Origin of the sequence: Marinicella sediminis (genome assembly GCF_002000055.1) — a bacterium.
GTDB lineage: Bacteria > Pseudomonadota > Gammaproteobacteria > Xanthomonadales > Marinicellaceae > Marinicella > Marinicella sediminis.
In genome coordinates this window covers 1-57,671 of sequence record NZ_MVBD01000015.1, presented here as the reverse complement: position 1 = coordinate 57,671, position 57,671 = coordinate 1, and the positions used below count along the sequence as shown (strand labels likewise).

The window sequence follows — 57,671 nt, the reverse complement described above, 5'->3', positions numbered from 1 at the left end:
TGGTACCATTCATCAAAAAGTGGTCAAGTATTGATCATCCGGGTTGGAGTCACAGCTGACTTGACAAGCCGATGAGTTTCAGTATTTCGACAGGCGGACCTGTTTGGGCCACCATGCTTATGGTGGCCTTTTTATTGGCATTGTTATTCTGGATCATCCGTAACCATCGCCTGGGTGAAGCAGCGCATGGCTGGCATCCGGTGAAAGCCACATTGCTGGAAGTACACATCAAAACCCGTTCAGATGATGGGGTTGAAGAAAGCGCCCCTCAAATCAAATACCAATACATATTCAGAGGCAGGACCTTTACCCGCAAAAAACTGCAATACGGCGACCTGTGGTCTACAGACTATGCCGAAAGTTGTGCGCACGTTCATGGTTTACATAAAGGGGATGTTGTCGACGTATTGATCAACCCCAAAAAACCGGGTCAGTCCGTGCTGATTCCCGGATACCATGGCCGTTTGCTGCCTCAGGTGATCGGCATTGTAGGGTTGATTTCACTATTGCTGCTGGTTTTCTGAAAACCCTTTCCCCACTGACATTGGATGCTGGTCTTACCCGCTTTTTTCAACATCCTGATCATGTATGTATGCAGAGACATAAAAATAATGGCTAATTAAGTTGACTATATATATGCAAATTTGTACGATAAAATAAAACAAAAATAAACGTACACCAGTGTTGAAAGCCTTCGACCTGGTAATTGGAAAAGGGGGAACGCACATGTCATTCAAGTCTGTATTGAGGCCATGCCTGCCATCAGAGAGGTTCACTCATGGGTGTTGAACTGCGCCCATTGGGCATCAAATGCAACATCATGTGCCAATACTGTTATCAAAACCCAATGCGTGATGCAGGCAACGTAGCCAATCATTACGACATGTCACTGATGAAAGCCGCGATTGAACAAATCAATCAGCCATTTGTGTTGTTTGGTGGTGAACCATTGCTGATGCCAATCGATGACCTGGAAGAGATTCTGGCATTTGGACTGAACAAGTTTGGTCAAAATGCCTGCCAAACCAATGGCACACTGATCACTGATGAACACATCAGGTTGTTCAAAAAATACCGGGTAAAAGTAGGTATCTCAGCCGATGGTCCGGGTGAAATGAATGACACCCGGTGGGCTGGATCGTTGAAAAAGACCAGAGAATTGAGTGAAAAAACCCATCAGGCCATTGAAAAGCTCTGTCTGGCAGACATGCATCCTTCGGTGATCATCACCTTACACAAAGCCAACGGATCGGCTGACAAGTTACCCAGGTTGGCTGAGTGGGTACATTACCTGGATGACCTCGGTATTGAAAAAGTCAGGTTGCATATACTGGAAATTGACTCCGAAGAAAATCGTCGTTTGTTTGCCATGACACAACAAGAAAACATGGCTGCATACCTGTTTTTCAATGAACTGGAGCCCAGCTTGAAGCACATCAGGTTTGATGTGTTTGATGACATGCGCAGGATGTTAATGGGTGATGATCAGCAAACAGGATGTGTCTGGAACACCTGTGATCCCTACACCACCATGGCCGTGCAGGGCGTTGAGGGTTTTGGCCAGCAAAGTAATTGTGGCAGAACCAACAAGGATGGCATTGACTTCATCAAATCAGGTACCCCGGGCTATGAGCGACAGTTGGCTTTGTATCATGTTCCCCAGGAACACAATGGTTGTCAGGGGTGTCGATTTTTCATGATGTGCAAAGGCAATTGTCCTGGCACTGGTGTTGGGGCTGATTGGCGAAACCGCTCAGAATATTGCGAAGTCTGGAAAACCCTGTTCACCCACTTTGAAGGTCAGCTGGTTGATCAGGGATTGCAGCCTTTGTCGCTGGCAGCCAACCGACTGGCGATTGAGCAAACCTTGCTGTCGTCCTGGGAACAAGGCTTCCCCGAAAGCGTGTCATCCGCAGTGAAACGCACTGGTGGGCAATCATGCAACGTTTGAACTTCAAATTAAAACCATTTAAACGCATCAGTTGGACCACTGAACAAATTGCGGAAATCTGGACCAAGCGCATCAAAACCATCAACCAGGCATTCACTGCCATTGAGATTGAATCGGTGTTCCAGGGGACCCGCAAGGCCGCCATCGTCAGGATCGACAACATGACTTTTGCTGATGTACTGATCAGAACAGTGAGCACCTCACTGTTGGCAGTACCCATTGCCATGGAAGCCAATAAAAATGATCAGGATGGCCGGTTGGATATTGCACACATCACGGTACTGATTTGTGAGTTTTCCCTGGCAGGAATCATTCAGGACGCGGTGAAAAAGCAAGACCATGAAACAGTGGGACACTATTTGGGTTACCCAGCTTGTTGCGTGTCATTTTATCAACAACATCAGCACATGACTTCATTGCTGTGGCCATTGGCTGCACAAACAGCAGAACCCGGTGAGGTGTCCTGTGAACTGTCAGGACATGAGTGGTTGAATCCTATGCTGAAGACGCTTGGCGTACAAATGATTTCACATTGGGCCTGCAGTGACCGGTGTGCACATTCACTACAGGTTGCAGAAACCAACAAGCAGCTGTTGATTCAGTCAGGCCATCAACAGGCCTTAGAGTGGATCTGCCAATTGCTCAGTTGGCCAATGCATTTCTCGGCACTGCACGGGATTGCTGAAATCAGATTGCCGGTTGCCAAGATCGCACACAACACTGATGCCACCGCCATCACCTACAGCGTCAAGCGATCAGGTATCGATCAGCCCGTAGAGTCGGCTGTTGGTGGTGGGTTTCCCTTTCAGGTGCAATCAAAGCCAAAACTGACCAAGAGGCAACTGTTCATTAAGGGCCAACAATCAGCAGCCCATCAGTTGCAGTCAAGGTTGTGGCTTGACAACGGGTTTCAAACTGAAGCGGGCATGCTGCAGGAACAAGCTTCGGTGATTGAAGGGTTACACGGACTTTTGGCGGACCGCAGTGGTGGGGTGTTGGACCTGGGTTGTGGGAATGGCTACTTGCTCAGGCAGCTGCTGGACAACCAGTCAGCACTGTTTCCCATGGGTTGCGATCATGTGCAATCCCACATTGAACATGCCAGATTATTGTTACCCGAACATCAGCAACACTTCCAACACATCAATATGTTCAGCCAGGCGCTGATTGAGTGGCTGGAAGATCAACCGGATAAGCTGGCATTGACGCTGTTGATGCCTGGCAGATTGCTGGGGGCAAAAGCCGGAGAAAAAAAACGATTATTGAGCGGCCTGAAGCACAACAGTGAACTGATTGCTGTGTATTGTTATCAGGATTGGGTGGATGAGTATGGAAGCGTAGAACGACTGGCTTCGGCCGTGGACTTAAACATCAGCCAGCTTGTGAATGAACGATTGGCATTAATCAACCTGTGAGTTGTTGGCCGTCAAAGAATTCAGTGCAGGGGTTTTTTACCTCGATCTGAATGGTGTAATGAGAACCGTCAATACCTGCTGTTGTGGGTGCTGGCAGCCCTCGTTGCGATGATTTTAATGATTGAAAAAGAGGTACTTACCATGAGTAATATTCAAGCCATCAAGCTTTCCATTGACACCGATGTAGAAAAGCTGAAAGCAGCCAGTGAAAGTCTGGACAAAGAAAATGTCATCAACAGCCTGTGTGATGATCCACAGCGTTTCCTGAAGTCACTGGGCATTCATGTCGATGAAGCAACCGCAGCAGCGATTGCCAATCATGCCAGTAGCAAAGCCGCCGGTGAAGCCGTCGCTGCCGCTGTGGTGCACATTGACTTTTGATTGACAGATAGTCAGCAGGTGCCAGCCAGCTCTACTTGTTGGTACCTGCGTGTGATGACAACAGATGAAAAAAAACTTTACAACACAGGAATTGGTTATTCATTTGACGTTGAAATGTCCATTGAATTGCAGTCACTGTTGCGTTGAGGCTGACATCAATCAGAGCGAATCGCTGGACAAAACCAAGGTCCTGAACAGCATCCTGGCTTGTCAGGACATACCCTCAATTAACAAGGTTTCATTCACAGGCGGAGACCCATTTGTTGCCAAAGAGATCCTCTTGGCAGGCATCAAACAAGCCAGTCAACTGGGGTTGAACACCGCTGTGGTGACCAGTGCCTTCTGGGCCAAAACCAAAAACCGGGCTGTCAAAACCCTGCAGCCTTTCATTGATGCTGGTCTGAGTGAAATCATGCTTTCATACGACGATGCCCATGCCGCTTACCTGGATGAGCATTACATTGTGAATGCTTTTCAGGCGGCGGTAAACAATGGTGTTGAGGTCAAAATTAATGTGGTCAGGGAACCCGATGACCTGATTGATAAAAACCACATGGAACAATTGCTTAACCCCAGGGGGCGTTATAACAGCTTACTGAAAATCAGTGAAACCGCAGTGAACAGCACAGGCCGGGCAAAACAGGACGAATCAGAATCCACCCGCCGGCAAAGGGCACAGGCAGATCAGGTATACCGTGGACCATGTACCTCGGTGTTGCGCCATATTTCGGCCCAATCAAATGGTCAATGGGTGCCTTGTTGTGGCGTCATCAAACCACCTGCGGCATTGGAAATGGGTAACCTGGGATCGCATGAATTGGGTGAAGTACTCAGCCAGGCACATGAAGATCCAGTCTTGCAATGGCTGGCATATGAGGGACCGGTGGAGATCATGAAACAGATCACAGCAGGAACTGAACAGCCCATGGAGGATGAAGATTTTGATGGCATATGTCATGCCTGTGACCAGTTGTTCAACAATCCCTCCAATCAAACATTGCTCGATAAAGCGCTGCCGGATAAGTTGACTTCATTGAAGCTGCAACATGCCATTTACGGCATCATCGGGCTCAACAGCAGCCAGCCACCCCCGCAGCCAACAACACAGCAGTTTGACCATGACTGATGTGTTGCTGATAACCGCCCCGTTTCTGTCAGTTTTGCGACCATCTCTGGGGGTCAGCAGCCTGGCCGCTGTGTTACAACAGAATCAGTATGATTGTCAGGTCAGTTACCTGAATCTGGCTTATGCAGATTGGATTGGGATTGATTTAAATGAAATGATTTGTGAGGACATTCCCACCAGCTTATTGGTGGGTGAAGCGGTTTTTTCTGACCGGATGCATCGGCTGGGACCAGATGCCCTGAGGTCTTATTTACAAAAGCTGGATAAATGGATCTCCCACAACAACCAACAAGCCATCATGCTGGCTTTTCAGAAGGTGGCGCTTTTTTTGCAAAAGATGGTCGATGAGGTGACACAAAAACAGCCACGGATTGTCGGATTTTCCAGCACTTTTCAACAAAACTGTGCTTCTTTACAACTGGCCAGGTTGATCAAAAATAAAAACCCAGACATCATCACTTGCTTTGGTGGGGCGAATTGTGAAGGGCCAATGGGGCAAGCCATGTTGAAGCACTTTGCGCAGGTAGACCAGGTATTTTCCGGAGAAGCTGAAAACAGTTTTCTGAGTTTTGTGGATGGGGTGTTTGCCAGACGGCAAAGACCCGCAACAATGATCAGCCACCAGCCAGCCCCACTTGAAAGATCAATCAATGCCAGCCAACCGGTCGACATGGAAAGATTACCAATCCCGGTTTATGATGATTACTTTACAGCCCTGGCTGACAGTACCTTCAAAGACCGCATTCGCCCGACGATATTGTTCGAAACATCACGGGGCTGCTGGTGGGGAGCCAAACATCATTGTCGTTTTTGTGGATTGAATGGCGATCACATGAATTACCGGAGCAAGACTGACCAGCAGGTCATCACAGAGTTGAGCCGTTTAAACAAACAATGGTCGATCAATGACTTTCAGGCTGCTGACAACATCATGGACTTAAAGCATGTCAACACGGTATTCAGGCAGTTGCCTGAGGTGTTACCCGAAGCAAGTTATTTCTTTGAAATCAAGGCCAACATGAAGCGTTCACAATTGGCAATCATAGCCAGGGCAGGTGTTAAACACGTACAGCCTGGCATTGAAAGCCTGGATGACGCGGTGCTCAAGGAACTGGAAAAAGGGGTCTCAGCAGCACAAAATGTTTGCTTGTTGCGGGATTGTGCTGAACTGGGAATCAAAGTCATTTGGAATGTGCTTTGTGGGATCCCCAACGACACAGCAGAACAGTACACAGCCATGGCGAATTTACTGCCAGCTTTGGAACACCTGGACCCGCCCGGCGGATGTTCAGTGGTGCGATTGGATCGCTTCAGCCCATATTTTGAAAAAGCCGACCAGTTGGGTTTTCGTCACATCAAACCATGCGAGGCTTATCAGCATGTTTATGACCTGGATGCGGCCGCCTTGGACCAACTGGCTTATTTTTTCACTGCCGTGCCCATGAATGTACCGGCATTCGATTATGTCAAACCTTTGCGTGATGCCATCAGCAAATGGCGGGCCGCCAGCCATGCCGGAGCCAGCTTGCCTGAATTGAAACTCCTGTCAACTGGTGATGTGCATGTCATTAAAGACACCAGGCGCATCGCCAAAGAAGTGTTGTATGCATTGCCGCCTGAGGAAGCACGGCTGTTGGTTGAATTACGCAAGCCCAGCAAAATAGCTGCCCTGGTTTCCAGGTTGGATGATCAGACTGTTGATTGGCTGGCGGTTCATCAGCGTTTGCTGGCAAGGAATTTAGTGGTGGTTTTAGGGGGGCGGAGCGTGTCATTGGTGACCATGCCTGATTTACAGTCACAACCTGACTCACAACAGCCAGGATATCCAGGTGGTCAATTGATGCCCCGAAAAACCATCCCCTTGCGGACAATCAGTTCATGACATTGGTCAACAACCATTGATACCGAACATGGTGATCATCGGATTGTAGTCAATCCATTGAATCACCGGATGATGTTCACATTTTCACAACTGCAGGCTGGTAATAACAGCCAACAGCCATTATGATATCGGCGATTTTGAGTTTTAATAATAACACCATAAAAAAACCAAAACGCATTTCTTAACCACCACATAAACAAGAGGGTAATCATGAAAAATACAATCTCCATGCTGGCAGCGGCATGTGGCTTATGTCTGTCCGTGTCTGGCATTCAAGCCGCCGGATATCAGCTTTTTGGCGCTGAAGAGGCCAGAAACTTACTGGCCAGCCAAAGATCAACACTCAACATCAGTCAACAGGATTTGCAGGATGCAGCTGTGACTGATCATTATCTGAGCCGGCACAATGGCATCACTCACCTGGTTTTTAAACAACAATTCAGTGGCATTGAAGTCTACAACGGCTTGTTGCAAGTCAACCTGAATCACAAAGGTGAGCTGATCAATACCCACAATTTATTCGTGACTGATCTGGCCAGCAATGCACCATCTGCTTCTCCGGTGATCCCGGCAGATCTGGCGATTCTCAATGCCGCACAGCACCTGGGACTGAGTACCCGTTTGCCTGCGTTGAACATCAGTCACCACCAGGGTGATGATCAATCAGCGGTGTATCAATCCACAGAAGTCTCAACCGCTGACATTCCGGTAAAACTGGTGTACCAGCAGGACAACGGCGCGGTACGTCTGGCATGGGACATGCAGATCCAGACCGCAGATGCCTGGTGGAGCCTCAGGGTGGATGCCATTTCAGGTCAGGTCATTGATCAGGTTAACTGGGTGGCTCATGCCAGTTATGATGTGATTCCATTCCCCAATGAGTCACCCGCTGACAATGGTTACCAATTGGAAACAGTGGTGGACCCCCATGACCTGACCGCCTCGCCATTTGGCTGGCATGACACCGATGGCAATGCCGGTGCTGAATTCACCGACACCCGGGGTAACAATGTGTTTGCCCAGGATGACCTGGATGCCAATAACTCGGGTGGATCACGACCAGATGGCGGTGCCGGACTGGTGTTTGATGTGCCCTGGAATCCGGCGGTTGATCCGGATGAAGAACAAAACCTCGAAGCGGCCATTGTTAACCTGTTTTACTGGAACAACATCATTCATGATTTCATGTACCAATATGGTTTCGATGAGGCTTCAGGTAATTTCCAGGAAAATAACTATGGTAATGGAGGTCTGGGTAGCGATGCGGTGAATGCCGATGCCCAGGATGGTTCCGGCACCAACAATGCCAACTTCGGAACCCCGCCAGATGGTCAGAATCCGCGCATGCAAATGTTCTATTTCAACGGAGCACCAAATCTGGTGGTCAACACCCCACCTGCGGTGGCCGGGACTTATGTCGCCGGAACCGCAAGTTTTGGTGCGCCTTTAACCACCTTGGCAGTCAATGGTCTGATCGAAGAAGTGGATGACCAGACAGACACCAGCAGCGATGCCTGTGAGTCATTGGTGGGCTTCACGGCAGGCAGGATTGCTTTGTTAGATCGGGGAGGATGTGAGTTTGGAGTCAAGGTGTTGAATGCCGAAAACGCAGGCGCCATTGGTGCCATTGTGGTCAACAACCAGGGTGATGGGGTCAGCACCATGGGCCCGGGTGCCCAGGGCGGCTCGGTCAGTATTCCGTCATTGATGCTGGGTCAGTCTGATGGTAACGCCATCCGCGCACAATTGAGCAATTCAGTCGATGCAGACATGGTCAAAGTCAATGCCGACCGGGACAGTGATTTTGACAACGGCATCATCATTCATGAATACGGTCATGGCATTTCCAATCGCCTCACCGGTGGACCATCTCAATCCGGCTGTTTAAGCAACGCTGAACAAATGGGTGAAGGCTGGAGTGATTATTATGCCCTGGTGATGACCGCTGATCCAGGTGATGGGGCGACCCAGGCCAGGCCCATGGGCTCATATGCCACGCAAAACCCCGGCGGCATCCGGACCTTTCCTTATTCAACTGATCTGGGAATCAACAGCCACACCTTTGTAGACCTGGAAAATGCCAATGGCAGTCCGCACTACACCGGTTCGATCTGGGCACAAATGTTGTGGGAAGTGTACTGGAACCTGGTCAATAAGCATGGTTTTGATGCCGATTTGTACACCGGTACGGGTGGCAACAACATCGCCATTCAATTGGTGACCGATGGTTTGAAGCTGCAACCCTGCAACCCTGGATTTGTCAGTGGCCGTGATGCCATTCTGCAAGCCGACATCAACAACAACGCCGGGGCCAACCAGTGCGAAATCTGGCGTGGTTTTGCGAAGCGGGGTTTGGGCGTTAATGCCAGTTCCGGCAGCGTCTTTAGCACCGGCGATGAAACCGAAGACTTTTCAGTGCCGGTTGAGTGTGAACTGGATGACCTGATTTTTGAGCACGGTTTTCAGTTGAATTGATCTGCACGTCAACATTGAAAGAAAGCCCATGCAATTGGCATGGGCTTTTTGCTGTTCAGGCTTTGGTTTTCATGGTTTTGATCACCAGCTCAGTGCGGTTTTTCACATCACATTTTTTGAACAAAGACCGTAAATGCATTTTTACTGTGGTTGGTTCAATGAATAATTGATTGGCGATGGCTTTGTTAGATTGACCTTCCAGTAAGAGGGCCAGCACCTGGTGTTCCCGGCTGGTCAGCTCATTGTTGAGTTCACTGCTTGTGCGCTGTTCTTCCTGTAACATCATATCTGGCACATATTTCACCCCATTTAAAACCATTTTCAGCACCGAAACCAAGGCATTACCATTCATTGTTTTTGGGATGAATCCACTGGCACCATGTTCATAGCAGGCATTGATGATTGGTTTATCAATGCTGCCGGACATCATCACAATCGGGGTGTCTGGGTATTGGGCTTTGAGCGATTTGAGCACAGCAATGTCTTCCATACCTGGCATAAAGACATCCAGTAACAACAGGTCAATGTCATCATGTTCAGCCATGTGATGCATGACTGGAGCCAGACTTTCTGCCTGAATCACTTCAGCCTGTGCATCATCTCTGACGATCAGTGTTGCCAGGGCTTCTCTGACCAGGTCGTGGTCATCTGCAATGATGATTTTCATGGTTGATCCCCGTTGATTTGAGCAAACCATAGCACGCCCTTTTTTATGGGGTCAAGATGACAAATCATAAATATTGTTTCACCGTGTTGATCAGGGTTTTGATGTCCATGGGTTTTTTTAATACATGATTGGCCAGGGAAGTGTGTTCAGCATGGTCGTCATCCATGATGTGGCCCGAATAGATGATAAATGGGGTCTGATAGCCCTGATCACGTAATTTCTTTAATAACTGAGTGCCCCTCATATCAGGCATCATTTGGTCTGAAATAATGACTTTCCAGTGTTCGGGTTGTTCCATGAACGCTTGCAGCGCCTGAGGCGCGCGATCAAAATGCTGGGTTGGTATGCCCGCCCTGTGCAAAGCGTGACTCAGCACGTGTCCGGCATCATGCTCATCATCCACCAGCAACACCGATGCACCTGACTGAATGTCCAGTTCAAGTGGTTCTTCCTGCTCCGTGTGTTGGGGCAATTCGGCAGGAATCACCACTTCACACAAGGTGCCGATACCTGGTTTGGAATGGATGCGGATACCACCGGCATGCTCAGTAATTAATCGCATAACACTGTACATACCAAGCCCATGTCCCTCGCGTTGATCCTTGGTGCTGAAAAACAGATCAAACATGTGTTCCAGCGTGTGTTTACTCATTCCACAGCCATCATCACGGATACTGATGCGAATGCATGGAGAACTGAAAATATGTAGCCCCGCAACAATCACGCCTGCATCCTTGGCAAAGAAACCGGTGGCAGAATAATTGGGTTGAGTGAGATCACATTTATTGTGCCTGTCCCACTTGATGCTGATTTTTCCGCTTTGATTGCCCATGGCCTGGACGGCATTGGTCAGCAGATTGACCACGATTTGGCCCAATTGTGAAGCGCTGCCACTGAAGTAGCCCGGATACAGGTTGTTTTGGTATTGCAAACGGATGCGGTCAGGAAGGGTTGCTTTGACCAGGTTGATTGAATCATTGATCAGGGGATGAACTTCAACGGCCGTGAATTTGATTTTGTCAGGTTGGCCATAATCCAGGATGTGCTGTACCAGTTCTTCCGCTTTACTGGCTGCCTGATTGATTTTGAGCACAGAGTTTTTGAGTTTGGGGTCATCTGGGATGTCCTCCTCCAAAAACCCGGCATAGCCTTTGATGGCAGCAATGATGTTGTTGAAGTCATGAGCGATGCCACCGGCCATTTTGCCGATTGAATCCATGCGCTGGGCCTGCATCAATTTTATTAACAGCCGTTGCTGTTCCTGAAATGAAGCTTTGATGGTAGTGACATCTTTATGGGTGCTTGATAAAGTGCCATCCTGGCTGCGGGTCACACTGACAGCGATGGTTCTGCCATCGGTGAGGTTGATTTCAAAAGAAGTGGTGTTGTCTTCGCTTTCATCCAGCGTATCCAGTGCCGGATGCTGCGTAAACAGGCTGAACAATTGTTCAATGCGGACTCCCTGATGGAAACAGTGACTCCATTCTGGATATATGGTCCGGAGTTTTTCATTGAACAGCACCACTTCATATGAGCCGTTGATCATCAACAGGCCTTCCTGCATGCTGTTGAGGGCTTTTTTCAGCAGGTCTTCATTATCCTGGATGTCCAGTAAGCTGTTGTATAGCTCATCAGAGCGATCTTCCAGCAGTTGTTCTGCGACCTCACGGGCTTTGATTTCTCTGGCCAGTTTTTTGCTCAGTGAGGTCAGGTCTTCAGTCATGTTTGGTGAGCACGAAAGTGCCTTCGAAATCGGAATTTTTGATTGGTTCAATGGTGATCTGATCGCCAAAATGTTTCACACAACCAGTCAGCAGGCCATGGGACAATTCAAAAAATGGACGCTTTGACAGATAATGCATGTGCAGGACCTGGTTGTCATTGGACAAAGACACTTTCATCTGCGGGGTTTCTGCCTGGGGATGTATTTTCCTCACATTGCGGTGTATGGTTTCATCCAGGTGGATGATGCACTCAAAACTGTCCTGATAGCAGTTAACCATCTCTGAGTGCTTACTTTGTAGCACACCAAACAGATAATCTCCGAATGCCCGCACCAGTTCGTTGGCATCTAAATTCTGTTGTGCTGCAATATAAGCAACAAAAGCCAGCAATTCCTCATGGTCATAAGTGCCGATGTTGGTATATGCACCGCCAGAATCTGGTTCGGTATCTTCAAGCATCTGATCGGTGAAACTTAAACCGTAATGGGTCTCGGTAAAGTCCAGAAAACTTCTGAAAACTACGCCTTTCATGAACATGTTCCGTTTTGATTTACTATTTATTGTACCCGAATCGGTGGCAATTGTTAGTGTCACCAGGAACACATCAACCTGACCTTTTGGTCAGGTCATGACGCTTCAAAAGACAGTTCAAACCAACTTTCGGATGCACCACTGTTCCAGCGGGCAGGGCCGATCTGGCCGCTTGCCCAATGGCATGCTGACAGGATTTTTCTAAACTGGGAGGCAGTTAAACGAATGTGAGTGTGTATGAGAAAAATTCTGCTGATTGATGACGATCCAATGATCCTCGAAATCCTGCAGCGCTGGCTGCATCAGGGCTTGGGAGCGGTGGTACATGTTGAGCATGAATTCAGCAATGCCAGACTGGCCGTGGAAACCGAACACTGGGATGTGGTCATCGTCGATGTTCATTTGGCTGACGGCAATGGTCTGGAGCTGGTCAAACACATCCGCGATTATCAAAAAAATTGCCGGGTGCTGATGATCAGTGGACAAGTCACCACACAATTTTCATTGGATGCACTGAACCACAAAGTCGATGGTTTTTTACAAAAACCGCTGAAGAAAGACCATTTTCTGGCAGTGGTTGGTGATCTGTACAAAACCAGGAAAGGCCTGAATGTGCTGGCCATCGGCGCTCACCCTGACGATGTTGAAATTGGCTGTGGCGGCACCTTACTCAGGCATGATCAGGAAGGCGATCAGGTACATGTATTGACTTTATCTCAAGGTGGTCAGGGAGGTGACACAGCACAGCGGAACCAGGAATCCCGACGTGCTGCTTTGTTCATGAACGCGTCATTGATGCTTGGTGATCTGGAAGATACCCGCATCAGTGAAGGGCCGGAAACCATACAGGTGATCAGCCGAGCGATCAATAAGTTCAGACCCGACGTGATTTATACCCATTCACCCAATGATGCCCATCAGGACCATCGCAACGTATACCAAGCCACCTTAATTGCGGCCCGTGGTGTGCCGGGACTGGCCTGTTATCAAAGCCCTTCAACCAACATTCATTTCCGGCCATCACGATTTGCTGACATCTCAGATTATCTGGAACTCAAACAACAGCTGGTGCAGTGCTTTGATTCGCAAACCAGCAAATGCCGTTATCTCAAACCATCACTGATTGCTGCCACCGCAGAATACTGGGGGCGCTTCAGTGGCTATGGATTCATTGAACCTTTCGAAGTCATCAGGAGTGTGTAACATGACCCAACCCCTCAAAAACATCCTCATCACAGGAGCCGGTGGCGCCGCAGCTGTGGCCTTTTACAAATGCCTTGATCAGACCGGTCTGAATATCCACATGGCCGACATGAGTCCATATGCAGCCGGGTTGTACCTGGTGAATGAGCCCAATCGCTTGTTGCTGCCGGCCGGTGAAACGGATGATTACATCCCTCAGCTGTTCAAAAGTTGTCTGGCCAGAGGCATTGATGTGCTGGTACCCACCGTTGACTGGGAACTGCTGCCCATTGCCGCTCATCATGACCTGTTTGCTCAGCATGGCATTCAGGTGGTGTTATCTGATTATGAAGCGCTGAGTATTTGCCTGGATAAATACCGCTTGATGGGCCATTTGTCTGAATCTTTTTCCATGCCAATGTATGAAAAATACAACACCCGTTTCAATCCCTGTCCTTTTGATTTTCCCATGCTGGCTAAGCCCCGCAGAGACAGTGGCAGTCGGGGCATCCGTCTGATTCATGAATTGACGGATCTGCGACAGTTGCCCAATGATGACAGCTATCTGATTCAACAATACTTGCCAGGTGATGAATTTTCGGTTGATGTGTATCTGGATCGTCAACACCAGGCCCGGGCCAGTGTGGTCAGACAACGAATGCGTGTAGATTCCGGCGTGTCGGTGGTCGGTCAGACCATCCACAATGAACACATTGCCTCCCTGGCAGCAGACATGGCTGAATACCTGAAACTGAGCTTTGCAGTGAATGTACAATTCAAAATGGACCCCACTAACCAGCCTGGCTTGCTGGAAATCAATCCACGTTTTCCGGGCACCATGTCACTGACCGCTGCTGCCGGGGTGAACATGCCCCAATTATGTATCGATGAGGTGTCCGGTTCCCATCTGGCCGAACATTATCCTTATGATGACCTGGCGATGCTGCGCTCCTGGAGTGAACAGTACCTGCCTGCCGGGTCCATGCAAGCTGTGATGCTGGATTAAATGTCAATGAACTGGCTCACGGTCACTTGTACAATTCTGGTTATTTTGGGAAGCCTGCCCTTGTGGGTATCGATGTACCAGTTTCTGATCATCGGCATCCACTCCAGGCGAAACCACTATGCCCGAACGGCCGCGTGCTATCCCAGGGTCAGCATTCTGGTGCCTGCCTGGAATGAGGCCAGCGTGCTCACTTCGACCATCAAAATATTGATGAACATGAGCTATCCCAAAGATAAATTGCGCATCTATGTCATTGATGATGCCAGTACCGATGAAACCCCGCAATTGATGGCCGAAAAGACCCGCCAATTTCCGAACAATGTGTTCCATTTACGCCGTGAAAATGGTGGTCAGGGCAAGGCCCACACACTCAACCATGGCATTCGCCTGGTCCTTGAAGAGGATTGGTCTGAGGCGTTCCTGATCATGGATGCTGATGTGTTGTTTGAACAAAATGCGTTGCGTAAAATGACCCGTCACCTCAGCGACCCTCAGGTGGGTGCGGTGACCGCATACATCAAAGAAGGCAGCCGTCCCGGCAACCTGATGACCCGTTTCATTGATTTTGAATACATCACTGCGCAGGCAGCTTCCAGAAGGGCGCAGAACGTCATGTCCTTCATGGCCTGTCTGGCTGGTGGGGCCCAATTGCATACCCGCAAAAACCTTGAGGCCATTGGAGGCGCCATTGACACCTCATCATTGGCAGAAGATACCTTTACCACATTCAAGACTCAGTTGGCTGGCCATCAGGCCATCTTTGATGGCAATGCCATCGTCTGGGCTGAAGAACCTGACAACATTGACGGTCTCTGGAAACAACGACTGCGATGGGCACGTGGTAACTGGCAAATCACCAAACAATACTGGCACTTGTGGTTCAACAAAACAGCCCATGCAAGATTGGGTGGTTTTGCGTTTGGCATGATTTGGTTCGCCATTTTGCTGATGCCGGTGTACATGATATTGGCCGCCACTGGTCTGGTGGTGTTGTTTTTCAGTGATTTTGCCTGGTCTTGGATGCTGTTTCGGATGTTCTGGATACTCAATGTCATTGTGTATGTTTTTGTCACCTTGTTTTCTTTATTGATAGACCCGAAAAGTGCCCGGCAATCCTGGTCTGCCGGGGTGTTGTTCCCTGGTCTGATCTCGCTGACAGTGATCGTCCTTTCTTATTTTCCAGGGGCATTGGAAGCAGTGCTTTTAAGGGGCCAGGAATATCAGGATTGGCGAGAGATGGGCATCGGTACCCGGGTGGCGGTGCTGTTTATTTACAGCTGGCTGGCCCTGAGTATGGTGGCCGCCTTGCTGGCCAAATGTGTAGAGAAAACCCCTTTGAAGAAACTGGCCATGCCGCTGTTGTTGTTGTCCGGATATGGTCCGCTGTTGTGTGCCATCACCTTTAATTCCTACGTGGCAGAGTTACGAGGCAAAGAAATGAAATGGGATAAAACCGAAAAATCAGGAAAAGTGGAGATTCAATGAAAACCGAAGACCAACGAATTCATGTGGATGAATTGAGGAAAGACTGCCGGATTGAACGCCAGTTACTGTGGAAAGAACTGATCAGTGTGCTGGTGCTGTTGATCCTCGGTTTCATCAGGGAGGTGTGGCTGAAATGAAATGGTTAATGATTGGACTGTGTTGTATGAATGCTGGGTTGATGGCGTGTGAATTTGAGCTGGCCATCGAAGATTTTCAGGCACAACGCCTGCAAGCTGCCAGCGATCGGTTCGCCGGGTGTCTTGAGCGGTCGGCATCAGACGAAACCTTGTTGCGTGCAGAGTCTCATTTTTATCTGGGCATTGTGGCCCGTCAACAAGGCGACCTGGAGGTATCAGTTCATCACCTGACTCAAGCCAGGGAAATGCGTCCGGATCAGATTTTCTATGCACTGGAACTGGCGGTGTCTACTGAACGCACCGGAAGCCACCAACAGGCCCTTGATATATACCAGCAAGTGCTGGGTGTGGAAAACCATCCGGGTGCCCGTTTGGGCGAGGCCAGGATGATGCATTGGATGGGCCATGTCTCAAAAGCTGTTGCCTTGTATCGTGTCATGTTGACAGACCAGCCAGCTGACACCGGAGCCCGCATCGGTTTGGGTCATGCTTTATTGGGTGATCATCAAAAACAAGCGGCTAAAGAGCAATTTCGGAGTGTATTGCAACAGCAGCCAGATCATCAGGGTGCCCGTCAGGGAATGGAGATGGCTGAAAGTCAGTACAATCATCGGTTGAAAATCACCCATGGCATTGATCAGACCGCCACTGGGGATAACCACAGCAGCGGTATAGAGCTGTTTGTCCAGCCCCGCAAAGCCTATCAATGGGGACTGATTTACAGCCAGGCAGAATTACCGCTCAGTCCACCACAAGACAATGGCATACCGGTGTTTCGGGCCGTCCGGAACAACCTTTCTGGATTCCTTAAATTCAACCGTCCATCTGGTGATGCCTGGTCCCTGGGTTATGCCCGGCAGGATTTGCAGAACGGCTATCAGCAACGTTTCAGCATCAATCACGCCCATCGATTCAAAGAAAAGCATCAGTGGCTGTGGGGCCTGGAATACATCGATGTCAGTGAAGCGGGAGAAGCGTATTTGTTCCAGGCCAGCTGGGTGTACCAATCAACCAAACACACCAGCCTACTGTCTCAACTATTCCTCAGTCATGATTCAGCTTTCGGTGACAGTCAGGCATTGAGTCTGTCGGCCATTCATTCCTGGCCGGACCGGTTGATGTTACATGGTGGGCTCAGTCACAGCCGGGCCATCAACCAACCCAGCTGGACCGGGTTTTTGAAGGCCGAAGTCCCCTTTGGCGATCAATGGCGACTGGGTTTGGGTGTGGTCAATAATTTCACCAACAGTGACCGTTCTGTGACCGGTGCTGTGACTTTTCACTTTTAATCATTCAGGAGCAATGACATGAAAAAAATACTTTTTGTTTGTTATGGCAACATTTGCCGGTCACCTGCCGCAGAAGGCATTTTTAATCACCTGGTTGCCAACAGCGACCAACTCATTCTGGCTGCGGCTGATTCAGCAGGCACCCATGACTTTCATGTGGGTAAACACCCTGATGTGCGCTCAGTCAAAGCCGCTGCCCGAATGGGCATTAACCTGACTGACCTGCGGGCAAGCCAGGTCTGTGCCCAGGATTTTCATGACTATGATTGGCTGGTGGCCATGGATCAGCACAACATCGAATGTCTCAGGGAAATAGGCCCACAATCACAATGGCACAAGATTTTACCGATGGCCGATTTTCACCCCAACCCAAACTACCAATTTGTCCCTGATCCTTTCCGGGGCGATCGTGATGACTTTGACTTGATGTTTGAATCCATGTGGACCATGGTTGGGCGTATGCTTGAATTGCTGGCAGAACAGCCGGTGGCTGAAATTGAATATGTCTGACAGACTCCCATCAATTCATCTGGGATGACCTGATGGACCATGAGGGCAAGTTCAGTCGATTGTAGCAGAGGCAGATTTGTGCATGGCTCTGACACGCTGTACGTCTTTCATAAAAGCCGGATCCGATTGTTCGCCCAGTCCCTGTTCGATTTGCCTGATCAGCGCCTCACCATGGGCCAGGTTACCCTGCAGGATGGCCAGTTCAGCCAGCACCAGCCTTGACCAGTTCTTGTTACCGGTGAACCCGTCTAACGGTAAAAGCACCCGCAAGGCTTCCTGAGTGAAATATTCAGCTTTGTCGTATTGTTCAAGTTGCATGTGGGCATGAGACAAGGACTGGAAAATGAAGGACAGATTGACAGTATATTTGGAATCATAAATGTCTATGTTTTCAATGATTCGCATCAACAGATCGATGGCTTTCTGATGTTGTTGATTCCTGATTTGGTTATTGGCCATGTTGTACAGTGTCATGAACACCCGTTCATCGTTTTCACCATACAGCTCAATTCGTTTGGCCAGGGTACGTTGATGCATTTTGTGAGCTTCGTCATATTCGCCCAGCTGTGAATAACTCGAGCCCAGGTTGGCATACAAATCCGTGACATACAGATGATCAGCGCCCACAATGGCTGTCCGCTCTTCTATCACCTGGCGGGTCAGTGCGGAGGATGCCTCGGGTTGGTTTAAATATCCCAGGTTATTGGCCATCAAGTTCAGCGCTTCAGTGCGTTGCCAGGCCAGTGACTTGTCATTGGCTGGTGCGGATGCGACGGACAGACAGTGACGCATCAATTCACTGGATTCATTGAACATTGACATTTTGCTGCGAATGCCAGCCAACAGATAACAGTTGTTCAGGTAGCCATGCTGTTCAGGGTTGAATTGTTCAAAAGCTGCTGCGAACGCTTCTTCTGCCGCCTGGTAATCACCCTGGTTTTTCAGCCAGTGGCCTTTGACCTGAAGGACCCCGGCATCTTCAGGCCAGCGGTTCACCAGCTGTTTGTATTGGTCTTCGAAGTCAGATCTGCTTAAGGATGCCATGTCACCATTGAGCACCAGGATGAGTAAGGCTTTTTGGTTATCCTCGGGCAAATCATCCAGGCCATTCAAAAACGGTTCCAGGAGGTCGACGGTTTTTTCATGTTGACCGGTGTTCAGGTAGATTTGGCCCAGACCCATGGCCAGGTATAATTGGGAATCTGCACTGTTCCATACATCATTGGTGATCAGCTGGTTCAGCTCATCCAGAATGTCATTGGCCGATACCTCAGCGTTACCCGAGCGGGTTGGGTCGGCATTGGCAAATGCCAGTTCAAAGGCATTGGACAAGGAATACACCTTCTCCTTTTCGGCGAGGATAACCTGTTGCCGGTTGAGTAATTCGGTGCGTTGTTGTTTGATGTCCTTAAATTGCAAGCCAACAAAGACCATCAGGGTGATGATGGAAGCACTTAATGCGGTGGTCAGGATGGTGGCCACTTTATGTCGCTGATAAAACTTAATGGATTGATCCAGCAGCGTGGGTTGTTTGATGCTGATGGGTTTGAATTTAAGAAAGTTCTCAATGTCCCTCTGAAATGCTTCGACCGATTGATACCGTTCATCAGGATCAGCCTTCAGCGCGGTCATGATGATGGCATCCAGGTCGCCTTTGAAATGCCGGCTCAGCCGGGCCGGGGAGCGCCTGCCCTCCTGAGAAGTCTGGAGTACCGCCACACTGGGTAAGTCTGGAGTGGCCAAAAAGTTGGGCATGCTGTCCTTGGGATGACAGCCGGTGAGGAATTCATACAAAACCACACCCAATGAATACACATCGGTGGCCATGCTCAGCGGTTCCTGGTTAATCATTTCCGGGCTGGCATAACGTGGAGTCAGGGCCAGCGTCATGGTCTGGGTATGATCTTCCTCCAGGCTGCGGGCGATGCCAAAATCAAGGATTTTCGGCTGCCAGGCATCATTGATCAGGATGTTGTTGGGCTTGAGGTCCTTGTGGATGATCAGGTGTTGGTGAATATATTGTATGGCTTCACACACCTGCACAAACAGTCCCAGCTTCTTGCGCACCGGTAAGTCATGGAACGCCGGAGAAAGGATGTGTTGTCCGCTGACGTATTCCATCACCACGAATGGGTGTTGGCCGGTGGTGTAGCCACCATCGATGAAGCGTGCGATGTTGGGGTGTTCAAGCTGTGCCAGGAATTGTTGTTCCTGTAAAAAACGCCTTTTCTCAGTAGGCCGTGGATTGCTGGTCTTCATCACCTTGATGGCCACCTGCTGCGTGACGTCCTGCAACTGACGTGTTGCCAGATACACATCGCCCATACCGCCTGAGCCGATGGGTCTGGTGATTTGGTAACCGGCGATCTCTACCGGTTGTTGTGGTTCGGGTTTGGCCAGGCCGGTGAGCATGGCTTCTTCGGTGGCCCCATCATCATAGGTTTCCAGTGATTCATGGGTATCCAGCAGTCGCTCGGCTTTGAATCTCAGCACATCGTCATCACCGCATGCCTGGCGGATAAAGCGGTCACGTTCTTCACCACTGAGGGTGATGGCTTTTTCGAAAATGTCCTGTAGTTTGTAGCCCATGAGCGAAGTTAGAGAGGTTGTTCGCTCATTTGTGCATGTAGCCAGCTGCGGGCAAAAGCCCATTTACGCGAAGCCGTGCTGGTGCTGATCTGCAAAGCATTGCTGGCTTCATCCAGATTGTATCCAATGAAATACCGCAACATCACCAACTCCACGGCCTGTGGATCGATGCCATTGAGTTTCTCCAGGTTTTCTTCCAGCTCTTCCCAGTTGGCGTGGCCATCCGGAACCGCCAGATACAAAGCATCATCGAATGATTCTGCCCGCTGGCCATGGTTGCGCTTGGCTGCTACTTTGCGGCGGTACTGATCCAGCAGAAATTGTTTGATGTTCATCGCCATGTGAATCAGAAATTCCTTCTGATCAGGCCAGTGATTCAGCTGCTTCTGGATCACCCGCAAATACGTTTCATGAACGATTTCTGTGGTTTGCAGGGTGTTATGCTGATGGCTCTTCTTATGTTTTCTGGCGATGCGCTTGAGCATATCCAGGGTTGCTTCCACCAGTTGATCAAATTCTTGTTTGGCCTGTTTCATGTCATTCATATACAGTAGCTCAGAAATTACATAATACCCAATATGTGGTATAAACACCAATTGGATGTCATCTCAAGTACAACTGCGGGGCTTGGTTCATCAAAAACAATGATCAAACCCCATGATTGTTTGAGGTTCCTAAAGATTCAAACGTAATTCAGCTCATATGCTTGTCTGAAAAGTTGCTGCTTTACTTGAATTGGTTCAGGTATTGTCACTAAACACGGTCAACTGAACAATACCTGCTAACGTGTCATCAACTGCTACACTGCGATGGATCACCGGTACCCAACCAGGAACAGCACCTCACTGATTCCATACATCGCTGTTTTCAGGATTGATGGTATATGATGGTAAGTCATGTCACAAGCACCAAGGTTACAATGACGTTTGCTTTAATTGACAGGGAGAAAAATGATGCCTTTGTGGGCTTATATATATTGTGGATTAATCATTTTTGGCACCGGTTTTAACCTGATCGATAAGCACCGGTTAAAACGGTCATATCAACCTGCTGGCGAAGTCATGAGTGCTTTGTGTGGCATTGCAGTGTTCCTGATCGCTTACCAGGTGATTGATTTGCTCCATGCACCAGTCATCAGTTCACTGTGTTTTTTGTATACCTGGGTGTGGAGTTTTCATGCGCACCGGCAATACCTGGATTATCAAAAATTCAAAGCAGAGCATCACCAATGGGCCCGCAAGACTCATGTAGAATGGGTTGAAAAATTAAAAAAGGATCATCAGTCAGCGGCCATTAAAGGCATAAAAAATTTACCTGACCTGGATGACATTGATGAGTCGTATGATTTTGAGTGGGCTGAAAAAACCGCATTGTATGGCTACATTGGAGTGATCTTGGTTGGCGTCGTTCTGGTACTGCCCTATTGTTATGTTTATCTCAAATCAGTGGGTTTTTTGGCTTCCTGAATGAGCTCTTGGTGCGAATGCGATACTCAGGTGGTTTTAGCCGTATTCACATCACCCATACCACCGAATAAGCCAGCATCAGCTGGGCCACGTAATACAGCGGCAATCCGATCAGGCGGTTCTCAAAGGCCGGCTTAACAAATCGGTTGCGCGCAACAAAAACATCCGACAAAGCGAACAAGGTCGCCCCGGTGGTCACCCAGAACTGCACAAGACTGACCGGCACCAGCCAGGCCATCACCAGCATCACCCCAATGGCCAGCAGATAGGCCGGAACTGCCACCACAAACACCCCGGTTAAATACCTCCGCAGCCACAAGCCGATACCTGCCATGACCAGCACCACCACCGGCGCCACCAATGGCAGCTTGGCCGTCACCGGGCTCAGCAACCCAAAGGCCACCGCATAGGCCACATGCGCCAGTAAAAACGCCCCGATACCCATCACAAACCACTTCTTGTCACCGGTCATTGCCAGTAACACATCACCGGCCAATGACAACACCAGCCCGACCAGCAAAACCTGCCCATAGGTGCTATCGGCCGCACCCTGATCCCAGGCAAAACCGACAAAAGCCAGGGATGCCAGCAGTTTGGTTTTGATCTTGAGTTTTTGCATGGCATTGGCATCAACACCTTCCTGGCCACTGCGGGCTTCGAACCATAAAGTCAAGCCACAGCCAATCAGACACACCAGGGGTAAAAACAAAATCAGCGAATTACTCATCCTTTGGCTTGTTCACGCATGGCATTTTTCGCCGCCAGTTTTTCCTGGCGCCGCTGTTCGATCGCCTCAGCGGCAGACATCCCGATGTGGTCCTCACCACGTTGTTTGGCCAGTTGCATCTGACGCTCACGCTCTGCAAAATGTGCCCGCTGTTCCGCAGTGGTCTTGTCATAACAATGTGGACAACTCACGCCCTGTTTATAATGATCGGATTGTTTGTCCGCTTCGGTGATTGGATACCGGCAGGCATAACACTGATCATACTGACCTTTTTCCAGGTCATGATTCACCGCCACCCGGTTATCGAACACAAAACACTCACCTTCCCACAGTGTGTCATCCTTCGGCACTTCCTCCAGGTATTTCAGAATGCCACCCTTCAGGTGATACACCTCATCAAAACCCTGTTCTTTCAGGTAAGCCGTGGATTTTTCACAGCGAATGCCACCGGTACAGAACATCGCTACCTTCTTGTGCTTCTCAGGATCCAGGTTCTGTTTCACATACTCAGGGAATTCACGGAAGGTCTCGGTATTGGGGTTGATGGCGTTCTTAAAAGTACCGATGTTGTACTCATAATCATTGCGGGTATCGACCAGCACCACATCCGGATCAGAGATCAGCGCATTCCAATCCTCAGGCGCCACATAAGTACCGACCACACGCTGGGGATCAATGCCCTCCACACCCATGGTGACGATCTCTTTCTTGAGTTTCACCTTAGAGCGATAAAACGGCATCTCATCCGTAAACGATTCCTTCGAATCCACCCCAGCCAGCCGCTCATCGGTGCGGATGTGATCCAACACCGCATCGATGCCTTCACGGGTCCCGGCGATGGTGCCATTGATGCCCTCACGGGCGAGTAATAAAGTGCCTTTGACCTCATGAGCTTTCATGACATCCAACAAAGGCTCGCGCAAAGTTTCGAAATAATCCAGACGCACAAAATGATACAGCGCCGTGACCACGATGGGTTGTGACATAAGACTTCTCCTGCTGACCTGAACGCAAATCAGGCGCGTTATGGAATGATCTTGGGCCTTCATTCACTTTTGTTCCCTACAAAAGTGAAAGTGGCCACAGCGATCATGACATTAAATCAAGTGCATGACCCTCTGATTCAACTGTGTTGAACCAACCGGGTCAGCGGGTCGAGCTGATTATCAGCTCCTCAAGTTAAAAAAGATTCCAGGTCAGTATTTTAGCGATGAAGTGGGGTGGGGCAAGGGTTTTGGTGAATAATGTGGATGGTCCATGAGCGCAGTGGTTTGATATTGTCATCATTTATTGACAACTGAGTCAGCAAAAATGGGTGTTTAACCTGCAAAGATTTCCGCAAAATGTCAAATAAAGCCAAATAACATGCCAGTTCAAGCTGATCACGGGCCAAAAGTCATGAAATGTGAAAAAATGTGAAAAAATAAATGCGCTGTTTTTGGAATTAAGTACAATGGCGATTCGCCTCATGGACATCGTGCTCAACGGCGGTCACAACTTGAACACACCACAAAAATGGATTTTTCCAATGCTTAAAAATCAATATGCCATCCTGTTGTTTGCCATTAGCTGCTTGATATTTGCAGCCGATGTTCATACCAAGGATTTTCATGTGTTAAACACCCCTTATTCTGTGGAGGGGACAGGATCATTTCATGCCAGCTATGTGGGTGAAGACTCTGGTGTTTCTGTCATCGATTTCAGTGGTGACTTCGACAAGTACATCTCTGGTCAACTCAATGTTGACGCGCGGCAGGTGGTGGCCACAGAGTTGTATCAAAACATTGAGCCTGATCATCATTTCCTGGTGTTCTTTACAACTTTTGCAGTGGACACAGCAGATTCAACTGCTTTTGCCATCAGTTATCAAAATACAGTTGAAGGCATCGGTAAGCCTATATTCAATAACAGCGCGGCAATGGGCAGTGATCAATTGCTGACCACCATTGATATGGCCGATGTCCATCGTTGGGAAATGAACCCAGCCTTACCTCGTTTTGACAGTACTTTGGATACCCTGGTTCATGAAATGATGCACCAATGGGGGATCAATGTTCGCTTCATGAATGCCCAGGGTCAAACAAGCACTGATTTATTGGGCAGGGATGGTGTGCATTGGAATTATTTCATGCACTCAAATGCATCAGTCATGTACGGTGCAGCGTGGGATCAACTGAACAGCAATTTGTTTGAGACAGCAGATCGAATGAGGTCTTTGAGTCCATTGGATTTATACCTCATGGGGATGGTGCAATCATCAGCAGTGCCTGATTTTTTCTACATTGATTCGGGTGCTCCCGGCGATGTGAATGATATTCCCTCGATTGTGGGCACTGAAGTAACAGGCAATCGCATCAACGTATCTATTCAGGACATCATTGCTGCTGAGGGCATCAGGATTCCCTCCAGTGATCAGTCACCCCATCAATTTAATTTTAAATTTGTGTTGTTGAAAAGACCCCTTGAGCAGCTGAATGCTGAACTAACTGGTCAGTTATTGGTGTTGCAAAGAGAATTTCAAAAGCGCTTTGCAGCTGAAACTGGAGGTAAAGGGGCCATTTTATATCCACAATTAACGACACATCCTGGCCCGGCACATCCGGAATCACTGAATTATGAACTGACCACGGAAGATCAAATTGATTTACCGCTGGCGATCGCTTTTCTGGCCTCGAATGCTGAGTTGAATGGCTGGGCAGACAAGCCGGCCACCAGAACCAGAGACACCGCATTGGCTGTCAGGGCGTTGAATAACCTGGGTGAAATTGGTTTGATCGCCAATGGCACAAATTGGTTGGAACAACACACTCCAGTCAGTAATGATGAATTGGCCTGGCAATTGATGAGTGATGTGTTGTCAGCTGGCAAACAACAGTCAGTTGTGGATCAACTGTTGTCCAACATCAATGAAGATGGGGGCTGGGGCATCAAGGCTGGTACAGAATCATCGGTTGTTGACACCTTATTGGTTCTGAAGGCCCTCAAGGGTGCTTTGGGTGCTGCCTATGAACCTGGTTCAGAGACATTGGCTTTCATTGCTCAACAGATCAACACTGACTCAGCCACCGGCTATGCGGTTGGTGGTGAAAGCACACTCATCGCCTCAGCCTTGTTGCTGGAAATGTATTATGCGCTGACCGGTGATGCAATCACGGAGTCAGAGATCATTAACCAGCTGATCAACCAGCAGTTGCCTGATGGTGGTTTTGGTCATGGAGTGGCCTCGGTCCACCACACAGCTCAGGCGCTTGCTGCATTAGAGGCAGCCAACGACCAATCGCATTCAATTGTCATTGATAATGCCAGGTTGAAATTGTCAGGCATGCAGAGCACCGATGGCTCGTTTGAAGGCAGTGTTTACTCAACCGCACTTGCTGTTCTCATGTTGTTTGAAGATCAACGCCCCAACATCAGTTTGGTCGAGCTCAGTACAACTGCGTCAACAGTTGTCGCTGGTGAAGAACTTGTACTGGAAGTGTCTCTGGCCAATGCCGGAGCCGATATGGCTCAAGGGTTCAGCCTCGAGGTATGGATAGATCAGGCGACTCATTCAACTGTAGCGCTGGACGCTTTGGCAGCAGGTGAATCTGTTACCGCACAACTCATGGTTGATACAGTGACTTTGACAGGTGATGTCATCCTCAATGTGGTCGCCGATCCAGGTGATCTGATCGTTGAATCCAATGAGGCAGACAACAACAGTTCACTGAGTGTACAAGTCAATGCACAGACCCAAGTGCCGGAATTGGCATTTCTTATCAGCCAAAGCTCGTATCGACCAGACTTTGTGGATCGTTTGCCGATTACCTTTGAGGCTGAAGTTATGATAGGTAATCACTCATCATCTGCTGTGACTGATGTTGTGCTTGGGTTGTATCAACAACAAGCAGATGGCAGCTTCACTGAACTGGACAGCATCTCTGCGGACATCAACCAAAGCAGCACCTTTGCATTTAACTTTTCTACTCAAATTACAGACGCCCCAAACAATACTGATTTGGTGCTTAAATGGGTGATTGACCCGCAAAACCAGATTCAGGAAGTGAATGAGTCGAACAACCAATGGCAGGTCATTTTGCCTCAGGTACCCACTGTTGACCTGAATCTTGAACCTGCCGATGTGGTCATGCCAATGCAGTTTGTGGTTGGAGATCAGGTCGAAATCAGCTTTGACTTTCGAAACCTGGGCAGTGTATTGAGCTCCGGGTTTTCGCTTAAGGCTGAATTGACTGATGGGCAGAGTACCGTTGTTTTGTATGACCATCAGATTCTTGAGATGGCAGGGGGACAAACCTTCACCAGACAATTCAATTGGATACCAGATCAGCCGGGCAATTTTGAGCTTATCATCAGCCTCGATGACAGTGACCAGGTGGCTGAGGTGGATGAAACCAACAACTCAGTGAGTCTACCATTTACGGTGGTTGCCAACACCTATTCCAACCTGAGCATATCTGATGAAGATGTGTCCATCAGCCCGGATCCAGGCTTGGTTGGTCAGTTGCTCACTGTTTCCGCTCGGGTCAGCAACCCCTCAGATCAGGACAGCGGCCCCTATCAACTGGAATTTCTGCAACAAATTGAGGACAACACCACATCATTGGCGGTGGTGGATGTGCCTTCGCTGGCTGCCGGATCAGATGAGGTGGTCAACTTGGATTTGCCTGGTTATACAGGGCTTGGAGATGTGACCTTCATTGTTCAGGCTGATCCGGCCAATCTGATCGCAGAATTCAATGAAAATGACAACATCGGTTTCAACACCTTCAGAATACTTAATCTTCCTGATGCCATGGTCTCATCCGGTGGGTTTGCCTTGCAACCGACCATTCCGGTGATTGGTGAACAGCTGAGTGTCGATGTTTCGGTGGTCAATCTGGGCGAGCAGCCGCTGGATGATGTGTCAGCCACCTTGTACACCATTTCAAATGGAGTTGAGACAGAAGTGGCTGAACTCACCATACCTTTGATCGAAGCAGGTCAGAGTCAGGTTGCACAATTCAGTTTTGTATTTCCCAATGATCCTGACCTGACGGCATTAAAAGTAACCACTGATGGCGACGATCAGATCATTGAAATCAGTGAGTTGAACAATGAAGCTGTGCTGCAAATCGAAAATCAAAGCAAAGTTTTTTATGTCACTGAAACCTATTTTTCACCCAACGGAGATGGCGTCAAAGACAACACCTCCATCGTGTTTAATCTGGATGAAACAGATGATTATCAAATCAGCATCATTGACCAATTCAATGAAACCATCAGAACATTTCCACTTCAGTCAGCCACTCAATTCGGTGATCTGATTTGGGATGGCAGAAATGACCTCAATCGCCTGGCACTGGATGGACAATACCTGGTAACCATTACAGGCCAGAACTCAGGAACAAGCCACCAAACCAGCGTTTGGCTGGACACCAACAGAACCACGTTGCATGAGTCGCTGATTAAGAATGACGGTTTTGTGATTGACTTGGAATGTGCACTTCAGTCTGTGGGCATCGAGGGACAGGTGTTCTTTAATTTACAGTACAGTGCTGATGGTCAATCCATCTATCTTAAAGATAAAGATTATGGTGACCGGAAAGGTAAATTGTACGAGGTGGGGGCTGATGGACAAAGTGCTCAACTGCTCACACCTCCTACATTCAATGATGACCGACGCGTGGTTGATTACCATGTGCTGGACAATGGCCACATCATCATTGATGCGCGGGTCAATATCTCCAATCTCAATGAATTGTGGTTTTTAGATCCTGATTCAAAAGTGTTCTACCAGCTTGACACCCAAGGTGAGTTTTCGTTCAACATTCCCATCATCACCAATGAGTACAGTGTGATCACCACAAGTGGCAATCAGTTTCTCAAGATTTTTCATGATCTGAGCCCGGGTGTCAGCTTTTCAAGCATCAACCCTTTCGGTTCCTCGCTGACTCAGGTCAAAAGCGGGTGGTTGGATCGGGATGAATTTGATGAATTCTGGTTTCAGGATGGCCAATTACAAAACAGCCCGGTTCGACTGGGAGAGCGATTGATTGCCCGTTCCAACGATTCATCCAGGGCTTTGATGTTCAGTGACGGTTCCATGGTCTTGTTTCAGTTCGCAGGTGGCCAAGTTACAGAAGTGAATGACATCTTTGAATCAGTCAATCCTGGCGACAACATGGCTGGATACTTTTCACCTTTTAATCAATTTATAAGTGTGCACAACGATCAGTTATCCATGTTCGATTCGAATGGTATAAAACTGTTTGACATTGCCAATCCGTATGGCCTTGATTTTTTGCAGTCGTGGGTCATAGAGACATATGGATCATTGGATGACATTGTGGTGTTTACTGAAATCGGTGAGTTTACAGTCTCTTACAATGATTTAGAGAACATAAAGCCTCAATTCAGTCGTTTCAATGCCAATTGGCTCAGCAAAACAGAACTGCTGTTGTCTTTTGATGTCTCATACAGCGCATCCATTGACCCTTCTTTGGTTGGGGGTATGTTTGAGGAGTTTGAGTTTGAAGGGAGTTGGCAATACAGAAGAAAAATTAATCATACAGACATCAGTGATGTTGGCTTTTATGAAACAAATTATTCCTCAATTGACCTCAATGAATTGGACAGTCATTACTATTACAGTGAGCAAGAATTGTTGCTTAAAGATCAGGCATATGATGCTGTAGAATCCAACAATCAATTGTTCAGTGATTTCGAACTCATCCAGGCTTATCCCAGAAACTTATATCCGGGTAAAGTCAGCAGTTTGTTGTTAGCCACTGAAAATGAAAACTACCGGGCTGAATGTCGCGATCTGAATGACAATATGGTTTTGAGTACGTATTTTCCTAAAGACAATTTATTTACTCAACTGATCATTGAACACACGCAATTGGGTTTGGCCATTAATGGTACTGTGTTTGATGCCAATCTGGATCATTTTCAACTCTATTATGCGGAATCTATCGATCCTGAAAACTGGCTGTTGTTGGGGGGAGGTTCAGAAGAACGGTTCAACCAATTACTGATGAACTGGAATCCTCCGGTTTCAGGGACCTATCGGGTGAAACTGGTTGCCACCGATAAGGCTGGCAATCGCACCTCTGTGATCAAGCAAACGGCTGTATCACGTACGCAATCAATCATCTCAGTACCAACTGTGGACCCCATTTATATTTCACCGAATGGTGATGGGATCAAAGAACACACTGTGATTGAATACCAGAGTTTACTGGCCGGAGAAGTACTGATTGAAGTGACGAATTCTGCGGGTGCAGTGGTCCGTTCATGGATCAGAGAATATGCACAATCTGGTCAAGTTGAACAACTGGTTTGGACAGGCACCGATGACAATGCCCAGGTTTTGCCAGATGGGGAATACCTGGTATCAGTCAATGGCTATCGCTATTCGGTCATGATTGATACCAGGCCACCAGTCGGCTCTACTCAACTGGTCAGATCGCCGGTATACCATCTTTCAGAAAACTCAACCCTTGTTGGATCTGAAGGTTTGCTCTCATACATTGATGAATTGAGAGGGTTGCCGCTTGATTTTGATGGATTCAATGATGGCTCGCCATTGGCATTATTTGAACCACAAAAGCAAAGTTTAGCTGAGTGGCGGGCTATGGGGTCATATAGGTTCAACATATCTTTTGATGATTATTTTGATTCCAGAGGAGTTTACCGATGGCAATTAACAGACTCAGCCGGTAACACCGGATTTTCCAACGAGGTAACAGAGCTCAAGAAGATTTTTTTCTCAGAGTTAAGGAAAGTTGACCTCCGCCATGCAGAACCTGAGGTGGTTTATGCACCATTGCATTATTGGGTTCTGGAAGAGAGAAAGGCTGAAAAAAAATCTTTGGACAAGGAAGATGATAAGCCCATCACCGATTGGTCGTTTGGTGACAAATTATCTTTGGTCTGGCAATCATTCAGTGATGAGACTGTCACTTCAGTGAAGTTGATCATAGATGGCTCCGACCTCAATGGAGATGCCATCTCATCAGAGCGTATCATTGAACTGGCTGACCTAGCTACAGCCCAAACTTATTTCACAGATGATCTGATTTCACCGGATAACTTTCCGATAGGTTCATTTGGTCGTCCTTCATTGGGTCAGGAATTGGTGTTGTATTTGGTGGAAATGGATAAGTCCTGGTTTGAAGGCTTTGTTGGTGGGATCAGTGTGGGGCTTGAAGTTGAATTTGCTGGCACGGAAAACTCTGCCAGTGAGTCATTCAGTATTTCATTTATTGAGAGCCCACCAATACCGATTTTTACCAGATTGCCGGTTCCCATTTTAGCCCAAGAGACCTGGCCAGAGAGTGCGCGGGAGTATTACAGGGAAGTCATTGAGCATTTGGACTTAAATAATGGCAGAATTTATACCTTATTACATATTCCGCAGCGACTATTGACCAATGGCTCCAGGGTCGATGTGTATTCATATCCGGGTGATGAATTTTTGCACAGCTTATCACCCTTCCGTGATGATTCCGGTGAGCACATATCTCATATCTATGAGCTTGATCTTGAATGTAATGAAAAGGTTACTGCGATTTGGAGGGCCGCAGATTCATCGGTCAATGAACTTGAGACTCGTTTGGAAAACAACTGTATTTTTGTCAGTCAACAAAGATTTGACTTGGGTGCCATGTGTGATCGCAATCAGGCGAACAGTGACGCCGTTTGGGTCAATCTGAGGGTGGCGCTTTCGAATGATCCTACCCAGGATCCCGTTTCATTGAAGTTGTATCAATACAATAACAATACTGAGCCAGTTCTGATCTATGAAGAACCGAATATGAGCATCAACTTCAAAGTCAATGAATATGGTCTCAGGTACTATGATTCTGATATTCACATCAGTAAGCAATTGTTTGATGCCGGAATAAATCAAGTTTTTGCCGAAGTGGATTATCTTTTTGATCGGACTTATTCATTTTCTGTACCCTTTGATGTCAGCTTCCAGGGTGTTGACTTTGACATCATCAGTCCTCAATCTGATGTTAACTATTGTGGTTCCACCCGAGAATTAAATTCAGGATCAACGATGACTGATGTTCATCTTGATTTGGGACTTGTTATCAATAACCCAGGGCAGACCGGGATTTTTGCTTTGAACCTCAGACGTTTCATCAATGGCGTTGACCTGGACCAGGAAATGATGGACTCAGGTCTGTTTGATGGGCCACCCGAATATGGTCAAATCAACAGCCAAAGAATGACACTTTTGTACAATGACAGCAATGACATCAAGTTGTCTCCTTTTGGAGGAACATTTGGTTTTGATCCACCACAGCATCAGCAGCACATCGAATTAAACCTCACATCGATTGAAGGGCCAGCCACCATCGAGATTGAAGCGATCAACTCCTCAGGTGTGAGTGTCTGTGAGTCAGTGCAAATCAACATCGATACATTGGTCAATGTGGCAGTCGCTGATCAGGGAATCAATGACTATTCACCAGCTGTCAGCGGGTCAGTGGTTTTTGCTGAAATAGAAGCTTATGAAGATGCGGACATCGAAATAATGTTATCCGACAGCCAGTCATTGATCAAGGTCATGGACCAATACAGCTTATCACAGGGACAACAAGCCATTGTGTCCTGGGATGGCATTGTCGCAGGTCAGATTGTAGAAGACGGTGAATACGCAATCGTGGTGCGTTCCGAAGACGCTTGCGGAAATTACAAATTAGATCGCATCAACTTTACGGTCGACACCACACCGCCAGCTGTGGGTTTTCTTAACCTGGCTGATGGACAAAGTATTCAAGTCTTGCAGGATGTGTTGGTTTACCTGGATGAATTGAATGTTGATGTTTTTGAAGTCTCATATCAATATCTGGATTTTTGGACCCAGTTTGAAATGGGTGAGGTGTTTAATAATGGACTTGGTTATCAGGAGTTTCTGACCAATTGGGATTTAAGTGGCTTGCCCATTGGAGCTTATCCGGTGAGGATTTTTGCCCGTGATCAGTTTGGCAATGAATCTGAGTTGCAGATTACACTTGTTCTCAATGAAGCACAAAACCTGCTGTGGGAATTTGATGTGTCTGAACGGCTGATATCGCCCAATGGCGACGGCATCAAAGACACCACACAGATCAGTCTGGGATTGAACCTCAATGCTCAGGTTGAAGTGTTGATGGTGGATGAAAACCAGGCCCAGGTCACAGAAGTCTTTTCCGGTGTGCTTCAGGATGGTTTACATGAGTGGACATGGGATGGTAAGGATCAACTTTCCACAACCGTTCAGGACGGCCAATATCAGCTGAATGTCACCATCACTGAATCTGGTAACAACAGCAACAGCACAACGGTCGAAAGTTTGCTCAAGGTTGATGCCACGGCCCCTGTCATCAGCATCAACCCCATTGAACCAGTCATCAAGGGTGAGGGACAGCTGACCATTGTCATCGATGATGAACACCTGGCTGAACACAGCAGTCAGCTGCATGTTCCTGACTCGGGTGAGTTACCTCAACCCATACCATCAGCCACGGATCCTGGGATTCACCATCAATTGGCATTGTCAGATTTGGCGGAACAAGCCTATGAAGTTCGAACATTGGCCGGTGATTTGGCGGGTAACATCATCGAACATTTACACAATTTGACGATTGACAACACGCCGCCCCTGTTGGTCTTAACTGAGCCAGGACAGGATGCTGTGATTGGTGGTTTACATTCAGAATTTCTGATTTCAGGCACGGTTAACGAACTGCATTTTGCCCAGTATCAAATCCTCATCAGTGAAGATGTGGAGCCACCTGTTTGGCAGGAGTTGGCAACAGACAGCCAGTTGGATGATGGGGCGTTCAGCTGGCCCTGGATTTTTAACCGTGCTGACGGCAGTTATTTATTAAAAGTCATTGTCACCGACGAAGCTGGTTGGCAAGCCGAACAAATCAATGCCTTTACCCTGGATCGGGCGCCACCTGTTGTTGCATTAACCAGCCCGGCCGATCAGCTACAAGTGGGTGAACAGCTGGTTTTTGCGGGCACCGTTGATGACATGAGTTTGGTGCATTACCAAATCAGTCATCGAACCCTGGGCTCAACGGAATGGACGGCAATTCGGTCAGGATTTGAACCCATCATCAACGATGAGATTTTCATTTGGGATCATCAATTGAGTTCCGGGGATCACGAATTCAGGATTCTGGCCAACGATGCAGCCGGATTAAGCACAGAAATCATTCAATCGTTCAGTGTCGATGCAACCCCTCCCGGTGCGCCGCAAAACCTGGTTGTGGAGTTGTTGATGAACAGGGATGCTCAGTTGAACTGGCAACCTGTTGATGCTGTTGACCTGGCCGGTTATCAGGTCTTCCGGAACAACACACTGCTGAATGAACAACTGCTATTAAACCCCCAACTGACTGACAGTGACTTACCTGAAGGGCAATACAGTTACTGGGTGGTCGCTGTTGATGACATCGGCAACCACAGTGTGCCCAGCAATGTACAAACCATTATTGTTGATCGAACAGCACCGCTGACTTCGATACAAACCCCTGCTGATCAGTCACTTGTTAACGGCTCGGTGGACATCATTGGTTCAGTGGAAGAGACCGATGATCTGGCCAGTCTGGAGTTGTTTATCCGGTCAGTCAGTGAACCCGCTCCTGGCCAGTTACTTTACACCTCAACCATTCCAGTCACGGCACAACTGATGAGCCAGTTGGACACCTCATCCCTAATCCAGGATGAGTCCTATGTGATTCTTTTGCGGTCCACCGATTTACTGAACAATATCCACATCACTGAACACACGGTTACCGTTGATAATGTGCCCCCAACAGCCCCGATAAATCTGGTCTATACGATTCAAAATCAGGCAGATGTCCGCCTGGATTGGCAGGCCAATCAGGAAGCCGACTTATCAGGCTATCTGGTATTCAGAAATGGTGTCATCGTTTCTGGCAATGGGACGCCTGAATCCGGTCAGGTCACTGACGTGTTCTATCTGGATCCGGCGGTGGCAGATGGTACCTACATCTATCAGGTGGCGGCCATTGATCTGGCAGGAAACATCAGTGCGATGAGTCAACAAGTGGAGGTGGTCATCAGCAGAAGGGCTCCTGATACCGGCATATCCGCACCGTCTGATGGTCATCGCTTTGGTGATGTTGTGCGCATTCAGGCCACTTCCCCCGACCAGGACCTGGCCCATATATGGATTGAATATTCCATTAATCACACAGATTGGTTCACCATCAGCCTGGATACAGTGGCCCCATATGAAGTGGTCTTCAGTCCGAATGATTTTGGTCTGGGATATGGCACCATTGCCATCCGGGCCACCGCAGAAGACACGGCCGCCCAGGCTGATCAAACACCGGCACAAATCAACGTAGAGTACACAGATGTCACTTCGCCTGAGCCGCTCGATAACATCATGGCCCAATCTGCAGGAAGCACAGTCAACCTCAGTTGGCAGGCCAGTAACGCTGCTGATTTACTGGGCTATCAGGTCTTCAGAAGACAATTACTACCTGTGGAAGAAACTGATTTCGTTCTACTTCATGTTGATCTGTTAACCACCACTGATTACCTTGACCAGGGCCTTGAGGTCGGTCTGTATCAGTATCAGGTATTGGCGGTGGATGATTATGACAATGCCTCTGAACCGGGATATTCAAATGAAGCACCGGTGATGGCCATCTCTTTGCATCAACCATATTCACCTGTACTGACGCCTGTTGAGCTTGTGTTCACAGGTCAGTCTGAATACAGCGGGGTGATTCAATCAGAGCTGTCCAATGCCAGTGGTGATTTACCTTTAACAGATGTGAGTGTTGACCTGTCAGGCCAGTTCAATGTGTCGACCAACCTGTGGCAAGCAGGGTTAAATAACCTGTCAGCAGAACTGGTGGATGCAGATGGTCACATCAGCCTGGTGGCACAAGCTGCCATTGAAGTCAGTGAAGTGCCACAGATACCGGATAATCCACTGTCATCAGTGAATGGACTGGAACTCACTCTGAACTGGGACGCTCCGACTCCGGACACATTCGGTTATTTGCTACATCTGAATAACCAACCGGTCACTCCTGCAGAACGGGTCATCAGTTACAGCACCGCTGCAGCCAGTTCCGATGAATTCAGTGCTGATTATGTGTTTGATGAGGATGATACCAGTGTTTGGTCGCCTTACTTTGACGATGTCAATGATGGCAATCCCAGCTATTTGGAGTTTACTTTTGACCAGCCACAATGGATTCTCAGCAGTGCCTTCCACTGGGATGAGGACTATTTGTTTGAAGGTGATGTTTCCATGCCTTCCACCTACCAGCTGCAGTATTTGTCGGCCATCGGCTGGATCACCCAACAGGACTTTACGGGCAATAACAATGCGGTGGTCACATATGTTGGTGATGTGCCTTATCTGGCTTACGGGGTGCGTCTGTGGATGCCTTTGGCGGCCAATAACTTTGATGAGATCAGGTTGCGTGAATGGGACATTCAGCATCAACCCCTGGTCAGCACCAACACCTACGTGGATAACCTGTCAGATGGTGTCTACGAATGGCAGGTGGCAGCCATCAACTCGCTGGGATTTGCCAGTGAATTCACGGCACTTGAACAAATCAGCCTGGGAGACACCACCCGTCCGGAACCGGTACAGCTCACTGCTCAGCTCGGCCAGGGTGTGGATGCAGATCTCAGCTGGACTGCCAGTTCATCGCTTGATGTGGCCAATTACCGGGTGTTCAGAAATGGTGCGTTGATCTTGAGCACCTCGGATGCCAACACCCTCAGTTATGTGGATCCGGCATTGCCCAATGGAACTTATGATTATCATGTCATAGCGGTTGATCAGGTGGGCAATCAGTCACTGAGTTCAAACACAGAACAAGTCGTGGTTGATCAACAGTTATTACCTGCTCCAGGCGGCCTGATGCTGCAAAGGGTCAATACTGGCGGAGCCCTGGCACTCAGCTGGGATGCCTATGTTCACCCGGAGTTTGTGGCTTTCCGCTTGTATCGCTCCACACAGGCACAAACAGGCTATGCATTGGTCACTGAAACCACCCAGTTGAACTTCACCGATGTTGGATTGGACAACGGCACCACCTATCATTATTACCTGGTTGTGATTGACCCGCGAGGAAATGAAAGTCATCCTTCAGTGACTGTTTTTGGTACGCCAGTCGATTTGGTGCCACCAGCCCAACCGGTGATCAAGGAACCCACGGTGGCCGGGATACCGATCCATGTACAGCAATCAATCACCCAAATTCAAGGAGAGGGTGAACCGGGGCTGGCCATAGACCTGTTTCACAATCAGGATTTTGTAGAGACGGTATACGCATCAGACCAATATGTCTTGTCACAAACAGACCTGGGAATTTACCTTGAACAGCCACAGTTGAATTCTGCCAACACGTTGTTTGCCATTATGGATTACAACATCGGTTATCCTGCTATTTTGAATGCCGAAACCGGGGCACGCACTGATATAGAGTTGTTTGACGTGAGCAGGTATTTCTGGAGTCATGATGGTGAAACCCTGTACTTTGTGGTTGGTTATGGAAGTGACACCGCAATTCAAGCATTCGATCAATCTGGCAACATGCTTTCGACCCTATTCAGTGGTTACTCCATTGATGAGTTGGCAATCTCTCCTGATAACAGGCACCTGCTTTATTGGGGTGATGGTCTGAATCCTGACAACAGTCAGGTTGAATTTGGTGTTTGGCTTTATGACACTGACAATCAAACCCACGAAAAAGTTGAAGTCAACACCTCAACTGAGCTGAACAGTGAAGCTATAGAGTGGTTATCTGATGATTTGGTGGCCTTCATCAATTATCCAAATGGTTCCTATGATTACGGTAATTTATGGACCTATGAACTGAGCACAGGTCAGCTAACGCAGCTGGATTCTTCAACGGCACCATACGGCACCTTGACTGCTCTCAGAGATGGCAGTCACTTGTATTATGAAGTTGATGTCGATGGCTATGTTGCGATCAAGCGGCTCAACCGCAGTGACCTGTCTGTGGTGACCATGGGATTGACCAATGATGAACTGATGATGCCGACTGTGTCAGATGATGCCAATCTGGTCTTTGCCAACCTCGGTTGTTGTGACAAAGTAATGCTTGATCTGCAAAGCTCTGAGGTACTGTTCAGCTGGCCCAATATTGGCTATCAGGCACCCAGTGAATGGCTCAATGATGGCAGAATCCTGTTTGTTGAAAATGAGACGGGCTTTCTGATCAATGGTCCCGGATCATTTGTTTTTGAACAGGTTGAGTTGACACCCGGGCTGAATGAATTTTTTGTGGTGGCCAGAAAGCCCAATGGTCTGGAAACGGCATCTGATGAGATTCAGGTCACCCTGGATACGCTGTCATTGCCGGATCTGGTGATCAAAGACAGTTACCTGCAGGTGCTACCTGATGAGGTGCTCTCCGGACAGCCAGTCAGTGGCAGTTTATTGGTGAAAAACATCAGCTCAGTTGATGTGGATGATGCCCGATTGTTGATCGAGATCACCGACCCTCAGCTCAACACAACCATGGTGTCACCAGCGCCTTTGAACATCGGTCTGATGGCCGGTGAATCATTTGTGACTGATTTCACCATTGCTGACTTGAGTGAAGTCGGTGAATATGTGATCAAATCCACCATCGATTCCAATGGTGCGGTGCTGGAAAGCAATGAGAACAACAACAGCACGTACCGTCTGCTTCAGGTCATTGATGACCTGAAGCCGGATGTCACCGTGGTGGTTAACAGCCATGAACTGTTTCCCGGAGATCAGCTCTATGGCTTGATCACAGTGTACAACCCAGGGGCTGAATTCACAGGTATTTTGGAGCTGGAAATCACTGATCAGGCAGGCTTCCCAACCGGGTATTATGAAACCCATGATTTGATTGCGCTGTCATCAGGGGCTCATTGGAATGTGACGTTTGATTGGCCCGCTGATGTGTTTGCTGATCAATATCAGCTGCATGTGACCCTGCGTGAAGGAAACAGTGTGGTGGATGCTGAGTTGATTGATCTGGTGGTGCGTGAAGCGGCTGACTTTTTACTCTCCTTGGAAGCCTCACTCAATCAGGCCTTGCCCGGAGACCGGATCATTCTGAATGCCGGGCTTGAGTACTTCTGGGGCAACAGCATCCAGGATGGTACATTACTCTGGCAGGTAATGGATGATCAAGACCAGGTGATTTGGCAACACAGTGAGCAGATTGATGGACTGGCTCCAGGGTTAAATATTCAGCTCAATCAAATTTGGCTGGCTGCTGATCCCGGTTCATACACTGCGGTGTTAACTTGGGACAACCTGCTGTCTTTTGAATCAGTGCAACTGCCTCTTGAGGTATTGAACCCAGTAAGCCAGGCCAGAATTCAAGGGCAATGGTCGGCTCAGCCAACCCCGGTGACACTGGGACAGGATTTCACCACCACTGCTGTACTGGAAAACACCGGGCAAGTGGATCTTAATCAATTGAATATTGAGGCCAGGTTGATGACTCAGGATTTGTCAGCTGTGTTGCTCACTGATCAAATGAGTGTTTCTCTGCCAACAGGCCAGACCAGTCAGGTCCAATTCAACTGGTCATCTGATTCATTAACATTGGATCACTATATTCTGGTTCTGAGTGTGGATTTGAGTGGTTTTGGGGAGTCCACGCAGTCAACACTGGATACGCTGTTGATTGAAACACAGGATGCAAGTGGACCAATCATCACCATTCAAAATCCACTGCACGGAGGGCTATATCCTGCTGATACCGCTTTAATCACCACAGTAACAGATCAACACGCTGACGTTAATTCGGTGTCGGTTCTGTTGGATGGCCAGCTATTCGCTGACTTGCCAGGAAATACCCTGAGTCAGGTTTACCAAACACCCTTGAGCGGGTTGTCTGAAGGGGTGCATCTGCTTGAGGTCCGGGCTCAGGATGAATATGGCAATGCGTCCTCAACAAGCATCGATTTCACAGTGGACAGCACACCACCTTTGATTCAGATTGATGGGGTGCAGGATGGGGGCCTGTATAACCACAGTGTGACCCCAATCATCACCATCACTGATGCAAATCTGGCCTCAACCACGCTGATGATGAATGGGTTGCCTTACCAGTCCGGCCAATCATTGTCTGCCGAAGGTTCATATTTGCTGATGGTCAGCGCGACAGATTTGACCGGCAACCAGATTCAGCAACGCCTGTCATTTAACCTGGATCTCACCCCACCATTATTGAACATCAGTTTCCCTGCTGAAGGCAGTGACACCAACCTGGCCAGCACATCAGTCACTGGCCAAACAGAGGCCGATGTCATGGTTCAATTACAAGCTGGTACCCATCAGCAACTGGTACAGGCCGCCGCAGATGGCAGTTATGTGTTTACCGATGTGCCGTTGGTTGAAGGTGCCAATGTGTTGACCCTGCAAGCCACAGATCAGGCAGGGAACAACAGTGCTGAGGCCAGTCGAACTGTCAACTACATTGATGCGGTGAGTGTGACAGGTTCATTGACCAATGCGGACAGTCATCCGATTGGTCAGATACTGACCATTGATTGGCAAGTCAATAATCCATATGGGTTTGCCATTGATCAATTGGCGGTCGAACTCAGGTTGGTCAGAGTCAGTGATGATGTGGTCAGTTATACCCGCAGTCAACTCATTGATTTGCCCGCCAATGGTGTGTTCAATGATGTGGACAACATCCAGACCGATGATCTGTTGCCTGGTGCCTATCAGGCACATTTACGGGTCACTGTGGACCAGACCGAAGAGCTGATCGGAAACTCAGCCATACAACTGGAAGATGTGACCGGTCCATTGCTGCAGGTCCTGACACCACAAGATGGAGCCGTTTCTGCTGCTGAGTTATTGTTATCGGCAACTGCTTCAGATCACAGCAGTGAAGTGCTTGATGTGAGTTATCAACTGGATGGCGTTGGTGGCTGGGTGAGCATGAATTTGCTGGGCATTGAATACACAGCGGACATCAGCTTGCCTCATGGCCAGCATGCGATCCAGTTCAGGGCAGAAGACAGTTTTGCCAACCAAACCTTCAGTGCTGTGATCAATGTCACCATTGATGATCAGCCCCCCCTGATAACGGTCAACAGTCCTGCAGATGGGCTGATCACCAATCAGGATGTCAGCATCGATTATGTGATGGTGGATGATCTTGGGGTCACGGATCAATCCGTACTCAATGGATTGCCAGTGACTTCAGGAGCGGTGGTTTCTGATGAGGGTGATCATGTGTTGACTGTTCGTGGTACAGATGACGTGGGTAATCAGGCTGAACATGTGGTGCAGTTCAGGATTGACCTGACACCTCCGGACCTGCTTGTGGATTCCCCAGTCAACAACCAGCAGGTCTTTGATCCGCTGATTGACATCACAGGTTCAGCTGAACCAAGGAACCAGATCAATACCGTGGTCAATGGTCAGACCGGGTCCGTGAATACCGATGCGGCAGGGCAGTTCGTTTCCGCCAATCATACCTTGCAGCCAGGCCTGAACAACATAACAGTGCAGGCAGAGGATGAAGCCGGCAACCTGAGTCAGTTGGTGGTGCTGGTTGTGGAATATGTGCCTGTTGGTCAGGTTGATGGCAGCATCTGGCATGACCTGAATCAAAATGGTTTGTTTGATGCCGGTGAATCTGGTATTGAATTGGCCGAAGTGACCCTGACCGATTCCCAGCAAGCCAGTCAGGTGGTTTATACCAATGCATCCGGACTGTTCAGTTATGCAGATGTCCAGCCGGGTACTTACACCATAGCAGTCACTGACAGCGAGTTGAACACCGACTGGATCAGCAGCACCATGAACTCTCCCTCAGCCATCACAGTCACTGCCGGTCAAACTGAATCCATAGAATTTGGTTATTATCAGCAGGCTCCGGTCATTGACACTGCCCTGACAGCCCATGACCAGGATGGTCGGATTTTGATTCTGGCAGATGAGCCCATGGCTCAGTTAGATGGTCAGTGTCAGGGTGTGACCAGCTTCAAAATGATGCGCCATACCAACCACCTCTGGCAGCCTGGAGATCAACTCATCGTTGAGTTGTACGATGCCCAGTCCAACCTCATTCAAACCGAGTCAGGCAGCTATGCAGACTTTTTGGCCAATGGTCAGCTGGCGATAGACGCTCAACCAGCGGTCAGTTTAGTTAATCTGATCCTGCATCCCATGAACTCAGGGCAAATCAGTGCCACTGTGGTGGGTGATGACGAGCAGGCCAATGATCTGTTGAACGATGATTATCAGTTGCTCATGAAGCTACAGACAAGCTCAGGATTGCACCAATGGTCCAGCAATGTTTTAATTACAAACTGTGCTCTGTTCAATGTCATTGGGCAGGACATGGGCGAGCTGAAAGTGGCCAATGTTGATCTCTATCCGGCCATCAGCAGTGATGAGCCAGGTGATGTGACATCACCTGTCCTGTTGGCACAGTACACCCAATTGCGCGGTCTGCTGGATCAAGCTGGCTGGTCTTACGAGCTGGTATACAGTGAAGCGGACTTTGATGCTGCCATGCTGACGGGTATGTTCAATACTTATTGGCTGATGGCGGAGCAGGTGCCACTTGGCAATTCCATTCAGAATCAATTGATCAATGAACTCAGAGCGGGCTCAGGACTCATTGTTTCAAGTGGTGTTGATAACCTGATTCCTGGCTTGTACAGTGAGCTCGGTATCAGCGTCAATGGCCTCTATGTCAATGTTGAAGGCCTGCAATTGCTGAACTCTGAATTGGCTGCTGCCACAACAACTGAATTGGATCCGCAGGACAGTGCCCTGAGGGTGACCAGCATGGGTGCAGCATCTGCAGCCATCTTGCTTGGCAGTGAAATCGTGAATGGTGAAGATCAGGCGGTCACCTGGACCCAGGCGGTTAATGGCCTGGCTGTGTTTGCTGCATTTGACTGGTTATTACAGGCAACCGTTGAACCGGATGCCAACCATTTTGCCGCGTTGATCAATCAGGTGGTCCGCTTTGTCCAACCTTGGGGGCTGTCCACCGAGCTGGGTGGTACACGCAGGGTCAGATACAGTCTGTTTAACCAGGGAAGGGCCGTGGATGGGCATGTGCGGGTGACTTTGCCGCCATCTGTACAACTGATGCATGCTACGGTCCCAACCACCCAGGAAACCGATGGTTTCTCATTCAATTACCAGTTGACAGAGCAGGCACGGCTTGACTTTGAATTCTGGTTGCAAGTCAGCGACTCTCCGGTTGATGTGACCTTTGAGGTTTATGCCCAAGGTCTCCCGGACATTGTTGACAGCCAGAGCATGACATTGATTGCTGGTCAAAAACCAGACCTGACAGCGGAGATCTCCAACTGTCAGGGTTTGGTCAAACCTGGCGCAGACATGAGCTATCAGTTAACCATTCAAAACACCGGAAACGTGGATATTTCACAGGCCTCGGCCATCACTGGGTTCAACAACGTGTCTGCCCTGACCTGGACTTGTGAGTCACTTGATGGCGCCCATTGCGCATCCGCTTCAGGTACCGGCGATCTGGCCGGTGAACTGATTGATCTGCCGGTGGGTTCAACCGTGACCTATCAGTTATCAGGCGTGGTCAATGATGCCACCGGTCAGAGCGCACAAGCCTCAGCTGTCATCAGCATGCCAGCGGAGTGGGGTGATGTGACACCTGAGAACAACACCGCCTCTGATTGGGATGAAATCCTGCCGTTTTTGTTTAATGATGGTTTTGAGTGCGTGGCACCCACCAACGGTCAACAGGTCAATGCAATGATCAGGGAGATACTTTGATGTTTGATTTAAAAACACACTGGATGACAGGTTTATGCCTGACAATTGTTTTTGGCATGGGCTTGTGTGTCGGCGCTTCTGCCAGCGACAACTATGAATCGATTGCGTTGGACCAGCAGACCATTGAACAGGATTGGTTGAATGGCTTGATTTCCGGCAAAGACCTGGCAGCAAACAGCCAGTCCTATAAGCAACAACTCAGCACCATTCACCGTGATGCCGGTAAGCGTCCATCTTTGTTTCGTGACTACATGGATGCCGAACAGCTGTGGCTCAACAGCGTGCATAAGCTGGCAGGCATGAAACAACCGCTGGATGATCGTCAGCAACGCTACTGGCAATCACAAAACCAATCGTTGGCACAGGCCTATGAACGCCTGAATGCTCAGTTTGAGCGATTAAAGAACAACCCATTGGGCAACGCATGGCACCCCAGCAAAATGGCCAGGCTGGTCAGCATAGAACAACAACTGACGCGACGCTGGCAAGCCATTGAACAATTTAAAAGTGTGCCAGTGAGTCAGTGGCAACCCTGGCATAAAAACCTGTTGTCTCAACTCTCTCAGACCAAATCATCGGCATCAACTCAGCAGGAGCTGATCATTCTGCGCAATGATCAACTGCCCAACAGCGGTCACCTGGGAACTGCAGGGCCACTGGTGACGACTCCGGCGATTGTGCCGAGCTATGCCAGTGAATTTCCGGCGCCTTCGCAATCTGATGATCTGGTCAGCGGGCAAGTGGTCCAGCTGACACCAGAAATTTACCAGTTGGCACATGACCTGGATAACGACTACATCAAAATTGTTAACTTTGTCAGACAACAAATCAACATCCAGTACTATGCAGGCAGCATGAAAGGCTCGCAGGGTACCTTGTTGTCGTATGCGGGTAATGATGTTGATCAGTCAGCCTTGTTGATTGCACTGCTCAGGGCCTCGAACATCCCGGCACGCTTCGTTCAAGGGGTGATACAACAGCCGGTTGATGAAGTCGCCAATGGTCTGGGCCTGAGCGATCCGACTTTGGTTCAGGAAGCGCTGGAACGGGCAGGGATACCTCATCAGGCAGTGATTCAGGGTGGACAGATCAGATTCATTCAGCGACAGCACACCTGGGTCAGTGCATACATACCCTATGCGCACTATCGGGGCTCGGCCAATGATTTAACCGAACCGGTTTGGTTGGCGCTGGCACCGGCCATCAAGCGCACAATAGTTGAGCCAGCCAGCAGTGATTATGCCGGTTTGGCCATTGATGCCGGTCAAATGATCATAGACCACCTGATGGGACTGGGTACCACAGAGCCGCCGCTTGCTGTTTGGCAGCAACAGGTCAATGCCGCATTTGCCGGAGATCTGAGTGATTTGCAGACCGTGGTACACAACACGTCAGATGCCTACACCATCATCCCCGCAGCAATGCCGGTTAAAGTGATTGCAGCGACTTACGAAGCAGCCGATTTGCCGGCAGAACAGATTCACCGGGTGCGGTTACAACTGACCAATGGGGCAGTGATCACTGATGTCGAATTATCGATGACCTCATTGGCTGGCAGACGGCTTTCGCTGTCCTATTTACCTGCCACGATTGAAGACCTTAATCTGATCAATCTGGCGGGCGGCATGTCTCAGGTGCCACCGGCTTTGATCAACCTCCGTCCGGTGTTTAAAATCAATGGTCAGGCTGTGAACATGGAAGCCGGTGACATACCCATGGGGACTTTCCATGAGTTGGACATTGAGTTGATCGCCCCCAACGGCAGTGTTGATTTAAACCGGACCGTGCTTGCTGGCAGTTACCTGAGTCTGGTGTTCAGCACCCAAACAGACGAGCTGACCATGCAGGCAGAAGATGCTGGCCTGGTGACGGATGAAACCCTGCCAGTGAGGCTCATGCACAACCTGGGTGTGCATTATCAGAATGCCTGGCGGGCGGCTGAAAATGAATTGGCCATGACCCTTAATCAAGCCATCATCAGACCGTTTCCTCTGCTCTCAATCATCTCACCAGAATATCATCTGGAATACGTCGCCGATTTACCGGTGGAAATGAGCTTCACGGGTGTCAGCCTGGATGCCATCAGTCGCATCACCGATGTCATCAGTCGGGGTTTAACTGCGGAAGCCGACTGGTCGCGCTTAGCTGCCTGGCATGGCTCCTGGCTGGAATCTCAGGTATTTGCTGATCAATGGGCCGTCAATGCCGTGTCAGCAGATCAGGGAATCAGACTCATGGCACAGGCCGCTGAGCAAATTCATGTCATTGATGCTGGCAATGCAGCGGGCATCATTGCAGGCCTGAATCACCCGGAACCCGTGAAACAGCACATCACTGGGTGGGTGTCATCCGGTCATCAGGTTACCATCGCACAAAATCCAACCCAGGTCGATGCCTGGAGCGGATCTGCCTGGTACATTGTGCATCCGGATACAGGTCATTCGGGTTACTTCATTGCTGGTGGCTATGCCGGTGGCCAAACCACAGAACCGCCTGAATCCTGGGCGTTGAATGACTTGGCCAGGATGCTGTTCGACCCCTATGCTGAGGGTGCCAATGAAGATGCCTTGTCGGCCAGGTACATCCGTTTGATGGACAGCACCAACAACCAATATGGTGTGGTCAATCAACTATTGGCCAAACCCAGTGAGGTATTGATCACAGATGCCAGCAACCGTCCGGTGATCAATGCCACTGTGCGCTTCACCATGGGCAATGCACAGGCAGAGATTGCAACCGAGGGCGGTTTTGCCTCAACTTATGTGGTTATGACCAACCAACAGGGCCGTGCTGAGGTCGATATCAAGGTGGCTGAACGAATCGGCAATGGACCCTTCGTTCAAGTGGATCCCCAGGATGAGCACCTGACCCAATTAGGTCAAATTGAGATGTCGGTTGAGGTGCTGTCCAACTTGGGTTGGATTCCAGCTGATGAGTTGTTCAGGCATTATGCGCTTCCGGATGAGCCGGCAGCGATACTGATCAATGAATGTAATTGGTCATTAGACACTTGCCACCAAGCGGTTGGGCAACAGGAGATGCGTGCCGGTAACATTTACGTGGTGGTGGTTGACCAGTTCAATAACCCGGTACCCAATGTACCGATCAGCATTGAAGCCGAAGCCCCGGTGCCACCAGTGGGTGGTAAAGCCGCACAATCAGGCTCAGGGCATAAAAACCAGCCACTGCAGCCTGCACCAGCGGGGCATCTGTTCAGCAGTGTACCTTTGACTGATGGTGTGATCGAACAGATGGAACAGTCAGGAGCACTGACCAAGTCATCCATCACAGGCAGTTGTGATGAGTACACACCAGCAAAAATCGCTGCCAATGTGTGCTTCAACACCGACCAGATCAATCTACCCGCTTGTGCTGAGCAACAGGTGGTGATGAATTCTGATAATGGCTGGAAACCGTTCACGGTTTACAATGGCAGAGGCCTGCCAGCCACCCGCTTCCCGGTTAAGCTCAGCGTGGCCGGCCTGGACAGCCAATACATCAACCGCTACAACGGTTTTACCGAGGATTTTCAGAACTTTTTCGCAGCCGGCTTGTTCTACACCGGTGAAGACACCAATGGGCCCAATGGCAGCTATTTTGGTGATAAACCAGACGAATTAATCAGCAAAACATTACAGCCACTGTACCTTAAATATGTTGATTATGGAGCTTCTGGGGGCTGTGATTTTGTGCAGTACGCCCTAAGCGATACTGGTGAACAAACCACAGAGCAACTGACAGGAAATGCTGATGTTACGGTCACTGGGCCAGTTGATGAATGGCAGGTGAACTATCAGATGGGTGCAGAAAGCTCACTTAACACCAACCTCATCAGTACCCAGGATGCGCGCTTTGCCGCCGTCAGTCCGCATGGTGGTGTGACGCAGCAACAAATGGATTTCATCGCACCTTCCATGACGGTCACTGCAGATGTGGTCAGTCGGGTGCCAGTATTCTTTGATCTGGCAGACGACCAAACCACCCGGCAAGCCACCCGTTTTCTGATCAACATCTCTCCTGAAGAATACCAACCACAAAAAGTGTCAGCGGTGTTTTATGAAAATGGCACAGAGTTTTATCGCCACACAGTGAGTTATCCAACTGATGCCCTGGTTGAGGCGGTGTTACCCACAGGGGTACCAATCAACCCGGACAGAACTTATGAAATTGAATTGGTGCTCAATGAAGGCTCGGCCTATGAAGTCATCTACGACAAACAACCCCTGGAGGGCATCAACAGGAGGCTGATCAACCAAGTCAGCTGTGCCGATGCATCCTTGTTTGGCGCCTGTGGTGGCCCGGTGATCAATAATACCTTTGAAAATGCAGTTAGATTGAGTTCTGATGTGGATCTGGCCAATGCCAATGTGTGTCGTCAGGAAGGTTTTGACCTCAATTTGCTTGCTGATGCCCGGGTAACCATTGAGGCCATCCAGCACAACCCTTTGGGGCAAGACGGCTCAAACATCACTTTACTGGCTGACAACGAGTTGATGAACGCTGGTATCAATGAAGTTGTGGCACGGGCTGATTCACTGGGCAATCATCAGTACACCTTAAGAATCACAGCCGTGGCAGAGGACAATGGTGATGAACAGGTGGTCTATGGTGGCCTGGTGTCCAGATACGACGTCAGCAATTCACTGCCCGTGGGACATGCCATTGTTAAGGGTGTGGATCTGGCCGATGGTTCAATGGTGTATTCCAAACAGGACATTCATCTGGTTTCACCCGGGGTTGACCTGGAATTCACCAGAACCTACAGTTCACAAGGCAGGCAAGAGTTGGGTCCATTGGGCTATGGCTGGAGTTTTAATTACCTCTCCAGGGTCATCATCGGCAGCTGCGGACAGGTGGTGGTGACCGGTGCTGATGGCGGCTCGGCCCGTTTCAGAATCCAGGGTGATGAATTCATTCCTTTGAAAGGATACCACTCATCATTGGTGCTCAACGATGACAACAGTTTCGATTTTTATCCCAAAGGTGGCAATCGCTATCACTACACCCGCAGACAGGACAATGTCTGGTGGATGGATTATGTCGAGGATCCCAACGGCAACCGACTGACAGTACAGGTCGAATCCAGAAACAAAGCACCGGTGATTCGCTCAGTCACCGATTCAGTTGGCCGTCGTTTGTTGTTCAACTATGAGCTGCATGACTTTGGCATATATCGCAATGAAATGCTGGTGTCAGTGTCAGGCCCTGCTGGTATTTTGTTGACCTTTGAATTCGATGACATCGGTAACCTCATCAGTGCACAGCGGGAAGGTGACACCACCAACGAAGTGTTGGGGTATGCCGGTGATGTCTCAGGACCGAATCGCTCATTGCTGTTGACAGTGGATGATCAGTCCACCAGTGCCAACCGCACCTGGAGTTACCGCAATAAAAGCGTTTCACTGCCCACTGATATGGGAGACTTGCCTGATATTTTCAGCATTGAAGTGGCTTCGATTGAAGAGTCTGATGCCGGTGTGACCAGCTTCAACTACACCCCGGGCATCGGCTACAACGACAATGCCAACGTGACGCAGAACGGTCAGCTCAGTCAATACACCCTGAATGATTATGGCGCGGCCACGGAAATCACTTCCCCTGCCGGGACCCGGACTTTTAACTGGAACACCGACACCGATGTGTTGTTGATGAGTGAAACCGATGAAAACAATCGCCTGCGCTCATTCCAATACGACCAATACGGCAATGTGATTGAAGAGCGTTTGGGCTCATTGATCAGCCAGTACAGTTATTATGCGCCGGATCAGTTTCAGCCACCTTTCATCAAGGAACGGGTGAAAACCCACACCAATTGGCGGGGTGACCTCACTGAATACAGCTATGACATCCATGGCAATAAAGTCTCTGAGGAACTGTCAGGCATCAGTACCGGCTATGATCACAACGCGCGTGGCCAGGTGATCACCATCACCGATGGCAGGGGCAATGTATCTTTGATCACCTATGATGATCTGGGCTATCAGTCCTCCATGAGGAACCCTGAAGGCAATGAGACCACAGCGGTATGGAACGCCAGGGGACAAAAACTCAGTGAAACAGACGGCAATGGCAACCTCACCACTTACTCATACGACAATTCAGACCGCATGCTCAGTAAAACCCTGAACAGCAGAATCTGGACCTATGACTATGAAAACGGTGGTCTGATACGCACCGAAACAGACCCCAACGACAACACCACGCGGTATGAATACGACACGCAAGGTCGGTTGTTGGAGATCACCAATGCGGCATTGGACACGTTTACCTATGTCTATGACCTGAATGGTAATAAAGAGTCCGAAACAGATTTTGGTGGACACACCACAGGGTTCAGTTATGACGCGGCCAATCGCCTGAGGACCAAAGTTGAGCCATTGGGTAAGGTCACCACCTACACCTATGACAATGTCGGCAATGTCCTCACCGAAACCACCGGTGACCGGGTCACAACCTACACCTATGATCCGGATCGCTATTTCCAGGACAGTGTGAAACGCAATGGGCCACAGGGTGACGTGTTGATCAGCCGCACCGTGGATGGACACGGCAATGTGCTGACTGAAACCGATCCCAACCAAAACACCACCATTTATACCTATGATGCCTTTGACCGCATGCTGACCATGAGTGGACCATTGGGCTCAGGTAAAACCATGACCTATGACGGCAACGGTAACCTCACTTCAGAGGAAATCCACAACAGCTCTGGCAATCAAATCACCACCAACACCTACGACAAGGCCAACCGCCTGAAACAGGTGAACCTGCCTGAAGGTGGGGCGATGGTGTATGAATACGATGGCAATGGCAACATCAGTTCCGAGACCAAACCAAACGGTTACTTTGCCACCTATGGTTACAATGACCTGAACCTGCCAACCCTGAAAACCATCAACCAGCAAACCTGGCGCTTGTCTTACGATCAGGCCGGAAACCTGAAAACCGAAACCTGGCCCAACGGCAACATCGTGACCTATGTGTACGATGAACTCAACCGTGAACTGTCACAAACGGACTTGGTCGGATTGGTCAAAGCACAAACTTATGATGCTGACTCCAACATCAAAACCATGACTGATGGAAACGGCGAGCTCAGTACCTATAACTACAACGATTTACATCAGCGCGTGGCAGAAATATTGCCTTTGGGCCGTGGCCATACCTACACCTACACGGTGTTCGGTGAATTGCTCACCGACACCGGCCCCAATGGAACCATCACCCACACAGTGGACACCCTTGGGCGCAGAGGCAGCAGCAGCGGACCTGATGGCTATGACATGGCCTTTGGCTATGACCTCAATGGCAATTTAACCAGTCAGACTGATTCCAGATTAATCACCACCACATACCTGGTCAATGACCTGAACCAGACCCATCAACAAGACACCGGTGCATTCACCATGACCATGAATCATGACACCTTGGGTAACCTGCTCACTCAAACCGATTACCGTGGCATCACCAGTGAATACACCTATGACCTGGAAAACCGTCAGACTACATTCACCAGGGCAGGGTTGCTGCAAAGTGAAACCACTTACAACAACGCTGGCCTGGTGATCGCCGAAAAAGACGCCCGCGGTAAAACCACCACCCATGAATACAACACCCAGTACCACAAAACCCGCAGCAGCATGCCCGAAGGCCTGGTGGTCACATTCACACCCGATGCTTTTGGTGATGTGCTGTTGCAGAACAACCCGGGACCCAATGACACCACGCGAACTTATGACTTACGCCGTCGGTTACTCACTGAGACCAATGGCGCAGGTGAGACCACAACTTTTGAATATGACCTCAATAACAACCGCACCGCAGTCATCAAACCGGGCGGACAGCGTTGGGAGTATGATTTCGATGCAGCCAATCGATTGACCCATGTACGAAACGTACCTGAAGTGATCGAGACCATCTATGGTTATGACACAGCCGATAACCTTGAGACCATCACCGATGCCAAAGGCCGGGTCACCCGCTTTACCTATGACAATCGGAACCGCAAAAAGACCAAAACCTACCCAGGTAACACCGATGTGGTGGGCTATGACTATGACCTCAACGGTAACCTGACTGGTATCCAGCACCCCAATGGTGTCAATGTCACATACAACTACGACGACTTGAACCGTCAGTACAACCAGGAATACATTGGCACCTACGGCTCGGCCAGCGTCACCCTGACCCTGGATGGCAATGGCAACGTGGAAGGCGTGGCTGAAGTGGTTGATGGCCTCAGTCATGGTTACAGCATGACCTATGACAACCTGGACCGCCTGACCAGCAAAACCGATCGATATGGCAACACCTTCTTCTACGATTATGACGCCAACGGTAACCGCACGGTGTTCCGTGACCACGACAACCAGGTCACTGATTACAGCTATGATGACGCCAATCGCCTGAAAACCCTGACCCAGACAGGCCTGGGTACCTTCACCTGGACATACAACACAGCCGGGCTGCCCGCACAAATCGCTTACCCCAATGGTTCAGAAGCCAATTACCAATACGACAACGCCAACCGCATCAGTCTGATTGACAACAAGCAATCTGGCGTCACCGTCACCAGTCACGAATATGACTACGACCCCAATGGCAACCGTACCCAACTGATCGAGAGTAACATCGATGCATCAGCCATTACGTCATATTATTACGACGGTGCGGACAGGCTGGATGTTGTTGAATACCCCACCAAACGCGTGGAATATACCCTGGATAAAGTAGGTAATCGAAAAGAAGAAATAATCGATACAGCCGGTAACATCAACACCCGCACCTATGTTTACAATGACCGGGACCAACTAACATCAGTCACTGATGGTGCCAGCCTGGACATCAGTTACGCTTACGATGCCTTTGGTAACCAGACCGAGAAAACCGAAAACGGCACCACCAGTGTGTTCGATTACACACCCAGACAACGGGTGAAAAGCATCACCGTTGGCACCGCTCAACCGCATCAATACGAATACGATTACGCCGGCCAAAGGGTTAAAGCCACTTCCGCATCTGGTAACGAAAAACGCTACCTGTACGATGGGCTTACCCTGATCGCCGAAACCAACGCCATCGGCAACACCCTGGCCACCTACCACTACGGTGCCAGACGCCAACTGGCCGAAACCAGAAACGGCCAGCGCGCCTACTACCTGGCCGACGCCCTGGGCACCAACGTGGCCATCACCAACCAGGACGGCTCCATCCAAAACCGCATGGACTATGACGTATGGGGCAATCTCAATCAAGAAACATCTACCAGCGACAGCCCCTTCGGCTTCACCGGCTACCTCAAAGATGAAGACACCGACCTTTACTACGCCAACGCCAGGTACTATGATTCGTTTACTGGGAGGTTTTTGAGGGAGGATCCATTGCAGGGTTATCAATTGAGACCTACTAGTATGCATAGATATAATTACACAGCTAACAACCCGGTAAAATTTTATGACCCTACTGGCAAAGGTGATGCAACTGTACATTTTTATGAATCATTGATGATTGCAGATGTGGTTGGTCTTTCTAAGGACGAATCATATGCTTTTGCCATTGGTTCCCAGATCGGTGATGAGTTTGAACAACATGATGCTATGAAAAACTCTATTGGATTTGCTCTAACAGTTTTAGGTCAATTGCAATCACCATTTTTAACTAGGGATTATTTTGAATTATATGATGATACTGTTATTAATAATTGTGGAAATCACGCTCTGTGTAACACGAAATCAATTTATGTAAAAAGAGCCTTTAAGTATTTTGCTGAACATCACGCTGAAAATATCGCACAATACGCAACTGCTGACCATACTTATGCAGATAGTTTCTATCATATAACTTTAGAAACTCTTGGTAGCTTAGAGGAAGAAAGTCCCGGTGAAGTGATTGGTCATGGTTTGGATGGTACAAGCACAGATAAAGCTTATAGATTTATGGACACTAAAAGAATTAATGCATTTAGATCGAGAGCATGGGCGTTATTCGAGTTTTCAAAGAGAACAGGTAAAACTAATATCAGTAAGTCGAATTTTGAACAAAGATTAAGTTTAGCGATTGCGGAATTGATAGAGCAAAATAATGAGATTTTAGATGCAAATAGCCCTTTTCCTTATACTCACAAGTACCATTCAAAAATTGATAGTAATGATGAATATGAAATGATGAGGAACATTTTGAATAAAAGAGGGTTTGTAGATATATTGAGAGTGGAAGATTTCCCCACAAGCCTAAGCATCGAAAAGATTTTAGAGAATTTTGGAATTGCTAGACTTCGTGGATTGGCAAAAATTATTAACCCTGTAGCTTCGGAAAAGATTGATTCTTTAAGTAAGAAGAGGTTAGTTAACTATTTAAATTACAAGTTTAATCAGTTTCAAACCGAATCAAGAGATATTATGTATACTGAAACTATGAGAATTAAGAGGGAAGAGGAGTGGATCAAAGAGTCTAATGAATTACCAGGTGTAGAGGAGGTTTCCAAATGAAACATCTGTATACAGTTATAATTCTGTTTTTGATTCTGTTGGTTTCTAATAAATTGATTCAATTAAATGTTAAAACCTCCACAAATGATCAAAATAAGTTCATTGGGCAAGAAACTACTAAATTTACAAATTCAATTACTCTTGACCAGATTTACACATTGATAGAGTCTAATGATATCGGCACCTTAGAAAAATTACTGAAAAACAATAATTTTTCGCCAATTAGCAATAACCAAAGTCTCACATCATCACCTCTGATTTACGCTTCAGAGTTATTAAGAAAAGATATAGTCAAAATGTTGCTGAGCTTCGGATTTGATGCAAATTTTACAAATTACTTAGGGGAAACACCACTTATTAGAACTTTATACTCCATTAATGAAGCTTCTAGTAATGAGGATATTCATGCTAGTTTTGAAATTACAAAATTACTAGTGGAATCAGGTGCGAATATCAACATAGAATCTTCGGAAAATAAAACAGCACTAGAGGCGGCGATTATTTTTGATAAATTGGAAATAATAAGTTATTTGATTGAAAATGGAGGAGATTTATTTCGCTTAGATGTTGATTCGGCAAATTACCTGTTTTACTGCAAGTCGATAGATTGTATCCGGCTATTGGTCCAGAAAGGTTTAAGTATTAATAGTAATACTCAAGGAGGTGTAAACTTACTTCAAAGCTTAATATCTAGTTCATTATTAAGTATAGACTCAATTGAGCAAGTAATAATGCTAGGCGTGGATATCTGTCATGTAGATAATGAGAACAGATCAGTTGTTGATTATGCTGAACTGAAAGGTATAAATAATAATCTAAAAAAAGATAATGTTGAGTTTTTTAATAAGAAAAAAATAGAAAACAAAAAAACAGAGCTTTATCAATATCTGTTGAAAGAGTACATGTCTAAATGTGATAACTGAAATGATACAGCTGTAGTAGTCCCGACTTGATCTCACAGATCTCTTGGTTTAGACCCAGAAGGTGACTTCGGTAACCGAGTATTGACATACACAATGGAAAAAGTGGGCAACAGGTGCCAGGAAATCATTGATACAGCCGGTGCTATTAACGCCCGTATCTATGTTTACAACGACCGGGATCAATTGACCAGCATCACCGTTGGTACCGCTCAACCGCATCAGTACGAATATGATTACGCCGGCCAAAGGGTCAAAGCCACCTCCGCATCAGGCAACGAAAAACGCTACCTGTACGATGGGCTTACCCTGATCGCCGAAACCAACGCCATCGGCAACACCCTGGCCACCTACCACTATGGAGCCAGACGCCAACTGGCCGAAACCAGAAACGGCCAGCGCGCCTACTACCTGGCCGACGCCCTCGGCACCAACGTGGCCATTACCAACCAGGACGGCTCCATCCAAAACCGCATGGACTACGACGTGTGGGGCAACCTCAACCAAGAAACATCTACCAGCGACAGCCCCTTCGGCTTCACCGGCTACCTCAAAGACGAAGACACCGACCTCTACTACGCCAACGCCAGATATTATGATTCGTTTACGGGAAGGTTTTTACGGGAAGATCCTTTATTTGGCAATACCAATGAGCCTCCAAGTCTACACAGATACATGTATGCTGCATCAAACCCCACTGCTTGGATTGATCCAACAGGGAAAGGAAATGATACACCACATTTTTATGAATCTTTATTACTTGGTGATGTTGTTCAGCTAAGTATTGGTCACAATTTGGCATTTGCTTTGGGTGCACAAATAGGTGATGAGTTTAAGCAACATGACGCTATCAATAATTCTATATCTTATGGCATGGGAATGATTAACTATTCTGTATCAGCATCATATGGTTTTATAACAAAGCAAGATGTTCAGAGAATAAGAGAATCAAGAGAAAAATTAGAAATTAATAATTGTGGAGCACATGCTTTATGTGGTGATGACCCTATACTAGTTAGAAATGCTTTTGTAGATTATGCTCAAAATGAGGCAGAAAATATTGCCCAATATGGTACCGCTGATCATGCTTTTACAGATAGTTTTTACCATATTGATAAAAAAACCCTTCGCAACAAAGTCGGTCAGAAATCACACAAACCAGATCTTGGGCATTTGTTTGAAGGAACATCAACAGACAAGGCATTTAGATACCATCGGAATAAACGAATTGTCGCATTTGAGCAGAGGGCGATTGAATTGTATAAGTATTCGGTAAGGAATGGTTTAACTACACTATCTCCAGAGGAATTTGGTTTAAGATTAAGTGAAGCTACTAATCTTCTGAATCAAAAAAACAGAGAGTTAATGAGTACTCATATGGAGTATGGTTTGCATGGGTCTACATTTCCACATAACAAGGCAGATTTTGATGCGGTTAACCCCAATCATGAGTTTTATTATATGCAAGAAATTATGAAGGAAAGAGGTTATGACAATATTCCCAGTACCCAGATTTTTGAGGCATCTCACAATATATTTGAATTATTGAATGGTTTTAGTAAAAATCAATTACAAGAAATAGCTAAGGTCATGAACCCAAATGCAGTTCATAGAATAAATGAATATGATAAAGAAAGGCTCATCACATATATCAGTTATAGGTTTGATCAATACCAAACCAAATCCAAAAAATACATTTATCAAAATGTTAAACAACAACAGGCAGATCAAGTGATTGAGAGCAAAAGCAACCCTGGTATAGAAGAGGTGAGTCAGTGAGGAGGTTTAAATTAGTTTTGAGTGGAGTAACACTGTTGACTGTTATTTATTTTCTAGGTAATAGTCTTTTGACTGACAGCATAAATACTGACTTTAATTCAATGATGAAAAGTACGTCTCTTAGAAATATTGCTGTTGATGATGAAAAATCAATCTCTAAGGATAAGCCTATTGTTAATTATGACTTGGTGAAACTAATTGATAATGATCAAAACACCATTCTTGAAAAATTACTGAAAGAGGGAAAAGTAGACCCTGATGTTGTAAATTATCATGGTTTACGAACAGCATTGTTACATGCAGCTTCTGAACTGAAGACGCAATCATTTTTGATACTTGCAAAGTATGGTGCAGACATTAATTATCAAGATTCTCATGGTGGGAAACTAGGGGACAGGTGCTTTCCAAATAAACCAGCTTGAGAGATTCAGTTGGTTTTTTTGTGAAAGATGAGAAAATTGACGTGGTTTAGAGATGTTGTTCAGGCTTAAAAGATCAAATGCTATAAATGGCACCTTAAAGGCCTGATTGGAAGTGAGTGGGACGGTGGCAGACAGAATCTGCAGGGTGGTTTTGATGGGTGATTGGCTATTCCAGGGCCGGTTTTAATCGGTGACCCACGGCGAATTTTTTGCCGACTTTCTGACAGAAGTTTTTGATTCGTTCCACTGTGCCGACCGCTGAGAATCCGACTGATTTAAAGCCTTTTAGCTCATCGAGCCAGGTGTCTGGATCGAGGCCCAGCCTGTCGAGGATTGGAGGTAGGTTTTCTGGAATGTATCCGCGTTTGTTTTCTAGGATTACTCTGCCGGAATAATCCACCAAGTCCAGGTATCCTGAGAGTGAAAATGGCAGATCATTTTTGTCATAGCCAAAGCCGATCAGTCTGGTTTTTTTGTCTTTGATTCTCTCTTGGATTGAGGTGTAGTCAGATTGCTCGGGAGTTTTGCACATAGCGGCACGAATAGGGTTGAGATCTACGTAAGCCATGCATGTGAGTAAGGCCCGCTCGTCCAATAATGCTTGGCTTTTAAACCGGCTTTCCCAAAAATGGCCGGTACAGTTGTCTTCTATATTTGCCCTGCGAGCGATATACTCATTCAAGCACTTCATGAACCAACTGATAGAACGCAATCGCTTGCGGTAAACATCCGCTT

Annotated in this window: 28 protein-coding genes (1 of these 28 running past the window's edge); 20 read left to right on the top strand and 8 right to left on the bottom strand. The window is 48.1% G+C overall.

Annotated features, from left to right (window positions below; translation table 11 throughout):
- The 8 genes from B0475_RS15920 to B0475_RS15885 form a co-directional block, all read left to right on the top strand.
- Positions 1-34, top strand: partial view of a fumarylacetoacetate hydrolase family protein gene (locus B0475_RS15920; RefSeq protein WP_077412885.1) — the end only. 947 nt of this gene lie to the left of the window's left edge; 34 of the gene's 981 nt are visible here — the last part of the coding sequence; the start codon falls outside the window, past its left edge; its stop codon occupies positions 32-34.
- A gap of 37 nt (positions 35-71) precedes the next feature.
- Positions 72-524, top strand: coding sequence for a DUF3592 domain-containing protein (locus tag B0475_RS15915; RefSeq protein ID WP_077412884.1), 453 nt, complete (start codon positions 72-74; stop codon positions 522-524).
- Positions 525-778: 254 nt separating this feature from the next.
- Positions 779-1,951: a radical SAM protein gene (locus B0475_RS15910; RefSeq protein WP_077412883.1), complete on the top strand. Its 1,173-nt coding sequence runs from the start codon at positions 779-781 to the stop codon at positions 1,949-1,951.
- A complete protein-coding gene (locus tag B0475_RS15905) occupies positions 1,939-3,366 on the top strand; it encodes a class I SAM-dependent methyltransferase (RefSeq protein ID WP_077412882.1) in 1,428 nt (475 codons plus the stop codon). Before B0475_RS15910 ends, B0475_RS15905 begins: the two co-directional genes overlap by 13 nt.
- A 141-nt stretch (positions 3,367-3,507) precedes the next feature.
- Entirely contained in the window at positions 3,508-3,747 is a 240-nt protein-coding gene (locus tag B0475_RS15900; protein ID WP_157893023.1) for a hypothetical protein, read from the top strand.
- Positions 3,748-3,811: 64 nt separating this feature from the next.
- Positions 3,812-4,873 carry a radical SAM protein gene (locus B0475_RS15895; RefSeq protein ID WP_077412880.1) on the top strand — a complete coding sequence of 354 codons (1,062 nt, stop codon included), beginning with the start codon at positions 3,812-3,814 and terminating at the stop codon, positions 4,871-4,873.
- Positions 4,866-6,755, top strand: coding sequence for a RiPP maturation radical SAM C-methyltransferase (locus B0475_RS15890; protein WP_157893022.1), 1,890 nt, complete (start codon positions 4,866-4,868; stop codon positions 6,753-6,755). The genes B0475_RS15895 and B0475_RS15890 overlap by 8 nt, the downstream gene beginning before the upstream one ends.
- Positions 6,756-6,965: 210 nt before the next feature.
- The gene (locus B0475_RS15885) at positions 6,966-9,230 is read left to right on the top strand and encodes a M36 family metallopeptidase (RefSeq protein WP_077412878.1); all 2,265 of its coding nucleotides are present in this window, start codon (positions 6,966-6,968) and stop codon (positions 9,228-9,230) included.
- Between the two features lie 55 nt (positions 9,231-9,285).
- On the opposite strand, the gene B0475_RS15880 is transcribed toward B0475_RS15885, so the two are convergent.
- The 3 genes from B0475_RS15880 to B0475_RS15870 all read right to left on the bottom strand — a co-directional run bounded on the left by B0475_RS15880 (position 9,286) and on the right by B0475_RS15870 (position 12,152).
- Positions 9,286-9,897: a response regulator transcription factor gene (locus tag B0475_RS15880; RefSeq protein ID WP_198538345.1), complete on the bottom strand. Its 612-nt coding sequence runs from the start codon at positions 9,895-9,897 to the stop codon at positions 9,286-9,288.
- A gap of 64 nt (positions 9,898-9,961) precedes the next feature.
- The gene (locus B0475_RS15875; RefSeq protein WP_077412876.1) at positions 9,962-11,620 is read right to left on the bottom strand and encodes a hybrid sensor histidine kinase/response regulator; all 1,659 of its coding nucleotides are present in this window, start codon (positions 11,618-11,620) and stop codon (positions 9,962-9,964) included.
- Positions 11,613-12,152 (bottom strand): heme NO-binding domain-containing protein, encoded by a 540-nt coding sequence (locus B0475_RS15870; protein WP_157893021.1) that lies wholly within the window; start codon positions 12,150-12,152, stop codon positions 11,613-11,615. The genes B0475_RS15875 and B0475_RS15870 overlap by 8 nt, the downstream gene beginning before the upstream one ends.
- A 237-nt stretch (positions 12,153-12,389) precedes the next feature.
- On the opposite strand from B0475_RS15870, the gene B0475_RS15865 reads away from it, so the two are divergent.
- Genes B0475_RS15865 through B0475_RS15845 form a run of 6 tightly spaced genes read left to right on the top strand, consistent with a single transcriptional unit; the run spans position 12,390 to position 17,761 of the window.
- Complete coding sequence (locus B0475_RS15865; protein WP_077412874.1) at positions 12,390-13,355, top strand: PIG-L family deacetylase; 966 nt, start codon at positions 12,390-12,392, stop codon at positions 13,353-13,355.
- A 1-nt stretch (position 13,356) separates the two neighbouring features.
- On the top strand, positions 13,357-14,340 hold the full coding sequence (locus B0475_RS15860) for an ATP-grasp domain-containing protein (RefSeq protein WP_157893020.1): 984 nt from the start codon (positions 13,357-13,359) through the stop codon (positions 14,338-14,340).
- A gap of 6 nt (positions 14,341-14,346) precedes the next feature.
- A complete protein-coding gene (locus B0475_RS15855; RefSeq protein ID WP_077412903.1) occupies positions 14,347-15,825 on the top strand; it encodes a glycosyltransferase in 1,479 nt (492 codons plus the stop codon).
- Positions 15,822-15,962 carry a hypothetical protein gene (locus B0475_RS17735; RefSeq protein ID WP_157893019.1) on the top strand — a complete coding sequence of 47 codons (141 nt, stop codon included), beginning with the start codon at positions 15,822-15,824 and terminating at the stop codon, positions 15,960-15,962. Before B0475_RS15855 ends, B0475_RS17735 begins: the two co-directional genes overlap by 4 nt.
- A gap of 26 nt (positions 15,963-15,988) precedes the next feature.
- A complete protein-coding gene (locus B0475_RS15850; RefSeq protein ID WP_077412872.1) occupies positions 15,989-17,251 on the top strand; it encodes a tetratricopeptide repeat protein in 1,263 nt (420 codons plus the stop codon).
- An 18-nt stretch (positions 17,252-17,269) separates the two neighbouring features.
- Positions 17,270-17,761 carry a low molecular weight protein-tyrosine-phosphatase gene (locus tag B0475_RS15845; RefSeq protein WP_077412871.1) on the top strand — a complete coding sequence of 164 codons (492 nt, stop codon included), beginning with the start codon at positions 17,270-17,272 and terminating at the stop codon, positions 17,759-17,761.
- Positions 17,762-17,812: 51 nt separating this feature from the next.
- Here B0475_RS15845 and B0475_RS15840 read toward each other — a convergent pair whose 3' ends face one another.
- Entirely contained in the window at positions 17,813-20,350 is a 2,538-nt protein-coding gene (locus B0475_RS15840; RefSeq protein ID WP_198538344.1) for a serine/threonine-protein kinase, read from the bottom strand.
- An 8-nt stretch (positions 20,351-20,358) separates the two neighbouring features.
- Positions 20,359-20,895 (bottom strand): ECF-type sigma factor, encoded by a 537-nt coding sequence (locus B0475_RS15835; RefSeq protein WP_077412902.1) that lies wholly within the window; start codon positions 20,893-20,895, stop codon positions 20,359-20,361.
- A gap of 405 nt (positions 20,896-21,300) precedes the next feature.
- Here B0475_RS15835 and B0475_RS15830 point away from each other — a divergent pair, with 405 nt between their 5' ends.
- The gene (locus B0475_RS15830) at positions 21,301-21,816 is read left to right on the top strand and encodes a hypothetical protein (protein WP_077412869.1); all 516 of its coding nucleotides are present in this window, start codon (positions 21,301-21,303) and stop codon (positions 21,814-21,816) included.
- Positions 21,817-21,862: 46 nt separating this feature from the next.
- On the opposite strand, the gene B0475_RS15825 is transcribed toward B0475_RS15830, so the two are convergent.
- Both B0475_RS15825 and trhO read right to left on the bottom strand, forming a co-directional pair.
- Positions 21,863-22,543, bottom strand: coding sequence for a lysoplasmalogenase (locus B0475_RS15825; RefSeq protein WP_077412868.1), 681 nt, complete (start codon positions 22,541-22,543; stop codon positions 21,863-21,865).
- Positions 22,540-23,529 (bottom strand): oxygen-dependent tRNA uridine(34) hydroxylase TrhO, encoded by a 990-nt coding sequence (gene trhO / locus B0475_RS15820; RefSeq protein WP_077412867.1) that lies wholly within the window; start codon positions 23,527-23,529, stop codon positions 22,540-22,542. The genes B0475_RS15825 and trhO overlap by 4 nt, the downstream gene beginning before the upstream one ends.
- A gap of 542 nt (positions 23,530-24,071) precedes the next feature.
- On the opposite strand from trhO, the gene B0475_RS15810 reads away from it, so the two are divergent.
- The 5 genes from B0475_RS15810 to B0475_RS15790 all read left to right on the top strand — a co-directional run bounded on the left by B0475_RS15810 (position 24,072) and on the right by B0475_RS15790 (position 56,936).
- A complete protein-coding gene (locus B0475_RS15810) occupies positions 24,072-43,328 on the top strand; it encodes a CARDB domain-containing protein (RefSeq protein WP_198538343.1) in 19,257 nt (6,418 codons plus the stop codon).
- Positions 43,328-53,815, top strand: a complete 10,488-nt coding sequence (locus B0475_RS15805) for an RHS repeat-associated core domain-containing protein (RefSeq protein WP_077412864.1) — start codon at positions 43,328-43,330, stop codon at positions 53,813-53,815. Before B0475_RS15810 ends, B0475_RS15805 begins: the two co-directional genes overlap by 1 nt.
- A complete protein-coding gene (locus B0475_RS15800; protein ID WP_077412863.1) occupies positions 53,812-54,738 on the top strand; it encodes an ankyrin repeat domain-containing protein in 927 nt (308 codons plus the stop codon). Before B0475_RS15805 ends, B0475_RS15800 begins: the two co-directional genes overlap by 4 nt.
- A gap of 93 nt (positions 54,739-54,831) precedes the next feature.
- A complete protein-coding gene (locus B0475_RS15795) occupies positions 54,832-56,514 on the top strand; it encodes an RHS repeat domain-containing protein (protein ID WP_077412862.1) in 1,683 nt (560 codons plus the stop codon).
- 17 nt (positions 56,515-56,531) lie between these two features.
- Positions 56,532-56,936: a hypothetical protein gene (locus B0475_RS15790; RefSeq protein WP_198538342.1), complete on the top strand. Its 405-nt coding sequence runs from the start codon at positions 56,532-56,534 to the stop codon at positions 56,934-56,936.
- Positions 56,937-57,102: 166 nt separating this feature from the next.
- Here B0475_RS15790 and B0475_RS15785 read toward each other — a convergent pair.
- Positions 57,103-57,671 (bottom strand): transposase (locus B0475_RS15785; protein WP_408606450.1); only part of this gene is annotated, 569 nt, incomplete at its 5' end.

What these genes read in the sequence shown, in the direction of transcription:
- B0475_RS15835 (WP_077412902.1), bottom strand. Translation starts at nt 20,895, where the DNA reads ATGAATGACATGAAACAGGCCAAACAAGAATTTGATCAACTGGTGGAA.
- B0475_RS15865 (WP_077412874.1), top strand. Translation starts at nt 12,390, where the DNA reads ATGAGAAAAATTCTGCTGATTGATGACGATCCAATGATCCTCGAAATC.
- B0475_RS15795 (WP_077412862.1), top strand. Translation starts at nt 54,832, where the DNA reads ATGGAAAAAGTGGGCAACAGGTGCCAGGAAATCATTGATACAGCCGGT.
- B0475_RS15900 (WP_157893023.1), top strand. Translation starts at nt 3,508, where the DNA reads ATGAGTAATATTCAAGCCATCAAGCTTTCCATTGACACCGATGTAGAA.
- B0475_RS15915 (WP_077412884.1), top strand. Translation starts at nt 72, where the DNA reads ATGAGTTTCAGTATTTCGACAGGCGGACCTGTTTGGGCCACCATGCTT.
- B0475_RS15885 (WP_077412878.1), top strand. Translation starts at nt 6,966, where the DNA reads ATGAAAAATACAATCTCCATGCTGGCAGCGGCATGTGGCTTATGTCTG.
- B0475_RS15855 (WP_077412903.1), top strand. Translation starts at nt 14,347, where the DNA reads ATGAACTGGCTCACGGTCACTTGTACAATTCTGGTTATTTTGGGAAGC.
- trhO (WP_077412867.1), bottom strand. Translation starts at nt 23,529, where the DNA reads ATGTCACAACCCATCGTGGTCACGGCGCTGTATCATTTTGTGCGTCTG.
- B0475_RS15805 (WP_077412864.1), top strand. Translation starts at nt 43,328, where the DNA reads ATGTTTGATTTAAAAACACACTGGATGACAGGTTTATGCCTGACAATT.
- B0475_RS17735 (WP_157893019.1), top strand. Translation starts at nt 15,822, where the DNA reads ATGAAAACCGAAGACCAACGAATTCATGTGGATGAATTGAGGAAAGAC.
- B0475_RS15875 (WP_077412876.1), bottom strand. Translation starts at nt 11,620, where the DNA reads ATGACTGAAGACCTGACCTCACTGAGCAAAAAACTGGCCAGAGAAATC.
- B0475_RS15860 (WP_157893020.1), top strand. Translation starts at nt 13,357, where the DNA reads ATGACCCAACCCCTCAAAAACATCCTCATCACAGGAGCCGGTGGCGCC.
- B0475_RS15825 (WP_077412868.1), bottom strand. Translation starts at nt 22,543, where the DNA reads ATGAGTAATTCGCTGATTTTGTTTTTACCCCTGGTGTGTCTGATTGGC.
- B0475_RS15810 (WP_198538343.1), top strand. Translation starts at nt 24,072, where the DNA reads ATGCTTAAAAATCAATATGCCATCCTGTTGTTTGCCATTAGCTGCTTG.
- B0475_RS15870 (WP_157893021.1), bottom strand. Translation starts at nt 12,152, where the DNA reads ATGAAAGGCGTAGTTTTCAGAAGTTTTCTGGACTTTACCGAGACCCAT.
- B0475_RS15845 (WP_077412871.1), top strand. Translation starts at nt 17,270, where the DNA reads ATGAAAAAAATACTTTTTGTTTGTTATGGCAACATTTGCCGGTCACCT.
- B0475_RS15910 (WP_077412883.1), top strand. Translation starts at nt 779, where the DNA reads ATGGGTGTTGAACTGCGCCCATTGGGCATCAAATGCAACATCATGTGC.
- B0475_RS15800 (WP_077412863.1), top strand. Translation starts at nt 53,812, where the DNA reads ATGAAACATCTGTATACAGTTATAATTCTGTTTTTGATTCTGTTGGTT.
- B0475_RS15890 (WP_157893022.1), top strand. Translation starts at nt 4,866, where the DNA reads ATGACTGATGTGTTGCTGATAACCGCCCCGTTTCTGTCAGTTTTGCGA.
- B0475_RS15880 (WP_198538345.1), bottom strand. Translation starts at nt 9,897, where the DNA reads ATGAAAATCATCATTGCAGATGACCACGACCTGGTCAGAGAAGCCCTG.
- B0475_RS15830 (WP_077412869.1), top strand. Translation starts at nt 21,301, where the DNA reads ATGATGCCTTTGTGGGCTTATATATATTGTGGATTAATCATTTTTGGC.
- B0475_RS15840 (WP_198538344.1), bottom strand. Translation starts at nt 20,350, where the DNA reads ATGGGCTACAAACTACAGGACATTTTCGAAAAAGCCATCACCCTCAGT.
- B0475_RS15850 (WP_077412872.1), top strand. Translation starts at nt 15,989, where the DNA reads ATGAATGCTGGGTTGATGGCGTGTGAATTTGAGCTGGCCATCGAAGAT.
- B0475_RS15895 (WP_077412880.1), top strand. Translation starts at nt 3,812, where the DNA reads ATGAAAAAAAACTTTACAACACAGGAATTGGTTATTCATTTGACGTTG.
- B0475_RS15905 (WP_077412882.1), top strand. Translation starts at nt 1,939, where the DNA reads ATGCAACGTTTGAACTTCAAATTAAAACCATTTAAACGCATCAGTTGG.